This window comes from Deltaproteobacteria bacterium, from assembly GCA_013151235.1.
Classification (GTDB): Bacteria; CG2-30-53-67; CG2-30-53-67; order CG2-30-53-67; family CG2-30-53-67; genus JAADIO01.
In genome coordinates, this window is sequence record JAADIO010000032.1 from 1 (window position 1) to 57,671 (window position 57,671).

The 57,671-nt window shown below is 52.4% G+C and carries 51 protein-coding genes (1 of these 51 running past the window's edge); 29 read left to right on the forward strand and 22 right to left on the reverse strand.

What is annotated here, in order from left to right:
- The 22 genes from GXP58_05915 to GXP58_06020 all read right to left on the reverse strand — a co-directional run.
- The coding region (locus GXP58_05915) for a hypothetical protein (GenBank protein ID NOY53142.1) at positions 1-556 on the reverse strand (556 nt) is incomplete at its 3' end.
- A gap of 30 nt (positions 557-586) precedes the next feature.
- Complete coding sequence (locus GXP58_05920) at positions 587-1,591, reverse strand: aminoglycoside phosphotransferase family protein (GenBank protein ID NOY53143.1); 1,005 nt, start codon at positions 1,589-1,591, stop codon at positions 587-589.
- Positions 1,592-1,610: 19 nt separating this feature from the next.
- A complete protein-coding gene (locus tag GXP58_05925; protein ID NOY53144.1) occupies positions 1,611-2,195 on the reverse strand; it encodes a hypothetical protein in 585 nt (194 codons plus the stop codon).
- The gene (locus GXP58_05930; protein NOY53145.1) at positions 2,179-3,507 is read right to left on the reverse strand and encodes a hypothetical protein; all 1,329 of its coding nucleotides are present in this window, start codon (positions 3,505-3,507) and stop codon (positions 2,179-2,181) included. Before GXP58_05930 ends, GXP58_05925 begins: the two co-directional genes overlap by 17 nt.
- A gap of 78 nt (positions 3,508-3,585) precedes the next feature.
- Positions 3,586-5,403: a carbamoyltransferase gene (locus GXP58_05935; GenBank protein ID NOY53146.1), complete on the reverse strand. Its 1,818-nt coding sequence runs from the start codon at positions 5,401-5,403 to the stop codon at positions 3,586-3,588.
- Complete coding sequence (locus tag GXP58_05940) at positions 5,400-6,386, reverse strand: WalW protein (GenBank protein NOY53147.1); 987 nt, start codon at positions 6,384-6,386, stop codon at positions 5,400-5,402. Before GXP58_05940 ends, GXP58_05935 begins: the two co-directional genes overlap by 4 nt.
- Before the next feature lie 68 nt (positions 6,387-6,454).
- On the reverse strand, positions 6,455-7,528 hold the full coding sequence (locus GXP58_05945; GenBank protein ID NOY53148.1) for a polysaccharide deacetylase family protein: 1,074 nt from the start codon (positions 7,526-7,528) through the stop codon (positions 6,455-6,457).
- Entirely contained in the window at positions 7,492-9,996 is a 2,505-nt protein-coding gene (locus GXP58_05950) for a hypothetical protein (GenBank protein NOY53149.1), read from the reverse strand. Before GXP58_05950 ends, GXP58_05945 begins: the two co-directional genes overlap by 37 nt.
- A gap of 146 nt (positions 9,997-10,142) precedes the next feature.
- Entirely contained in the window at positions 10,143-11,312 is a 1,170-nt protein-coding gene (locus GXP58_05955; GenBank protein ID NOY53150.1) for a glycosyltransferase family 4 protein, read from the reverse strand.
- A 32-nt stretch (positions 11,313-11,344) separates the two neighbouring features.
- Positions 11,345-11,857 (reverse strand): serine acetyltransferase, encoded by a 513-nt coding sequence (locus tag GXP58_05960; protein NOY53151.1) that lies wholly within the window; start codon positions 11,855-11,857, stop codon positions 11,345-11,347.
- 7 nt (positions 11,858-11,864) lie between these two features.
- Positions 11,865-13,730, reverse strand: coding sequence for an asparagine synthase (glutamine-hydrolyzing) (gene asnB / locus GXP58_05965; protein NOY53152.1), 1,866 nt, complete (start codon positions 13,728-13,730; stop codon positions 11,865-11,867).
- A 50-nt stretch (positions 13,731-13,780) separates the two neighbouring features.
- Positions 13,781-14,695 carry a glycosyltransferase gene (locus GXP58_05970; GenBank protein ID NOY53153.1) on the reverse strand — a complete coding sequence of 305 codons (915 nt, stop codon included), beginning with the start codon at positions 14,693-14,695 and terminating at the stop codon, positions 13,781-13,783.
- A gap of 10 nt (positions 14,696-14,705) precedes the next feature.
- Entirely contained in the window at positions 14,706-17,150 is a 2,445-nt protein-coding gene (locus GXP58_05975; protein NOY53154.1) for a glycosyltransferase family 2 protein, read from the reverse strand.
- On the reverse strand, positions 17,147-18,298 hold the full coding sequence (locus tag GXP58_05980; protein ID NOY53155.1) for a glycosyltransferase: 1,152 nt from the start codon (positions 18,296-18,298) through the stop codon (positions 17,147-17,149). Before GXP58_05980 ends, GXP58_05975 begins: the two co-directional genes overlap by 4 nt.
- 2 nt (positions 18,299-18,300) lie before the next feature.
- Positions 18,301-19,437: a radical SAM protein gene (locus GXP58_05985; GenBank protein NOY53156.1), complete on the reverse strand. Its 1,137-nt coding sequence runs from the start codon at positions 19,435-19,437 to the stop codon at positions 18,301-18,303.
- A gap of 10 nt (positions 19,438-19,447) precedes the next feature.
- Positions 19,448-20,461 (reverse strand): DUF362 domain-containing protein, encoded by a 1,014-nt coding sequence (locus tag GXP58_05990; protein NOY53157.1) that lies wholly within the window; start codon positions 20,459-20,461, stop codon positions 19,448-19,450.
- 18 nt (positions 20,462-20,479) lie between these two features.
- Positions 20,480-21,352, reverse strand: a complete 873-nt coding sequence (locus GXP58_05995; GenBank protein ID NOY53158.1) for a formyl transferase — start codon at positions 21,350-21,352, stop codon at positions 20,480-20,482.
- 15 nt (positions 21,353-21,367) lie between these two features.
- A complete protein-coding gene (locus GXP58_06000; GenBank protein NOY53159.1) occupies positions 21,368-22,474 on the reverse strand; it encodes a GNAT family N-acetyltransferase in 1,107 nt (368 codons plus the stop codon).
- A 47-nt stretch (positions 22,475-22,521) separates the two neighbouring features.
- A complete protein-coding gene (locus GXP58_06005; GenBank protein ID NOY53160.1) occupies positions 22,522-23,562 on the reverse strand; it encodes a FemAB family PEP-CTERM system-associated protein in 1,041 nt (346 codons plus the stop codon).
- Between the two features lie 4 nt (positions 23,563-23,566).
- The gene (epsI, locus tag GXP58_06010) at positions 23,567-24,211 is read right to left on the reverse strand and encodes an EpsI family protein (protein ID NOY53161.1); all 645 of its coding nucleotides are present in this window, start codon (positions 24,209-24,211) and stop codon (positions 23,567-23,569) included.
- Positions 24,208-25,044 (reverse strand): exosortase/archaeosortase family protein, encoded by an 837-nt coding sequence (locus tag GXP58_06015; GenBank protein ID NOY53162.1) that lies wholly within the window; start codon positions 25,042-25,044, stop codon positions 24,208-24,210. The genes epsI and GXP58_06015 overlap by 4 nt, the downstream gene beginning before the upstream one ends.
- A gap of 236 nt (positions 25,045-25,280) precedes the next feature.
- The gene (locus GXP58_06020; protein NOY53163.1) at positions 25,281-26,234 is read right to left on the reverse strand and encodes an SDR family oxidoreductase; all 954 of its coding nucleotides are present in this window, start codon (positions 26,232-26,234) and stop codon (positions 25,281-25,283) included.
- A gap of 322 nt (positions 26,235-26,556) precedes the next feature.
- Here GXP58_06020 and GXP58_06025 point away from each other — a divergent pair, with 322 nt between their 5' ends.
- From GXP58_06025 to comD, 29 genes are all read left to right on the forward strand, one after another.
- Positions 26,557-27,171 carry a prepilin-type N-terminal cleavage/methylation domain-containing protein gene (locus GXP58_06025; GenBank protein NOY53164.1) on the forward strand — a complete coding sequence of 205 codons (615 nt, stop codon included), beginning with the start codon at positions 26,557-26,559 and terminating at the stop codon, positions 27,169-27,171.
- A gap of 91 nt (positions 27,172-27,262) precedes the next feature.
- Entirely contained in the window at positions 27,263-28,933 is a 1,671-nt protein-coding gene (locus GXP58_06030; protein ID NOY53165.1) for a type II/IV secretion system protein, read from the forward strand.
- Between the two features lie 16 nt (positions 28,934-28,949).
- Positions 28,950-30,149 carry a type II secretion system F family protein gene (locus GXP58_06035; protein NOY53166.1) on the forward strand — a complete coding sequence of 400 codons (1,200 nt, stop codon included), beginning with the start codon at positions 28,950-28,952 and terminating at the stop codon, positions 30,147-30,149.
- A 3-nt stretch (positions 30,150-30,152) separates the two neighbouring features.
- Positions 30,153-31,742: a pilus assembly protein PilM gene (locus tag GXP58_06040; GenBank protein ID NOY53167.1), complete on the forward strand. Its 1,590-nt coding sequence runs from the start codon at positions 30,153-30,155 to the stop codon at positions 31,740-31,742.
- A 4-nt stretch (positions 31,743-31,746) separates the two neighbouring features.
- Positions 31,747-32,379: a hypothetical protein gene (locus GXP58_06045; protein ID NOY53168.1), complete on the forward strand. Its 633-nt coding sequence runs from the start codon at positions 31,747-31,749 to the stop codon at positions 32,377-32,379.
- Positions 32,369-32,842 carry a hypothetical protein gene (locus GXP58_06050; GenBank protein ID NOY53169.1) on the forward strand — a complete coding sequence of 158 codons (474 nt, stop codon included), beginning with the start codon at positions 32,369-32,371 and terminating at the stop codon, positions 32,840-32,842. Before GXP58_06045 ends, GXP58_06050 begins: the two co-directional genes overlap by 11 nt.
- A gap of 19 nt (positions 32,843-32,861) precedes the next feature.
- Positions 32,862-34,448 carry a hypothetical protein gene (locus GXP58_06055; GenBank protein NOY53170.1) on the forward strand — a complete coding sequence of 529 codons (1,587 nt, stop codon included), beginning with the start codon at positions 32,862-32,864 and terminating at the stop codon, positions 34,446-34,448.
- Complete coding sequence (locus GXP58_06060) at positions 34,445-35,413, forward strand: tetratricopeptide repeat protein (GenBank protein ID NOY53171.1); 969 nt, start codon at positions 34,445-34,447, stop codon at positions 35,411-35,413. The genes GXP58_06055 and GXP58_06060 overlap by 4 nt, the downstream gene beginning before the upstream one ends.
- A 308-nt stretch (positions 35,414-35,721) precedes the next feature.
- A complete protein-coding gene (locus GXP58_06065; GenBank protein NOY53172.1) occupies positions 35,722-36,315 on the forward strand; it encodes a PEP-CTERM sorting domain-containing protein in 594 nt (197 codons plus the stop codon).
- 338 nt (positions 36,316-36,653) lie between these two features.
- A complete protein-coding gene (locus GXP58_06070) occupies positions 36,654-37,025 on the forward strand; it encodes a hypothetical protein (protein ID NOY53173.1) in 372 nt (123 codons plus the stop codon).
- A gap of 423 nt (positions 37,026-37,448) precedes the next feature.
- Positions 37,449-37,799 (forward strand): hypothetical protein, encoded by a 351-nt coding sequence (locus GXP58_06075; protein ID NOY53174.1) that lies wholly within the window; start codon positions 37,449-37,451, stop codon positions 37,797-37,799.
- Between the two features lie 245 nt (positions 37,800-38,044).
- The gene (locus tag GXP58_06080) at positions 38,045-38,707 is read left to right on the forward strand and encodes a hypothetical protein (GenBank protein ID NOY53175.1); all 663 of its coding nucleotides are present in this window, start codon (positions 38,045-38,047) and stop codon (positions 38,705-38,707) included.
- A 105-nt stretch (positions 38,708-38,812) separates the two neighbouring features.
- Positions 38,813-40,558 (forward strand): DUF1957 domain-containing protein, encoded by a 1,746-nt coding sequence (locus GXP58_06085; GenBank protein ID NOY53176.1) that lies wholly within the window; start codon positions 38,813-38,815, stop codon positions 40,556-40,558.
- 41 nt (positions 40,559-40,599) lie between these two features.
- Entirely contained in the window at positions 40,600-41,040 is a 441-nt protein-coding gene (locus GXP58_06090; protein NOY53177.1) for a DUF1844 domain-containing protein, read from the forward strand.
- 23 nt (positions 41,041-41,063) lie between these two features.
- On the forward strand, positions 41,064-43,334 hold the full coding sequence (locus tag GXP58_06095) for an AsmA family protein (protein NOY53178.1): 2,271 nt from the start codon (positions 41,064-41,066) through the stop codon (positions 43,332-43,334).
- A gap of 87 nt (positions 43,335-43,421) precedes the next feature.
- On the forward strand, positions 43,422-43,817 hold the full coding sequence (locus GXP58_06100; protein NOY53179.1) for an OsmC family protein: 396 nt from the start codon (positions 43,422-43,424) through the stop codon (positions 43,815-43,817).
- A gap of 87 nt (positions 43,818-43,904) precedes the next feature.
- The gene (locus GXP58_06105; GenBank protein ID NOY53180.1) at positions 43,905-46,397 is read left to right on the forward strand and encodes a GAF domain-containing protein; all 2,493 of its coding nucleotides are present in this window, start codon (positions 43,905-43,907) and stop codon (positions 46,395-46,397) included.
- Positions 46,312-47,739, forward strand: coding sequence for a sigma-54-dependent Fis family transcriptional regulator (locus GXP58_06110; GenBank protein NOY53181.1), 1,428 nt, complete (start codon positions 46,312-46,314; stop codon positions 47,737-47,739). The genes GXP58_06105 and GXP58_06110 overlap by 86 nt, the downstream gene beginning before the upstream one ends.
- Before the next feature lie 103 nt (positions 47,740-47,842).
- Positions 47,843-48,235, forward strand: coding sequence for a hypothetical protein (locus GXP58_06115; protein NOY53182.1), 393 nt, complete (start codon positions 47,843-47,845; stop codon positions 48,233-48,235).
- On the forward strand, positions 48,232-49,263 hold the full coding sequence (locus tag GXP58_06120) for a hypothetical protein (protein ID NOY53183.1): 1,032 nt from the start codon (positions 48,232-48,234) through the stop codon (positions 49,261-49,263). Before GXP58_06115 ends, GXP58_06120 begins: the two co-directional genes overlap by 4 nt.
- A gap of 153 nt (positions 49,264-49,416) precedes the next feature.
- Complete coding sequence (locus GXP58_06125; GenBank protein ID NOY53184.1) at positions 49,417-49,863, forward strand: carboxymuconolactone decarboxylase family protein; 447 nt, start codon at positions 49,417-49,419, stop codon at positions 49,861-49,863.
- 86 nt (positions 49,864-49,949) lie between these two features.
- On the forward strand, positions 49,950-50,912 hold the full coding sequence (locus GXP58_06130) for a tetrahydromethanopterin S-methyltransferase subunit H (protein NOY53185.1): 963 nt from the start codon (positions 49,950-49,952) through the stop codon (positions 50,910-50,912).
- A 45-nt stretch (positions 50,913-50,957) separates the two neighbouring features.
- Positions 50,958-51,968: an MtaA/CmuA family methyltransferase gene (locus tag GXP58_06135; GenBank protein ID NOY53186.1), complete on the forward strand. Its 1,011-nt coding sequence runs from the start codon at positions 50,958-50,960 to the stop codon at positions 51,966-51,968.
- A 14-nt stretch (positions 51,969-51,982) separates the two neighbouring features.
- On the forward strand, positions 51,983-52,678 hold the full coding sequence (locus GXP58_06140; GenBank protein ID NOY53187.1) for a cobalamin-binding protein: 696 nt from the start codon (positions 51,983-51,985) through the stop codon (positions 52,676-52,678).
- Positions 52,675-53,340, forward strand: a complete 666-nt coding sequence (locus GXP58_06145) for an epoxyqueuosine reductase (GenBank protein ID NOY53188.1) — start codon at positions 52,675-52,677, stop codon at positions 53,338-53,340. Before GXP58_06140 ends, GXP58_06145 begins: the two co-directional genes overlap by 4 nt.
- Before the next feature lie 2 nt (positions 53,341-53,342).
- On the forward strand, positions 53,343-55,319 hold the full coding sequence (locus tag GXP58_06150; GenBank protein ID NOY53189.1) for a DUF4445 domain-containing protein: 1,977 nt from the start codon (positions 53,343-53,345) through the stop codon (positions 55,317-55,319).
- A 10-nt stretch (positions 55,320-55,329) separates the two neighbouring features.
- Positions 55,330-55,647 carry a hypothetical protein gene (locus GXP58_06155; protein ID NOY53190.1) on the forward strand — a complete coding sequence of 106 codons (318 nt, stop codon included), beginning with the start codon at positions 55,330-55,332 and terminating at the stop codon, positions 55,645-55,647.
- Between the two features lie 5 nt (positions 55,648-55,652).
- The gene (locus GXP58_06160) at positions 55,653-56,909 is read left to right on the forward strand and encodes a cysteate synthase (GenBank protein NOY53191.1); all 1,257 of its coding nucleotides are present in this window, start codon (positions 55,653-55,655) and stop codon (positions 56,907-56,909) included.
- Positions 56,885-57,671 carry the 5' portion of a sulfopyruvate decarboxylase subunit alpha gene (comD, locus tag GXP58_06165; protein ID NOY53192.1) on the forward strand. It continues 350 nt past the right edge of the window, so only the first 787 of its 1,137 coding nucleotides appear in the window; it begins with the start codon at positions 56,885-56,887; its stop codon lies beyond the right edge, outside the window. The genes GXP58_06160 and comD overlap by 25 nt, the downstream gene beginning before the upstream one ends.

Here is a 57,671-nt window from a genome sequence, read left to right on the forward strand (position 1 = left end):
TGGCCAGGGCCAACAGCTGATAACCACGGAGTAAAAAGAGAACCAGAATCGCATTCTTGAGCAGAAGAGTGGAAATGGAAATCATGTTGAGCTTGAGAAATTCCTGCAATCCTCTTAAGGTTCCCAAGAATACCGAGCAAAGAAAACCGAAAGAAAGGTCAATTCCTACAATCATGAACACAATGTATAAGTAGGATTGCTTGAGCGCTGCGATCCCGAACAGGTCCCTGAAAAAATAAGCGAATACTGATGCAACCAACAGGACCAGGATGCTGACTGCGGAGAAGAAAACGAACGATGTGTTATAAATTTCCCTTGCCTTACGGGTTTCGTTGTTTGCAACGTACATGGATATGAAGCGGACAATGGCACTGTTGACTCCAAAGTCAAGCACCGTGAAGTATCCTGTGAGTGAAACGATCAATACCCAAATGCCGTAATTTTCATTCCCCAATCGATGAACAAGAATGGGGCTAACAAAGAAAGAGACGACAATAAGGGTAATGAAGTTTGCCCAGTTGGAGAATATGTTGGTAATGATCTTTTTCTTGTTCATGGTCCGGCTACGAATGTGGTGGGGGAAGGTTCAAACACAAAGACTCTTTTCGTTTTCCACGGTATGTAAGAGCATTTTCAAGGAAAGCCGATCCATCGCGGAATGTTTTCCATAGGCGATCAGCTCACGCATGGATATTACTGCAAGTGTTATTTCCAACAAAATTCTGAATGAACCACGGTCTATTTTGGTCATCGCGACATAACGGTCAAAAAGGTCAGCCAATGTTTCCGCATACACTCCACGCGAAAAAAAGGTTTGAACAAATGCGGTCGGTATATCCATGCTGCTATCTTTGTGGAGATGCAGGCAGTATCCAAGGTTGACCAGAAACCAAATGATGTCCATGGGGCTTGTCGATTGCGCTGCAGCGAACTCCCAGTCTATGATACCATTAATGCGGTTTTCCCTTTCGTCAACCAGAATGTTGGCTGGCCAGTAATCACCATGCAGGAAAAAACGTATGGGGTTTCTTCGGGATTGTTGCAAATAGTCTTGCAGTTCATTTATTTTCTTTTTACTGATTCCGGAATGAATGAATTCCCTTTCGAACCGGAACAGGATATCAGCGGATGAAGGGTTGCCCATTGTATTCTTTGAATCGAGATGTGTTTTGGATGTATTGATTGCGGCAAGTAACTCTACGGATTGATTGAGTAAGCGTTCATTTTTCGGGGACATGCCTCTTTTCTTGATTAAACGGAATAAGTTCGTTCCGGGGAAGGCGCCCTGGAGGAAAAATACTTGTTGTCCGACCTCCCCGATGTAATAGGGAGTCGGAATATAGGTAGAGAGTGATTTGATGCTTGAACGGGATTTAAGTGCGGCGAATTCATTCTCCAATTTGAAACCATACTTGGAAGAGCGACATATCTTCATGACATATTCCGGATATCGGTTCCGGCCGGTAAAGATCAATATTACATCGTTTCCGTAGTCAGCAGTACAGGATGTGATGGGGGCGATATCCAGTGTGGTGGGCAACGTGGTCCCGGTATAGTTTTCCCAGTTTTTTTTGAGATGGTTTTTTAGCAAGGTGGCTTGTTTCTGTGTATTATGGTTGAGCCGTGATTACGAAATATTCATAAAGTTTACCGGATAATCGTGTGTGAATCATAACGTTCTTTATGATTTGTTTGAATTTTCCTGCAAAGGAAAAGTCTGTTTTCAGTCCAAGAATGTACTGCTCAATGGTTTCGTGATAATCTGTAGTTAACGGGGCGAGAGAGTAAAAATAATCGGGGTCCGCTCCATATAACTCGATATCGGAAAATGAAAGTATTTCGAGTGTTTTTATTAGATAGGTTGCATCTTTTCTTGTCTGGGTAACAAGAAAAAGTGCTCCAAATGTTTCCGGTTGTATGTTTTTTATGATATCTGGGACCGCTTCCTGGAAAGAAGCCTTATGATCAATATTGAAGCCCAGGATCTTGCTTGAGGAAGGAGCCTTCTCTTCGGCGGGGTCAACTTCGGGGTTGATTATAGAATAGTGATGAACACTATTTTCTTTGAAGCTGTAGATTTCTGCCCGGTGCCATGAAACGCCAAAGAAAAGTACTTTGATATGATTGAGAATATCGCGCATGTAGGTTAATTTCGTTTCCCTTTCAGGCCGGAAACATTCATCTTGTGCGTGCATGTTCCATACGCTTAGTAGTTGATAGTGCTTCTTGCGGTGTATCTTGAATCTCTTTTCTTATGATAGCGGAAACGATAATTTGTATCGGCAGAAAAACGGCCGTAATTGCGTTTATGAAGAAAATACAGACACAAAAACCAGCAATCCCTGCTTCTATTGCTCCTAAAAATGAAAACAGTTCTTTATTTTTTTCTGTAACCGGGATGATTTTTCTGAGTGTCCTGTTTTTGAGAAACGTACCGAAAACAAGCAGAAAGTAGGGAACAGCCGCAAATAGTCCGGCATCGGAAAGAATTTCAATATAGGTATTATGAGTAACCTTGGGATTATAATTCCTGAAGACCCATGCCTTGAAATCAGGTTCCAGATAGTCGAAGTTGTTTTCATATTCCATTTTTGCCAATGGGTAGGAAAGAAACCCGGTACCGAATAAAGGGTGGTCCCGGAATACCATCAGACCAGCCTTCCAGAGGATTATACGGGACTTTGCGGACCATCCCAGGGTTTCTTCGTTTTCCATTGATGAGACCCTTCGCACGTAACTCTGGCTTATGAATGGTAAAACGATGACCGTGATCAGAAGGGCGGCTATCAGGGCTTTGGTTCTGTTATTTATTCTAAGAATCATCACGGCGACAACCGTGGCAAATCCCAGAAGTCCTCCCCGCGACTGAGTAAATATGACCAACAAGATCATAATAGTTGAAGCCGTGAAACCAATAAACTTTGTCTTGTTATTGTCCCCGTCGAAGAGCTTTTGAAAGGCCAGTGGAGAAGTTAGGACAAAAAGTGCCGCTACACCATTCGTATCTGAAGAAGCATGTCCACCCAGACCTTCCAGACGAGCATTTCCTAAAAAGTGTTGCTGTATCCCCCAGATTCCGAGCAGCACAAAACTGAAGAGTATGAAGTTCTCAAGTGTTCTGATTTCCTGAAAGTTATTAACAAGAACAACAAGCAATACAGCATAAAGATAGGTTTTGACGATTTCGTTTGCATAATAATAGGATCTTGAAATTTCATAGTGAGACAGAAAGATAGAGAGAATCAATGCGCCATAAAGCCATAGGATTAGCAAGGGCTGTGGTTCCAGAAATGACTTGAAGGTAAACCGACCGGAATTCAGGATAGTGGCGATCCATGTGCAAGCAAAGAGAACCACAAAAGTTTTTGCACCAGTGTTCCCACCCCAAAAAAACATCTCCGGGCGGATGATGTTGAAAAAGGTATACAGGATCAGTCCCCATAGGGGTCTTCTCCAGATGAAGGGAAGAGAAAGAAAGATGAATGCCCAATAAACGGATGCTCTCAAAATACGCTCGTATATAAGTTGTTGAAAACTTCAGCTCTCAGGTTTTTTGCCAAGGTTCCTGAAGCTGCTGTTTCCCTATTATTGCCTGACAATAAACGGTCCCATCGCGAGATAAGGAAGGTCCCCCTGATTAAAAGCCTTGATGGCATCTTGGGGAGTGCAGACAATGGGTTCTTCATGCATATTGAAACTTGTGTTGATAATCGAAGGAATCCCGGTTATGGACGCATATTCTTTGATGATGTTATAGAAACTTTCATTTGTCTGCGGGCTTACAAGCTGTGGCCGTGCGGTTTTGTCAACATGCACGGCCGCCGGACACTTTCCCACCATAAAATCTGTACAATCAAATGTGATCGTCATAAACTGAGCCGTATATTCTGCCCCATGAATATTCTTGTAGCACTTGTTCCTTTCTTCATATAATGTTGCCGGTGCGAAGGGCATGAATTCCGTTCGTTTTAATTGCTGGTTGAGCCAGAGATTGACCGAGGGATCGGTTGCGTGGTAGAGGATGGACCTGTTGCCGAGGGCCCTGGGGCCGTATTCCATCCTGCCGTTGAATCGTGCTACGATGTTGCCGTCCGCAAGAAGTTCCGCAATCCGTCTTTCAATATTTTGAGGTCTTTCCGGTTTAAGCCCGGCCTGATGTATGGCGGAAAGCATTTCTTCCTCAGGATATTCCGGTCCCCAATAGACATCATCAATACGTTCGGTCTGAAGAGAGCTCGTCTCCTGGGTATAAAGTGCCATGGCTGCACCCACGCAACATCCACCATCCCCCATGTTCGGGTGGATGAAGATATTTTCCACCCCGTCGATCTCGAAAATACGCTGGTTTGCCTTAACGTTTGCGACGACACCGCCGGATAGTGCGACATTCTTTATCCCGGTTTGTTTTACATAATACGCGATATATTCGCATGCGATGTCCTCCAGAACCTTCTGATAGGCTGCTGCAACTGCCGGTTTTGAAAAACGGGATGCCAGATAGCGTGAGAAAACGAAATTATGCGGCAGATGATAATAAATATCGCCGTCGGATGTTTCGAAGAAAGAGCGTACCGTATCATAGAGGATGTCGGCTTTTTCGTATGCGGCTAATCCGACGATTTTGCCTTCGTGCCGGCCGGGCTTGAAACCAAGCGATGATGTTACCTTTTCATAAAATTCTCCAAGACTGACAGGATGCTTCAGGGCATGTATCCGTTCTATCCCGCCATTGCGGCCGATGGAGACACTTCCGGCAAGCCCGCTTCCATAACCGTCGAGTGTAATAAGCAGTGCCTCGTCAAAGCCTGAGGTAAAGTAGGTATTTGCGGCATGACAAAGGTGATGGTCGAAACGTTGCAGTTTATGGTCAATGCCGAATTTCTGCAATCCCTTGATCAGCTCTTCCTGCCAATGTCTGTGGTCCCGGCTTGCTCCTTCCACCCATTGTTTTCTTTTACGTCTTCCCATTATGGTGCCTATCCATGAATAGGTACTCAGCATTCTATATGCGATGTTCATATATCCCGGCTTCTTCATGTACAATTTTTTTTCCGTAAGAGCCGGTATGTTGTATTTTTTTTCCGGTTGTTCCGGCAAGTTCCGCATGTGATGGAAAAGGTTTTGAGGAGGATATACTTTTTCTTTGTCGGCATGCCAACGTGCTGAGCTTCTCATCAGCTCCGATTCCCTTTGCCAGTCATAAAATGAGTATGCGACGTGATCGACCGATTGAGCGGTAAGCCCGTATCGCTGGAAAAGCTCTTGCAAAGCCAGATAGGGGAACCCGGCATGTATCTTGATCCGGCTCAGTCTTTCTTCAGCAATTGCAGCGATCACTTTCCCGTCTTCCAGCAGGCAAACGGTAGCGTCTTTGTCTAAGGGGGATATACCGATAATTTTCATGAAAGATTTTCCTCCAGCATCTTTGTATATGCCTCTCTTATGGTAAGGAAATCCGCGTGATAGGTTTTCTGAATGTAAGTTACAACATTTTCAATGGTTCTGAAAAAGTTCTGTTTATCCTGCGGCGTGGTTACGTAGGCCGTACTGCCCGGTCGTAGATCCGAGCTGTGAAAAAAAAGGTTAATAACGCTGTTGCCGTTATGGATGTTCATGTCAATACAGCGACAAATATCTTCGGTAGTGTAACCTTCCGGGGTAATGGCTACTTTTCGCAATAATTTCAGGCGCCACAAGATTCCGATCACATGCAGCCTGGCAACCTTGGGGGTGGAGAGAATGCGATACAACTTATTTGAGAACTGAAACCAGGGGAGAGTAAATCCTGCTGTGGCCGGTATCTCCAATAGCGAACGCTGCTTTCCTTGTGCAAGGCAGTTCTCGAAATCGGGATAATAAGGATAAAGAAGGGCGTTGTCGTACGAAAAATCCTTTTCGCTATAAAAAGGTCTGATGCTGGAGTCGACTTGATAGCCATAATGCGCTAATAAACGCATGATTTTCCCGTCCATACCCCATCTTCCTGAACGGAAAGAAAAAGGATGTATGCCGAAGCGTTCCTTGATAATATCGGTAAGCTTTTTCAATTTCCTTTCTACCAGGAGGATGGGCAGATTGATTATAAATGAGTTATGATCGTTGATTTCTTCCGTGACAGGAGGGTTGCACCATGGATGCAGATGAGCACCGATGTCGCACTCCTTTTTTTTGAAATAGCTCTTTAAAGTCGCGCAGTTTTCTTCTTTTTCCACGACGGCATGGTCAACAAAGTAGGTTGGAATAATGGAAAGAGACCGGCAAAGATCCTGGAATTCATGAATGTACGAGATATTCTCCGTCGAGTACGGTGGAACAGGGAGCGGCCCGGACCAATCCCATTCCTCTTCCGTGTCTATGGTGATTAAAAAGATAACTCGTTTTTTCATTCCTGAATTGCTTCGACGTAATTTCTAAGAGTTGGAAATCTTTATCCGTGAAAGAAGTACCTGTGATCCTACCACGAAAGAAACGATTTTCGATACTCAAAGAAGCCTGACATGCTCAATCGATAAAAGCTTTTACGTGCTGATATGTCATTGCCCACACCGACGCGAGGGATAGAAAGTGGATGGTCCTTGCCCGGATTGTACAGTCCGTAATCCGTGGCAAACGCGCATTTGTAGCCGTAATGAGCCAGTAATTTCCTATGTTCTGGTGAGTAATCCTTTCCAAACTGGCCATTCGGGTAACAGAACGCCCTGATCTCATGCCCTAACTTTTTTTCAAGCCTTATTTTCGACCCGGCCAATTCTCCTTCAAGCAGTTCCTCCGGTGTGTTTGTGAGAATTCTGTGGGTAGCGGTATGGGAGCCGAATTCAATCAGTCCTTCTTTGTCCATCTTGAATACTTCAGGCCAGGTCAACATCCCGAAATCATCTATGTAAGTGGATCGGTCGAAGCCAACCTGGGAGACAACCTGCTGCAAAAGAGCGGATCTTTCATTGCCGTGCTTTCTCTTCAGGTATTCCACCTCCATGTGGTAAGCTTCATAATATTGTTTTTTCGAGAAAAGAAAGTTTGCCTGTGGGTTGGTAAGCCGGAGGTTTGCTTGCTGTTTTCCGGCTTCGAGAATGGTCAGCAATAGTTCGTCAACCCAGAAAAACCGGTCCGAGTTTATGTAATCAACAGTAAGGAAAATAACGGTTGGAATCCTGTATCTTTTCAGGATCGGGTAGGCGACAGTCATGTTATTCCTGAAACCGTCATCCAGGGTGATTAAAACGGAATGATCAGGGAGGGGGTTGTCTGTTGCCGCCGCCGACAAGACTTCATTTAATGAAACGGGGTTATAGTATTTCGCGAGCCAGGAGATCTGTTGCTCGAAGATGCGCGCAGGTAACAATGTCCATGCAGAAGGAGGATTTTTGCTTTGTGTAACTCCATGATACGTCACTACCAGAAGGCGTTTCCGGTATCTGTGCCGCAGAAATCGGCTGACGCCTGCAAAAAGCAGGATGTTACAGAAGGCAATCTTTGTGAACTCCTTAAATGTCATTTGTTTTTTATACGGGCTTTCAGCCAGTTCCACTCTCTTTTTAGATTTGTCTTTGCACAACATCCGGCAACATCAGACAGGATTCTACGAAAAAGTCCGGGCATTGTGTAACGGAATGGCGATGAACTGTATTGTCCGCTGCCGGGGCTTTTCCTTTCGTGAACGGGATGGACGGATTCGCCGGGGTCCGGGATCCATCCGTTCTGCAGGGCCAGGACCATGGGGCGTGTCAGGAATCGTGTTTCACGGCTCTGTAATTCTTTGAAACTTTCCGTCAGGAAGAACCGGCAACGTTCAATGAATCGCTTGCGATTCTCGGATGGGGCGTATCGAGCTGCAAGATAAAAGACGACGCTTTTCCGAAGGTCCTGGGCGGCCCACGTTTCGTTAGGGTATTCAAGGACTCCGGGCCTTGTCAAAGTCGGGTATTCATTCTCTGCCATCCAGCCTGCATAGTGCAGCAGGGTGTCTTTTGCATAAACGTAATCATTGTCGAACTCGTTTAATTCACTCTTTTTCTCAAGATACTTCCCGGTTGCAACCAGAAAAACCGTATAGGACCACCAGCGTTCGACATTATTCAAGTCGCGGGAGGCGATGTTGTCATTCGGGTGCACCGTGCCCTGGATCAGGCGGGTTGCGATATCGAGATATTTCCTGTCCGACGAAAGCTCAAAGGCATCTAGAGCCGCGGAAAGGCAATTTCCGGTGCCTCGGTCAAGAGGAAAACACGGCCATATTCCCGCTTCTCGTTTCCCGCGCCACCAGGAATGCAGATATTTCTTTGCTCTCAGAAAAGATGCGAGAATGGTTTGCGGCCCTTTCAAGGAGAGGTAACACCAGTCGGCGAGCCTGAGTACCTCCTCCCGGAAACGAGGATTCCCGGTCAGAAGATGATGAACCATAAGTCCTGTTGTATAACAGTGTTGCGCGGCAGGCCCGCCTCCAACGAATGCGGGGTTTTTGTGTTTCAAGTGTTCCCTGGATGAACTTCGATGAGTACTGAGTCCGGCATCCAGGTAATGGTCGGTGTGCCAGAAAAGGCCGTGACAGTATTCCTCACGGTCTTCATCCGTATGGTTGATATCAATGTCAATGACATGACGGGCCAGATCCGAGGCCAGCCCCGCCCATCGGAAGTCGCCGGTGCGGAAATACTCGCGATAAAAAGAGGCGACGGCATCGTATTGGTTATTGTAATGTGAGACAAAAGGCCTCTTCCCCCTGTGGTAGACCGCCTCGTGGTCGGCGTACAGTTCCCCGAAATTACGCCATCCGTATTCGTCGACCATTTCCCGCTTGGCCATAAAATTGTTCGGTCCTTCAAGAGCTGCGGCCGTAAATTCCAGGTATTGGGGGTCGGCTGGCTCGCCGCCGGTAATGTCGTTGGACAGCCCGGACTGCCCGATCGTTTCCTGTGAAAATGTTATCTCCGGTGGCCCAAGTCCCCAACCCGCCTGATCCAGAGTAGTTGCAAAATCAAGATGAAGAAGATGTGTTTTTTGCTCCCCCCCCTGTAATTCATGCAAGTCTGGAAACTTTTCCGGGAAGAATGATATATTTATCATATCGTCATGGAATCCCATTGCTTTGGGGAATTCCTGCCAGAATTGCGAAAGGACGACAGAAAGTCCGTTGGTGCTTGGTCCCGCCCAGAGAATCGGCCCGGCCCTCTTCCCGGTCATTATGACATGATCATCCTGCAATACCTGATATCCTCGTATCGTCATAGGGACATTGCCGTTTCGGTTCCTATGATTGGGGCTGCACCAGTTTTCACCGCCGCTCGACTCCTGGTAAATGATTAGTGGCCCGCCTTTCTCGAAAGTCCGCCATGGTTCCCCGATAGAGGTTTTGTAATAATAATCGGCGCCGAAGTCTTTATTCAGGGACAGAGACACAACGAGTTCCTTGAACAAGAATGAAGAAGGATCACCAAGATCCCAGATTCCGTCCGGATGTTTTGCCGCTCGGGAATTGTGGAGTGTAAACTCGATGCATGTTTTTGCAGTCCCTGTATAAAAATGCAGTCTTGCCTGGAATAAGAGTTTTTTGTCCCGGCCGAAATGGCCCTTGATATTGAGCGTTAAGCGGACCGGACCACGGGCTTCAATGGCTGTTTTTTCAATGACGGCAGGCAACTTCAGGTTATCCTGATCTTTTAGCCAGAGGTCACTGCCGGTATCACCGAGGATATCCTGTCCCTCTACCCGTACCCTCCGGAAAGGGAGCAGCCTGGAAGAATCCAGGACAAAAAAAGCGGCGCCGGTATCGATCTCGATCATATTGCCGGCTGAATTGCAGTATATTACCTCCTGCGCATGTTTCAAGGTCTTCACGGGTTCAAGACGCAGATGGACCTGTTCCTCGGGTGCCATGTCGACGAGGAAATCACAGCGCAGCCATTTAACGCTTCTGTCCGGCCAGTGGGCCAATGGTGTTGTCTGAACCGGGATTGACCGGCCCTTCCCGTTGAGAACAAAATCGCTGTCCTGCTTCACGATGCCTTGCGGGCAGGGAATGCCGATCGTGGCCGGGTATCTTGTTCGTTGGAGATGGGATGGATTTGTGATTTTTATTTGCATCTATCGACGATGGGAAAAATATTTTTCCTGCCGGACTTTTTTAAGCTTTCGGCAGGAGTGAATCAGAAGCTGGGCCATTCGCCCCTGCCCGCAAAATAGAGGTAGATCGCTTCCAACTGTTGCACCCTTTTACGGAAATTGAACCTGTTCTGGATACGTTGCCGGGCCATCCGCCCCATCCGGGATCGGAGTTGCGGCCGTTGCAGGAGTTCTGTGACCGCATCGGCAAGAGAGGCGGTATCCCCCGCCGGGCACAGGAGTCCGGTTTCATGTCCCAGAACAACTTCCGGTATGCCGCCGACGTCCGTCGAGACGACGGGAACCTCCAAGGCCATGGCTTCAAGTATCGTGTTCGGCAGTCCTTCCGTCCGCGAAGTCATCAGGAAAAGATCGAAGGATGCATAAATATCGGAAAGGTCGGTCCGGTGACCGGTAAAATGAACGACATGACCCAGGCCCATTCCGGCAGCATCTGATTTGGCCTTTTCCAGTTCATTGCCGAGACCGTCGCCGACCACAACGAATTTTACATTAGGCATCCGCGCCGTCACTTGTCGTACCACCTCAAAAAAGGTCGGCAAATCCTTGTCGTAGGTGATCCTTGCCACGGTCCCCACCAGGAGATCACCCTTTGCCAAGTTGAGTTCTTTTCTCAGTACGGGTTCCGCCAGGGAGCGCGACCAGGAAGCAATGTCGATTCCATTGTACAGCACCTGGACATCGTTCTCCTTCAGACCGCCGCGGATCAAGCGCTGCCGTGTATCTTCCGATATTGTGAGAATCGGGAGCGCATGACGCTTCATCAGCCACAGAATGAATCTCTTGCGAAACAGGAACCTCAGGTACGCCACGGTCTTTGCAAATGATTCCCTGTCGTACTCGGCATGAGAGTGGCAGGTGTGCATGATACGCAGTCCGGGCACGAGATATTTCAGGAGGGCTCCGTAGAGGAGTGTTTTGTCATCGTGTGTATGGACTAACGTAATCCTTCTCTGCCGGACGACCCGTCTCAAAGAACCGATGCATTTCCGATCCAGAAGATTTCTGTCGACAAAATCCACGTAATCAATCCCGAGTTGCCGTGCCATGTCGGCAATCCGGAATTCCCGGTCCTCCGGTTGACGGATGTATGTAACCAGTACCTCAACTTTTGAGCTGTTGTGCATGGCTGCGGAGTGCAGAATGGTTTTGTCCGGCCCTCCACCTCCTTTGTAGGTCCCGCGTACATCCATGATCCGGATCGATTCCACCGGTAGATACCCTTTCAGGTTTGTTTTCGGATCACGCAGGGGTTTCCAAAGACAACCGAGTTTTCCGGGACATCTTGATTGACCATGGCATTGGCACCGATCCGGCAGTTATCACCGATCGAAATTTCTCCGATGATCTTGGCGCCGGCGCCGAACAATACATTATTCCCGATCCTGGCTGCGTTTCCGCTTCCACCCCTGTCTCCGATGGTGACATGATGGTAGATCGTACAATTCTCTCCGATGACGACCGACGGATGCAGGATGATCCCTCCAAAATGATGAATGCGAAGCCCTGGGCCGATGGTGCATTCCGCCGGGATGGAGATCCCCGTGGTGATTTCCGTCAACCGTTCAACCAGGAAACGAAATGGCTGGGCGGGTACGTGATGCCTGTGAAACCAGTTGAAGAAACGATACACGATGATTGCCTGGAATCCCTGGGACAAGAGTCCCCGGATCATCGGTCGCAGGGTGGATTGCCCGGAACCCAATCTTTTGAGATCGTGTTTTATGTTTCGGAACATGACGGAATCACTGAGGTTTGAAGCACTCCAGCCATAAAGAAAAGATGAACAGGCTCCAGAGTACGGTTCCGTGGTCTTCTTTTCCCGACAGGTGCCTGTCCCATAGAGTACGAATCTCCGGGAGATGAAAATAGGGGGCCATCTGCTCATTCGCAAAGAGGGCGTCTTCGGCCATGGGTCTCAGTTCATGGCGGAGCCAGTCCGCCAGCGGGACGACAAAACCATGTTTTTCCCTGTGGATGATGTCCTTCCCGACGATTTCCCCAAACGCTCTTTTCAATAGATATTTTTGCGTGGTCCCATGCAGTTTCAAAGAGGAGGGGATCCTCGCCGCATATTCTATGATCTTATGATCCAGGAGGGGAGAGCGAACCTCCAGGGAGTTGGCCATGCTCATGCGGTCTACCTTGGCCAGGATATCGCCCGGAAGATAGAGCTTCAGATCGGTATATAAGATCCTGGACAGATGATCCGGGCCATTTGCCTTGTCGTAAAATTTTTTTACATGCCCCGAAGGATCATAAGCCTCAACTTCTTTTCGGAAGCTGTCGGATGCCACCCGGCGTAATTGCCGGTCTGTGATAAAGGTGTTTGTAACATAGAAGGCTTCCGCCGGCGAGAGGAGGGAGGATCTACAGAGCGAATGCAGCCTCTTGAGCGGTCCCCTTTCCGCTTCTTGGGTGAATCGCATGACACCGCTGAGCAGGGATCCGGGAACCCATTGCCGGGCAAGGTTTTCATACCGGTCCACGGTATATTTGTCATAGCCGGCAAAGTTTTCGTCCCCGCCGTCACCCGACAACGCGACGGTGACGTTCTTTCTGGCAATTTCCGAAACATAATAGGTCGGCACCATGGAGGAGTCGGCAAATGGTTCGTCACAGTGCCAGACCAGTTTTTTGATGATCCTGGCCGGTTCGTCATGGATATAATATTCGTGATGGTCGGTCCCGAGTCTTGCAGCGAACGCCTTCGCGTACACGGCTTCATCGTGTTTTTTGTCGTCAAAACCGATGGTGCAGGTCTTGACAGTCCGGTCTTTCGTCCGTGCCATCAAGGCGACGATGCCGGACGAATCCACCCCGCCGCTCAGGAAGGCCCCGAGAGGCACATCGGATATAAGTCTGCACCGTACGGCCTCTTCTATTTTATGGAGAAGTTCTTCTTCAAGTTCCGTGATGTCCGCCCGAACAGGCCTTGAGAAATCTACATCCCAATATTCCGTGATCTTCAAGGCTCCATTTCGGTAGGTCAGATAATGCCCCGGTTCCAGTTTCCGTATTTGGCGATAGATACTTTTGGGATGAGGGACATAGAGGTATTTCAGGTAATCGATCAGTGCGGTCGGATCGATCTCCCTTCCGACGCCGATTTCGAGGAGGGACTTGATTTCAGAGGAAAAAGCAAACCGGTCTTCGGCAAAATAATAATAGAAAGGTTTCTTGCCGATCCGGTCTCTCGCGGCGAACAGCCCGCCCTCCAGCCTGTCCCATATTGCGAAGGCGAACATCCCTCTAATTTGTTCCAGACAGGCCGGTCCGTATGCCGCGTAGCTGGCAAGAAGGACCTCCGTGTCGGTCCGGGTGTGGAACCGGAATCCCCGGTCTGATAATGCGCGACGCAATTCCTGAAAATTATATATTTCCCCGTTAAAAACAATCGTAAATCTCCCGTCGGCGCTTGTCATCGGCTGTCTGCCGTCCCCGGAAAGGTCGATGATCGAAAGTCTTCTGTGGCAAAGTCCCATACTTGCATCCAGAAAGATGTCGCCCATGTCAGGGCCCCTATGGGTCATGACAGCGTTCATCCGTTCCAGCGACTTTTCCGGAAAGTCTCCCAGCATATTCCGGGTAGCTCCTGCAATACCGCACATCGATCTGGACCTCCGTTGAAGCTTTGCTTGTGGTGTCGGGGGCGGAACCGTCAGAAAATGGCGCAGAATCTTGCAAGATAATACACATTATAGAGGAGAAGCAGATGGGGATATTGTCTCATACCCGAGTTATGTCGAATCTTCAGTCCGGCTGAGATCATCAGGGGGGTTTGCCACAGGATAATCATTGCATAAAGCCATGTGGTTTCCGCTCGTATGACGAGCAATATAAAAATGAGCAGCACAAAGATCCCAAAATAAAAGGGAAGGACAAGACTCGGCACTTCTTTGAATCGAAAACCATGTCTGAGGGCTCCCCGGTAATTACTTTTCCCGCGCCAGAGTTCCTTGCGGAAGAACTCCCGGATTGTTCGCGCCTCTCCATGATGGATCGCTTTGATGTCCGGATCCGAGATGATTTTTCCCTGTGCCGAGAGGCGATAGGAAATGTCCACATCTTCACAGGTGGTCAAGGTTTCGTCAAAGCCTCCAACTTGTTCAAAAGCATCTTTCCGCACGAATAGATTCATCGATTCCAGCCAGTCCGTTTCCCGGAGTTTTTCCTCCGGATTCCGTACCAGGAGCCAGGTTTGTTGTACCCAGGTCGGGTTTGCGGGAATATACGGTGGCGATCCGAAACAGGCGACATCTTCCCGTTGAAAGTACCGGGAGGCACTTTCAAGCCAGTCTCGTTCCACCGTACAGTCTGCGTCAAGAAAAGCGAGCACCTTGCCCCTCGATTTTTTTGCTCCGTAATTTCTCAGCGCTGAGACCGTAACCCCGGGTCTTCGGTAGACGATTCCTCCGCAGGACTTTGCAAGGTCTGCCGTTCTGTCCGTCGAGCCATTGTCCACCACGATCACCTCGTATTCCTTTGAAGAGAACGTATTTGCATGGATCGATTTCATGCAGCGAACAATATTCATTTCTTCGTTTCTTGCGGGTATGATGATGGAGATCAGGATCATGAATCATTCAGTCCGACTGCAACCTGTGGAACTTGGTCCATGTGACCGGCTGTTTGTTCAATATTCCCTTATAGATTCCGTATAATGCCGCTCCATTCATCAGGCAGAAATAATAAGGAAACAGGAATGTTTGTAATGGGTGGTCTCTCCGCTTTACCACGAAACCGGTGAAGGCGAATCCGTAGAAGAGAAACTGGACGGCCAAGATCATGCGGTAACCCGGCTGTCCGTAGGACAGGGCGAGGTGAATATTTGCAAGAAACAATGAAATCAGGAAAAAAGGCGCAAACCAGCGCAGCAGTTTATGTGACAGATAACAAAACATCTCCCGTGTGACGAGGGATGAGGGGATCCCCTGCCTCTGCTTGAGCGACTGGATGGCTCCCGCGATGACCCTTGCTTGCCGGAAGAATTCCTCCCGGGGAGAAAGAAAATTCCGTTCTTCTGCGATCGCTTCTTCTTCGTATATCAGGCGGTGACCGCTCGAGACGATCGTCATAGAAATTACAAAGTCGTCCAGAATGGTATCCGGCGGTGGTGGTACGAAAAGTTCTTTCCGGATGGCGTACAGGCCGCCGTCGGCCCCGATCATGGATCCAAGATCCGTCTCTTTCCGCTGGATCCAGCGTTCATAGATGTAATAGATTGATCCGGATTTCCCCAAAGTTGTTTCCTCGCCGCGGAGGATTACGTCCGCGCTGACGGCCCCTACGGAAGGGTCGGCGAAGTTTTGTACCAGTTTACGTACGGCATCCCGTCGGCACATGGTGTTGGCATCGGAAAAAATGATGATCTCACTGTCAATCTCCGGGACCGTCTTGTTGATCACCGCTGTTTTCCCTTCTCGGGTCTGATATTGCATTAGGGTTACGCGATCCTCATCCTCCCGGAACTTTTGTATCCTTTCTCGGGTGCGGTCCGTAGACCCGTCGGAAGCAATGATAAACTTGATTTTGTCTGTTGGATAGTCCAGTTCAAGGCAGTTCCTGATTTTCTCTTCGATGACTTCCTCTTCGTTATATGCACAAATCAACAAAGAGACCGTTGGAGTGATCTCCTGTTTCTTGATCTTCCTTCGATAAAAGAGAGTGACGATTCCCAAGATAAGCGGATAACCGACATACACGTATCCGAGCAGGAGAAGTGAGAACCGGAAAACAAGGTGTGTGAAAAACCGGAGCGGAATCCGGCCTAAGTGGAGAGCGAGACAGATTGCATAGATCGACAGCACTGCCATGAACAGGTGGATGATACAGCGGTTCCGGGTGAGGAGGTTTTCGGATACTTTGTCTTCTTGCCCTCTCGCGTGGTTCCATGTCGAGATGATATTTCCCTGCAAGCTTTTTGCGATACCCAGCAGGGAGGCAATGTTCATCAGAATGAAGTAGTAGGCATAGGGAACAAGAGGCGCCCGGATATGTTTTTCGGAAAGGAGCATTCCCAGATAAGCCATACCGGTGAATGCTACAATAAAGAGAAATGTGAATTGATAGACGGATCGTCCGGAAGCGGAGAGCAGGAAGCAGGAAACAAAGAATAAAAACAGAAATAGAGGTGAAAACCATCGCAGCAGTTTGTGAGAAATAACCTCAAGCGCGAATATTCCCGTTTTGAAAGGGTTCATAACGCCTTTCAGTCTCATCAGGCCGCTGAAGCTCCTGTTGACGATCCGGATTTTACGTCTGAACTCTTTTTCATAGGTCCCGGCCGCCTCTTCATAGGAAATTGCGGCGGGTTCATAGATGCCGCGGTATCCTTTCAAAATGATCTGGAGGGGGTTCACGAAATCATTGATGTCTGTTTCTAATAACGGTTCGTAAAGATCTTTCCGGATTGCATAGATGGCGCCATCGCCGCCGACGATGGAATGCAGGTCGGACTCCATTTTTTTAATGAGGGTTTCATGATTCCAGTAGAGGTTTTCGCTTTTCCCGGCCATGGTTCTTCCCGGATCGGTGTAACGGGCTTGTCCCACGACGTATCCCACGGTGGGATCATGAAAATTTCGGACTAATTTTTTAATTGCATTCTTCCGGTAGATTGCATTGGCATCGGAAAAGATGATCAGTTCACCCTTTGCGAGCGGTATCGCCAGGTTGAGGCCGGATGTTTTGCCCATACGTTTTTCTTGGCGAACCAGCCTCACCCCTCGGTCCTCATATTCGCGAACGATCGAGTCTGTCTGATCCGTAGATGCATCGGAGACGACCAGTATATCCAGCTTGCCTTTTGGATAGTCCAGCGACAAACAGTTTTCAAGCTTCGATCGGATAACATCCTCTTCATTGTAGCAGGAGATCAGCAAACTGACGGACGCTCCGGTCTTCTCCCGGAGGATTTCTTTTTTCGGAATTACAAATCGCAGTACCACGAGGAGAAGCGGGTATCCGATGTAAGTATAGAGAAGTATCAGAAGTGACAGGAATGCAGTGACCTCAAGAAAAGGGATCATAGGCTTCCCTGATAAAGTTGCAAATAACGTGACAGCATTTTCTGGAAGGAAAAGTCTTTGGACGCCCTTTCGGCGGCATTGGCCCCCATGGTTTTTTGTTTCTCTGGGGAACGAAGCAGTTCCAGGACCTTGGTTGCCATGGTCTGTTCCTCTCCGGTGGGTACAAGGTATCCGGTTTTCCCATCGATTACAACCTCGGGGTTTCCTCCTACTGCTGTTACAACAGAAGGGACTCCGGCGGCCATGGATTCCAGGAGTGTGATCGAAATTCCTTCCGTAAAGGATGTGAGAAGAAACACGTCAAACAAGGGATAGATTTCCGGCAGGTCGTATCTCAGTCCCAAGAAAACCACCCGGTCTTCGACGCCGAGATGTTTCGAAAGATCTTTCAGCTCTTTCTCCTTAGGGCCTTTCCCCGCGATCAGCAGATAGGTTTGCGGCATTTGAGCCAGAACACGCTTGAAAACGTGAAGCAACATGGGGATATTTTTGATCTCGTCGAGACGGGCGGCCGTGCCCATAACCCGGCTTGTGTTATCCAACTGCAGCAACCGGCGTTTTGTGGATGGAACGATATTTGTCTTGGAGTCGTCAAAGTGCACGCCGTTAAAGATAACTTCTATCTTTTGTGCGGGGAAGTTATCATACATCACCATGGCTTTTTTCGTGCTTTCAGAGATGGAAACGATATGGTCTGTCATGCCGGCAAGCAGCGGATTAAAGAGGTATCTCTTTATTCTTCGCCGATCAGGATATAATCGACCATGCTCTGTAAATATGAGTCTGATTTTCTTTCCCATTAATGAGGAGAGAACCGCATAGAAATAGGGGGTATATTGATGGGCATGTACCACATCGATTTTTTCTCGGACAATGATCCTGTTTAAGCGTTTAACGAGGCCCCAGTCGATGCCCCTTTTTCTTTTAAGGTAATAGACCCGGATACCCTGTGTGACCAATTTGTCACCCAGGGGGCCGATCATGTCGAGGCAGCAGACAGTGGGGGTAATGTTTTTTTGCGGAAGCCCCTGAATTATGTCATAGACCAGTTTTTCTGCTCCTCCCACACCCATAGAGAGCACCACAAACAAAACGCGAAGGAGCCTTCTGTTGTGACTGTCTATACTTATTTTTTTGGAATATGGCATTTTTAGAAGATGGATTCTTTGGCTCGCCGGTAATAATATTTCAGGGTTTCCAGCATGGAGGGATAATAGACCCGCATGTTGCAGTTGTTGCAGATCGCGATCTTTTTCTTTTGCTGCAGCGACACGAATTGCCTGTGTCTTTCATTTCCCCATATTTTGTCCAGGTCTGTTTTTAGAAGATTTCCAATGACGTAGGAGCGGTAAAACGGACAGGGAACGACATCTCCGTTCGGATTGAGAGTGACAAAGGTGGTTGCAATATGACAGTGTTTATAATCATACAGGCCCGACAGAAATGTCTGTTCGCTGGTGACGTCGAGCGCTCTGAAATTTACATAGATTTTCTGATGATGTTTCTTTGTCTGCTTGATGAGTTCTTTGAACTCGACCAGTTGCTCACGGTTCAGCAGGTGTGATGCATCCTCGGAAGATACGAAGTAGGGCTCGGGCTGAACTCCGTTGATCTTGGATAAATTGATGTTCTCCTGGCTAAATTCCCCTAAAAACCGGGGGTAAACTGCATCGATATGGTATTGTTCAAGAAACCGGATAATTTGGGGAAAATCCCGGTAATTCATGTTGGAAAGCGTGTTGCATATAATGATCTTGGGGTAGGTGCGGGAGCCTCGGATATCAATGAAGTTCTCGAGTGCATCCGTTATTTTCTGAAAGGTTCCGTCGATGCCCCGGATCCCGTCATGCTTTGTGCCGACATCGTCTATAGAGAGATAGACGGTATGTAACCCGTACTCTATCAAGGTGCGGATCGTTTCTTTGTCGCACAGATTCCCGTTTGTCGGGAAATAGGTCCGGATCCCGTTTTTTGCACAATATTGAATCATATCAAAAACGGCATCCTTTCTTAAAAGGGCATCGCCGCCGAAGATTTCAAATGACCGGATGCCGTGATCTTTCAGTCTTGCAAGAATCGTCAGCCACTCGTCTCGACCTAATTCTTGCGGTTGTTCGCTGTTCCTCTTCCATATATTGCAGGTCTTGCACCGGCTTGTGCACCGATAGGTTAAAAACCCCATAGAGTCCGCTGCGCTTAAGGATAAATGGCGATATTCATAGCGGATCAATTCCGGGATCTCCCGGAGGCCGGGAACGATATTTCGGATGATTTTAGAGGCATTCATTGATTTGCCCTTACAGGGAAAGATGGATGCTGCGCGGGTTGGTTGTCCCCAATCCACGATCGGCGGCGGTCTGGATGAAGACCGGGGCAGGAGACACCGGTTCCAGGCCGTGTTCTTTGCGTTTCTTATCGATGATTTTCCATCCGGTATAATCTATCGCTACCGGATCGTCTGAAATGATCAGTTGATTCAAGGGATCTACATATTTCTGGTCTCTTCCGTTGATCCACTTGTATTCGACGAAGATGGCGTCCAGCACGATCAGGCGGGTCTTGTCCCGGATTTGCGGTTGGGCGTTCAGGTGGGGCAAAAACTCCATGATATCCTTGTGGTGATGCGACGGGTTCCCGATGGAGCCGTAATGATTCTTCATGCTGAGAGATACGCCGGAGTAACCTTCCAGGGCCTTCAGGACAGGCACATTGATCAGATAATCACACCGGTATTTGTTCTCACTGAGAGGAATGCCGCCGGTTAACAATTTCGCCATACGGTTAAAAAGGAAACGGTGATAACCACCGAGATCGTCGACCGTCCCGACCTTGATCCCCGGCCCGAGATTTTTCTCGAAGCCGGCATAACGGAATGCGTGATCGGTCTTGTCATAGATGACGATATTGTCCGGTCGGACCCCACGCTGGATCAGTCCGTCCGTGACAGCCTTGACAACCTTCGATTTGGTATAGATGCCTTGGATCTGGCAGTTAATCTTGATCGCAACCCTCTTGGCCGGATCCGGAATGATTTTTGACCAAGCTTTTAACAAGTTTCTTTCACCGGTAAAAGACTTGATCCCTTCATCCAGCATCTGTTTGATCACTTGTTCATCCAGATTCTTGTTATCGCGTTCGTCCGTAAGGTCTGATGCCCTGTCGTGATGGACGGAGACGAGCATACTCTTTCTTCCACTGTGCGCATGACTGTTTTTCAGAGAGGGCAACCACTTCAGGAAAAAACCGGCACCCAGAACAGATAAAACTTTTACCAGGAAGTGTCGCCGGTTTATATTACGTAAAAACGACATGCGTTACCCCGTGCTCGATTACGTGTGGAAAACATTCTGCATGATGGAATATACCTTTTTATCCCTTCCGGTTTTGTCTTTCAGATAGTCATCGAGAATGCCTGCATCGATGTTTTGCCAGACCCGTTGAAGTACTTCCGGAGTGATCATTCGATTCAGGTACAGTGCTCCTTTCTCCGTTAATGCGCAACTCCGGGCTCGATCGTTTTCGATATCTTCTATGGCCCGGATCATCATTTCGATGCCGAGTTTTACGACCTTTACATAAAGTGTTTCCGGGTTGTCAATTCCGGATATCTCCGGCCTTCCCTGGTACAGTATGTCCCCGTCATCGATTCCCTTGTCCACGTAATGTACGGTGGCGCCGATATATTCCGGTTCTCCGTTAAAGAGTGCCCAAAGAGTCGTACACGTACCCCTGTATTTTTGTGCGAGTCCGCCATGTAGATTCAGCACTCCCTTGGGGGGGATGGAGAGGACCTTCTCCTGCAGCACGGACGTACCACAGACGGCAATTACGTCGGGCTTGATCTCCTGGATCGCATGGATATAACCCGGTTCATTAATTGTTTTTCCCCCTTCCGTATATACCACCGTTTGGCCTGCATGAGGCAGGATATGGCGTCCTTCTTCACCGAAATATGTTTTATCAACGATTGTGGTCTTTCGGAAGTGTTCTTTGACAATCCGGTTATCCGATATTTTTTTGAAGAGAAGCAGTGGGTGTGCCATAAACCGGAGTGCCTTGAGTAACCGGAGAGGCAGATTGCTGCCGCCGTGCTGTTCTTCGACAAAAACGGCTGCGACATTCAGCCTTCGGGTCAACCGGTTTGCAAAGTAAATATCGGATGGATCCGAGCTGACAAGAATTACGACCTTTGGTTTGTTCATACGCGCTTTGAAAATCTATGCTGATTTACGGAGAATACGTTTGATTGCGGGAATAAACCTGTATTCAACGCCATACAACAATTTTGAATATAATGTGACATTAAAAAGATGAACGTTGATATGCCTTCTGCAGTTCCGTGTCCACTTTTCCTTGTAGTGGTCAGAACTTCCCCCCAGGTCATATTCGGTTATCTCCCCCTTTTCGAAGAGTTGTTGAACGATATGCGCGTCCAGAAAAACACCCGGTGACATCCGGCCGTAATCTTTTTTGTGCGATGCCCGCATGCCGTAAATTTTATCATTATATTTCAGGTGATATTCAAACGCAACCGGATCGCCTTTGACCTTTAGTAACCAGACCGAGAGCCATCCCTTTTCGGCGGCTACGCGCGAAAGTTGATCGAAGAAACGGCGGTTCGCCGGGGAGCTTAGCGAGTCTCCAATTTCTTCCGTCCAGCTGTTTCTTGCAATCTCATACAATTCCGGTGCGATGCTTTGAAATGTTGCATAATCATTAATTTCTTGTACGGAAAAATCCCTTTCCCGCTTGAAGCGGTTGCGAATATTCCGGAGGGTTTTACGTGCTTTGGATGATCGGCTTTTGTAATAACTCTCCCAGTCTGAGTTGATTGTGATGTAGGGCGATATCAAGGCGGGTTGTGTGCCGTAAAGAAAATTCTTGTCTTTCAGGATTTTTCGGAGAAAGTCACAGTTTCGGGAATTTTCGGGGATATTCTTGAATTCGACAAGATCCCAGCAGTCCTTCTCGGCCATCAGGTGATCGAGAATCGCACGTAACGCCTTCTCTCTCTTTTCCGGATGTAAGAGAAAGTCATTGTGCAGGGAGTTTCCATTCTCGACAAAGGTGAACATCCTGATCGGGAATCCTCGATTACGTTGTCGCCGGATCATCATCGGTGCGATCCCGATCAGCTCTTCATTCTCACGGATCAGGAAAATGCGCAGGAGATTCTGCTGCCCGAAGGTTTGCCACCAGCAGCGATACCATTCGGGCGTGTAAAATACAGTGCTTTCCTTTTTCTGCAGGATCAGCAGGTTGTTCCATTCGGCCTCCAGCGGATGGATCCGATCGAGGTTGTCGATTGAGTGAACGGTAATCACCTTTCCCGCCCGTGAGATCTCCGGCGAACCGGAAGGGTTGTCCAAACTTATGCGATAATGTTCTTCCGTACCATCGGCCCCATAATCTTGCTCAGTCCGACCGGAAGTCTTTTCCAGACTGCGACCATCCGTGCCATGGCGGGACTGATCCGGTTTCCGGCTTCCGTCATGCCCTGGTTTTTTGCCCAGCAGTCCCAATAGAGTTGTTTCGGTTCCGCCCCCCACTGTGCCTTGAACCGGTATGTCCCCCCGTTCGGGGTGGATCTGCCGAAGTCGAATTTTCGGAATCCATGTTCACAGGCATACTCGAGGGTCTTCCAGTACAGGAGCATGTTCGGGGCGAAACGGTTGTAGCTTCTGAGGGATGAGGCCCACGGGATTTCAAGGCGACCGCGAAATCCGATGAGAAAACCCGAGGCGACCGGGACCTCCCGTGCGTATACAACACAGATCACGGCCCGGTTCGGGAAGAGGTCCAGGATATTACGGAACAGCTTCTTGCCGTGTACCGGAGAGCCGAGATCCCGCATGTTTACGGCAAAGACATGGTAGAAATCATCCAGCAGTTCCTTGCTTCCGAAGTGTGCTTCGAACCCCTCCTTCATTGGTTTTTTGATCTGGCTTCTGAGCTTGGATCTGAAGGAAGTCCAGAGTTCATCGGGGGATTCGGGAAGATCGAGGATCATGGAGACCTTGCACTGATTCCGGGTGAGGCCGAGTTCATAAGATTCCGCATGGCGTAGCTCCAGCGCCATCCGATGCTTCCCGGCAAGTTCGATCGCCGCATCGAGCAGTTTTGTCCGGACATCGTTATTCTCTGCAACGATGCCTCCGTAGTTCACGAAGGGCATGGAAACCAGGAAACGACCGAAGATCAGGCTCTTGACGTACACCAAGGGAAGAACCCCGACGATCTGATCTTCTTTTTCGGCACATAGGTAACAGGTTTGATGAGGAAAGGTCCTTTCCATCAGTTTCTTCCAGGAGAAAAGATGATAGAGCGATGCCGAAGGAGTCTGAAGAACGAAATCGTCCCAGGCTGTTTTTTGCTCCGGGACTAGGTAGGATATTTGAATGCTTTGTTTCACTGTCTCAGGAGGAGGTCTTTGTGGACCATTCTAATAGATAAGGATAGAATTTCAGAAGGAAATTTTGCAGGGTCCTCCATTGTTGTTCCGGTCTTTTCTCTATCGGCATGGAAATCCGTACAAGCGCACCGTTGGTTCGGTTGTTCTGCAACGCGCGGCGGATCAGGTCAAACCGCTGGAGATACTCGTTTGCAATCACCCGGTTGTCCGCCTGGTACCAGTAGGCGACCAGCCGTTTGTCGGTGCCGTTTTCGATTATCATCCGGTTGATGTGAATCTTCCGGTCTCCAACCGGAACGGCAACGACCTCCCTGCGAACCGGGGTCCAACCGCTGCCGGGATAACAGTGTAGGGGGGAGTGGATCTGTGTGCCGTTCTGCTGGGTTCGGTAGTAGCCGATGTAGAGCCAGATCGTTTGACCGTCGAGGGTATGGTAGGCCCGGTTCAGAATTGCATCGGCGCCGAGTTTTTTTAGGACGGCCGGTTTTAGGGGGATCTCTTCGCTCTGCCATTTACCGATCCGGTCCGGGAAGGTTGAAAAATTCCGGACGAGCGGAACCGGGATGGGGTGAGAAAGGGACCGACTGTAGAAAAAGACCCCGATCAGCAGGATGAAAATCACCGAGAAATAGAGGTTGGATTTTTTCATGATGGTTTCACCTGCTCCGGGTGTGCCGGCCGCCGATGAAACGCCTGCAGGAGTTCATTCACCCCGAATATGAGAAGCGTAGCGGTCGTATAGACCACGATCCCGGAGGTTTCGTGGAGGAATCCCTGAGCCGTGTCGGGTCCTTTGTAAACGGCGAGAAGGGCCGTGACGACAAGGCGGAGAATGTTGCTGATCACGGCTATGGGGAAGATAGCGACAACCAGGAGAGCCCGGGGAAGGAAGCGTTGCTGGGCGATGTAGGTGAAGGCGATCCCGAAGGTGAGAAGTGAGGTCAGGGAGCGCAGTCCGCTGCAGGCATCGGCGACCTCCAGGGTGGTGTTCGGAAGATAAATGATGTTTCCTTCATGGTGGACGGTAATGTGAAGAAGGTCAATAGTGAACACCGCCCATTTCGTAGCGAAGAGTTTCATGGGGGATGCGATGGCGTAATAGAGAATGTACGGCAAGGGGATCATCAGCAGGAGATAGAGGATCGGGAATACAATCGTCTTGCTCCCTTTCTTCCCCCACATGGTCAGGAGGATTCCAAGCAGAACAATGATGAAAGAAATCCGTGTGGTAAAAAGTTCATTCCCTGCGATGCCGATCAGGTAGGTTGTAAATCCGAACAGAACGACGAACAGCCCCGGGCCGTAAGGTTCCGGCTGAATTCGTGAGATTTTTTTTCTTTTACGCCAGACGAGAAATGCCGAGATGAGAGGAACAAAGATTCCGTAACCGTAGTTCGGGTCCTGATTCCAGTCCCGCCAGAGTTCCGGAAATACGGGCGCATATAGAACAAGCAAACCGAAGCCCAGAAGGCTGAGTTGCAACGGAAAGATTTTCCGGGAGGGCGATATCTTGTCTGTCTGTACGTGCTCTGTGGCCTTCATACAGCTCCGCCCTCTCGGTTCCATCCGGAAGAGCTTGAGGTTCTTCCTCCATATGGAACTTCACCTTCCCTCATGGAAGGGCCGGCAGGACCGGCCGGTATTTGTTGGTCTGAACAGGGCTCACCTCATTGAAGTCTTTACTGCGGCTTCATGGTGAGACCATCCCGGGATGCCTTTCAGGGTTCTACCAGAACACTTTGATACCAGCGAATTGTTTCGGTCAGCCCCTTTTCCAGATCAAATTGAGGGTGATAAGCGAGATACTTCTCGGCGTAGGAGATGTCGGCCAGGGAGTGCCGGATATCTCCTTGTCGTTTCTCCCTGTAGCTGATCTCGGAACGGGAGCCTGTGATCTCGATGATCTTCTCCGCCAGTTCCAGGATACTGATCCGCTCGCCGTACGCGATGTTGAAGGACCGGCCGGCTGCTTGATCCTGCACAAATCCGGCGAGGTTGGCCGCAACCACGTCGTCGATGTAGGTGAAGTCCCTGGTCTGTCCACCGTCCCCTTCAATGGTAATCGGCTCTCCCTTGAGCGCAGCGGTGACAAACTTGGGAATGACGGCGGCATAATCCGATTTCGGGTCTTGTTTTCGTCCGTAGACATTGAAATAGCGGAGTCCCACGGTGTCGAGGCCGTAGATGTCGTGGAAGACCTTGAGATAGAGTTCCTTGGTGACCTTGGAGACGGCGTAAGGGGACTGAGGGTTGTAGGGCATCGTTTCGCGCTTGGGCAGTTCCGGGGTGTCGCCGTAGACGGAGGAGGAGATGGCCGTGACGACTTTTTTTACCCCGGAGTCGAGAGCGGCCTTCAACATGTTCAGCGTTCCCGTGACATTGATCTCGTTTGTAGCGAGGGGATCCTCCACGCTCCGCGCGACGCTGGGGCGCGCCGCCTGATGTGAAACCGCCTCAATGCTGAAGGTTTGCATCACGTCGGTTAGATGGCTCCGGTCGAGAATGCTCCCTTCAATGAGGGTGAAATCGGGATGATCGATGATTCCCTCCAGGTTTTCCCTGCGTCCCGTGCTGAAATCGTCGAAGACGACCACCGTATGTCCCGCCTGGATGGATTGTTCGGCAAGGTTGCTTCCGATAAATCCTGCGCCGCCGGTAATGAGAATTTTCACGTCTTGCTCCTCTGAATATGAATGGGGGATAACCCTGTCAATTTTACTATTATACTTCATTCGTGTTGTCGGGGAAAACCTTTTTTCAGGTTTTCCCCGAATTAATATTCCGCCCGGGTAGGGGTTGTGCTCAAGTTTCCGGGTTGCTGAGCCGATAAGAGAGATACTCAGTCGAAAAATGATGGAAGTCTATAGGAATCTTCACTGGAAATCTACGAAGTCAAGGGATCCTGCCCTATGGCTTCCGAACTCTTTCGGTTGTGCGGCAGGTCTAATAATCCCGGCTCATGATGGAGCCCGGGAAAATCAACGGAGGTGTACAATGAAAAGATTGGGAAGAACATCAGGTTTTACCCTGATCGAGATTATCGTGGTCATTGCCGTCATCGCGATCCTGGCGGCAATCATGACCCCCTCGATCATCAAAAATATCGATGATTCCAGAATCGCACGGGCCAAGAACGATGTCCAGGTCCTGGGAGCGTCCGTTGCCGATTTCTACAAGGATACGGGAAAATGGCCGACCGATAATGACCCGAGCGCCGGGAACAGTAACTATCTTTATGTGTTGGAGACTGTCGGCGGGACCACCCCCAGTCACAGTGGAACGGATACCAACGGCTGGACCACATGGGGGGCCGCACGACGTGACACCTTTGAGAACCAGTTGGTTCTGAACGATCCGAAGGGAGGCGGCAATGCCTATCCGACGACCGGCGAGTTCCGATGGAAGGGACCCTATATTAACGAGATCAAGAGCGATCCGTGGGGGAACAAATACTACTGTAACGTAATCGGGCTCTGGTACGGCAGGGGCTACGAAGCCGTCTTTGTCCTTTCCGCCGGTCCCGACGGGGTCATCAATACCGATGTAAAACAGCTTATTTCTTCCAGTCCGACGCTGGGGGGGGACGATATCGGTTTCCGAATAAAATGATGTGATCGTTTCATGAGGATAAGCTGTTCCTGCTGACCATTGCACCGGGTCCGATTTTTACCATCGGTCACGGGATGAAAGGTTCCTTCTGATGCCGGTAAGTACACCTCCGAAAACCCGTCCTTTAGGGGAACGTCTGATTGATGCGGGGCTTTTAACCTCCGAGCAGCTTCGCATCGCGCTGAAGGAACAGAAACGAACGAAAGAGATGCTGGGCCGGATCCTGGTCCGGCTGGGATTTACCACACAGGAGCAGATCGAGGCGGCCCTGGCGCAGGAGTCGGGGACCGTTCAGAAAAATCTCGAATTTGTCGAGATTGATCTTGATGCCGTCAAACTGATCAATGAGGAGACGGCCCGGAAATACAAACTGATTCCGGTCTCCCGGGAGGGAGAGGTGCTGACGGTTGCCATGGTCGACACCTTTGACGTGGTGGCCATTGACGAAGTCCAGAACGAGTCAGGTCTTGATGTGAACGTGATTGCCGCCTCGGAGAAGGATGTCCTGGAGGCGATCAACAAGTATTGCGGATTTTCCGGGTCCATCGATGAAGTGGTCGATCAGGCCCTTGCCGAGGGGCTGGGGCGTGATCGGGCCGACCAGGAGGCCCAGGAGGCTCCGATCATCCGCCTGGTCAATCAGTTGATCCTTCGCGGGATTAATGAAGCGGCAACGGATATTCACTTCGAACCGGACGAAAAGGTCCTGCGGATTCGTTACCGTCTGGACGGGGCCTTGCAGCAGGGGTTTCTCCTGCCCAAGCAGTTGCAGCCTTCGGTCATTGCCCGGATCAAAATCCTGGCCGACCTGAACATTGCTGAATCGCGCATCCCCCAGGACGGCAAGATCCGTTTTCAAATCGGGAAGAAAGATATCGATCTCCGTGTTTCCACCCTTCCGACCATTTACGGGGAGAACGTGGTGATGCGGATTCTCGACAAGTCAAAGGTCCTTCTGGGGCTGGAGGACCTCGGTTTTTCCCCGCAGAATCTCGAGATTTTCACCGAGATGATTCAGCGCCCTCACGGGATCATTCTCGTCACCGGGCCCACCGGATCGGGCAAGACGACGACGCTCTACACGGCTCTTTCCCATATCAACTCTCTGGACAAGAAGATCTGCACCCTGGAGGATCCTGTGGAATATCAGCTCTCGGTGATTCGTCAGACCCAGATTAATGAAGAGATCGGTATGACCTTTGCCGCCGGTCTGCGCTCCTTGTTACGACAGGACCCCGATGTGATTCTTGTGGGAGAGATGCGGGATACGGAAACCGCGGAGATGGCCATCCGGGCGGCCCTGACCGGACACCTGGTCTTTTCCACCCTTCATACCAACGATGCCGCCGGCGCTCTGCCGCGGTTGATCGATATGGGGCTGGACCCTTATCTCCTGGCCTCTTCCATCATCATGGTCCTGGCCCAGCGGCTGGTCCGAAAGATCTGCCCCGACTGCAAGGAGGCCTATACGGTCCCTGCCGAAGAACTGCGGGCTCTTGGACTGGCCGAGATGGAAGGGTTTTCCTTCTACAGGGGGGCGGGCTGCGATAAGTGTAATCAGTCCGGCTATCGGGGGCGGGCGGCCATTTATGAACTTCTTCCGGTGGATCACACCGTTCATGATCTGATTCTGCAAGGGGCTTCCTCCGTCGAGATTCAGAAATCTGCGATGTCACAGGGGATGACGACCATGCGGAACGACGGATTCAAAAAAGTAGTGGTCGGTTTGACGACCCTCGACGAAGTGATGCGCCTGACGTAATTCCCGGGGACAGGCAATGCCCGAATATACCTATAAAGCGAGAAATACGGAAGGCAAACTGATCAACGGTGTGATGGCTGCGGTCAACCCGGAGGATCTCTATGCAAAGCTGTCCGGGATCGGCTGTTATCCCACCGGTTTCGAGATCCGGAAGAATGTCTCCCTCGGGGTGAGGAAAAGGGTCTCACGGCGGGATCTGATTACTTTCACGGTTCATCTCGGAACCATCCTTGCCTCGGGGATCCCGATCCTCACCGGCCTGAAGGACCTGCTGGAGCAGACCGAGGTCGGGTTTTTCCGTCAGGTCATTGAAGACATCCATCGGAATATCGAGGCCGGTCTTTCCCTCTCGGCCGCGATGGCGGAGTACCCGCAGGTCTTTTCCGAACTGTATGTGGCCATGGTTTCCGCCGGGGAGAGTACCGGGAAAATGGAGGAAACCTTCCAGAGTCTGACCTCCTATCTGGAGTGGCAGGAGGACCTGATGGGGCAGATCAAGCAGGCGACCCTTTATCCCATTGTTGTTTTCTGGGCCATCGTTGGGCTGGTGGCCCTGATCTTTACCGTGGTCCTGCCGAAATTTCTCGTTATCTTTGAAAAGAGCCATGTGGCGCTCCCCCTTCCGACCCGGATCATTATTTCGATCAGTCATTTCATGCTCCACTCCTGGCCGATGCTGCTGTGCGGGATCTTTCTCTTTTTCCTGGCGCTGCGCTTCATCAAAGGGATTCCCGCCACCCGGATCGCCTATGACCGGCTCAAATTGATGATCCCAGTTTTCGGGGCCTTAAGTCACAAGATTATCCTGGCCCGGTTTGCGCATACCTTCAGTTCCCTGTACCGTTCCGGCGTCAATATTATTCATGTTCTGGAATTGATGGAGAAAACAACGGGCAACCGGGTTTTTGAAAGAGCGGTCGTGGAGATCCGCCAGAGGGTTCAGGAAGGACGGGGTGTTGCCGAGACGATGCGGGAGACGGGGCTCTTTCCTCCCCTGTTCGTTCGGATGGTTTCCATCGGGGAAGAGACAGGAAGCCTTGATTTTACCCTGGAGAAACTGAGCGGTTTTTACGACCGTGAGGTTCCGATGACCGTTAAAAAGGTCTTCGGTATCATGGAACCGTTGATCATTGTGATTTTGGGGGGAATCGTGGGGACGGTGGCCATGTCGGTTTTTCTGCCCCTCTACAAGATGATGAGTGTGGCCGGAGGTTAAACGGTGGTTTTTTTTTCATCCAGATTGGTTGTCGGCATGGAGATCAGCGGGAACGTCATTCGTCTGGCTCTGCTCCGGCGCTTGCGAAAAAAAGATTCTCTGGAGGGGCTGATTCGACTGGAAGCACCGTCCGACAATATCGAGGATGTCCGCCGGACGCTCACCGATGGTGTCCGCCGGAACGGTCTGACGGGAACGCCCGCAGCCATGATTCTCCAGGACCCCCGCATCCTGCACCGGGCTTTCGCCTTGCCGAAGATGTCGCAGAAAGAGATTGATGCTGTCGTTCCCTTTGAAGCACGAAAGGCCTTCGGGGTCAGGCGGGACTTCCGGATCGTTTACCATGTACATACCCGTTATCGGGAAGAAGGGGTCCCGAAGATTGAGGTCCTTGCCGCTGCGGTCCCGGGGGAGATCGTGCAGAATGCCCTCGATCTGATTCGGGCCGCCGATCTGGTCCCGTACTATCTCATGTCCCTTCCATTTGTACAGTCGCAGCTACCTTCAGCCGCTCTGATCTCGGAAACGGAGGAGACGGTGGCTCATCTCCATATCACCCGTATGGGGGTCGATCTGACGGTAACCCGGGGGGGGCATTTTCTCTTTTCCCGCTTGATCCGAAAGGAGATCGACTTTTCCCGATTTGATATGACGCCGATGTCGGCGGAACCGGCCTCTTTTGAGAACGACGGCATGGAAATTCTCTCTATTGCCGAGGAGACGACCGGTGAAAAGGACGATCCTTTCGAACGTCTCTGTACGGAAATCAATCGATCCTTCCTCTATGTCAAACAACAGAACAAGGAGTCCGTAAAGCGGATTCGGCTGACCGGGGAAGGAAAAAGATTCCCGAACCTGGTGGAGCAGTTGCAACATCACTTAAAACTTCCGCTGACCGTCCTTGAAAATTTGCCGGGGCTGGATCGGCCGGTCATCTGTACGCCGGCAGCGGGAGAGGAGGGGGAATACGATCTTTGCGTGGCGGTGGCCAAAACCCCCTCGATCTTTTCCACGGCCAATCTCCTGCCGGAAGAGGAGCAGCTTGAATGGAAAAAGCGATCCGCCCAACGGATTGCAAAGGTTGCCTACATGGTGACGTCGGTCCTGGTCCTGTTTCTTTATGTGCAGCTTTCCTATCATGTGTATCATGATCAAGTGGAGGCACGGAGATTGCGGCAGGGATATGCCCGGGTGGATCACCGGTTTGAAGGGGTGCGCCGCACACTTCAGGTTCAATCCGACCGCCTGTTGAGGCGGGCGCTCTGCCGGGGACTCACTTCGGCATCCATTCCTCCGGAGGATGTTCTGGCGGCACTTGCCCTCTATGCGCCGGATACCGTTGTCCTGAAGCAGTTGGTGGTGCAAGGGGGAAGCCGACCCTTTTTCATGAGGCTGTCGGGAAGGATCGTCCTGCCCGATTATTCCGGTGGGGAGAAAGAACTGGATCACTTTTTGAATCAATGTAAAAAGACGGGTTTATTCAAGACCGTCCGGGGACGAATCGGTGCCGCTGCGGATCAGGGGGAATCGGGACGGGTACAAGTTGCCTCCGTCGGCCGGAGGCGGATCCCGATCGAAATCGAAGGAGAATGACCCCATGGAACGACTCCCCGGGGTGAAACGATTTTTGAAGACCCACCAGAACTGGGTGCAGATGACCCTTCCAGGGCTGGTGATTGCGGGGCTGGTCCTGGTTCTGATCGTTCCGAAGGTCAGGCAGTGGTATGCCCTGCAGCAGGAGATTGGAAAGGTGGGCAGGCAAATGGAACGAGTCTCGATGGATTTGGCTTCTCTCCCGCCGGAGCGGCTTCAGCGCCTTGCCCGGGCCGATGCGGACGATCGGGAACGGCTGCCCGGCCGGGGTCGGTTCTACACCTACCTGGGGCACCTCCGGGAACTGGGCCGCTCCCTGGGGATTGATGAGATCACTTATTTTCGGGGTGCAGTGGAACGGGTCGACATGGATGAGATTCTGGCTCGTTCGACCTTCAATGAGTTGCCCATCTCTCTGGATCCGGACTCGAATGTCTTGTATGGCATTCCCGTGAAGATCCAGTTTCAGGCCCCCTACCGGACCCTCTATCGGTTTCTGAGGTCGCTCCGGGGAGGAAAACGGTTGACCGATATCCGGGAAGTGCGGGTCAAAAAAAAATCCGGATCTCTTGCGGTGGAGATGAAGATGGAACTCTATTATCTTGTGAAAAATTCGGGAAGAAAAGATGCTGCGTAACAAGGTCTTCTTCCTGCTCCTGATCGTGTCGGTGTTCTTCGCCGTTTACCGGAATTATACCTTTTTCCGCAAACGGTTCCATGCCATGACACCGTCGGCGATGGCCTCTCTGCCGGTTTCGCCGGATCGGGTGCCGGGGGAGAAGAAAGAAGACAAAGTCGATGGACTCTCCACCGCCGACCGGCTCCGGTTTGCGGCGGGCGCAGGCCGGGACCCTTTTGTCCTTCCTGGAGGAGAGACTTTCGCTGTGCCGCAAGTGTCGTCGAAAACGAACCGGTTGCCCCGCCTGAACGCTGTTCTGTGGAGCCGGGGACGTCGGGTTGCCTTGTTGGATGGGGAGATCCATCAGGAAGGGGAGAATATCTCCGGACACAGGATCCTCCGGATTGAGCCGGATCGGGTGATCCTGGCCGGTGGGGGAGGCGAGGTGATGATCGAGCTGAAAAAGGGGGAAACCCCCTGAACACAAAGGAGGAAATCTTTTGAAAAATATCCGTATCATCCTGCCGGGGCTTTTGCTCCTCATCCTCTGGGGATGTGCCGCCGGGAGCAAGACGATCGCAAAGCCGGCGCTTCCGGAACAATATACGCCGAAACCTTCCGTGCAGTCGGCCCCTCCGGGGGCCGAGTATCTCCTCCCGCAGATGGCCGGAAAGGAGTCGATCAAGGGAATCGACGGAGAGCGGTTCTCCATCGCCGTGCAGGATACAAAGCTCAAGGATGTTCTCATGGTTCTGGCCCGGGGCAGCCGTTATAATATGATCGTCGATCCCGCCATCAATGAATCCGTTACCATTGACCTGAAAAAGATGACCATGGGAGAGGCCCTGCAGGCGATTCTTTCTCCTCTGCACCTGCAGTACACGATTCGTGGGAACACGATTGAAGTTCTCCGCCCCCGAATGTCGACCCGCGTCTTCACCCTGAATTATATTACCGCCAGCCGGACCGGTGAAACCGGGTTGATTGTCAGCAGCGGTGGGAGAGGCGGGGAAAAGAGCTCCGCCGGGGACTACGGTACCGTAAAGTCGACGAACAAGGTGGACCTCTGGGCGGAGATCCGCAAAGGCCTGAACAGCATCCTTTTCGGTGGCGGCGGAGAGAATGGGAGTGGTCATCAGGAAGAGCGGCTGGTGATCAACGAGCATTCCGGGACCATTCTGGTCACGGCCCTGCCGGCGAAACTGATGGAGATCGCCGATTTTCTGGAGCGCGTCGAAGGATCGATCCAGCGGCAGGTAATGATCCAGGCCAAGATTATCGAAGTGACCCTTTCCGACGGATTCAAGGCGGGAATCGACTGGGCGGGGATTCCCAATTTGCGGGGCTCCTTCGTGGGGAACCTTACCTCGGGATTGGCTGCTGCACAACCCCTTCCCGCTTCCGTGGTACAGCATTTGAGTCCGGGTACCGGCAACTTCCAGATCGGCGCCACCAAGGGGGATATCTCCATTCTCCTCGACATGATCGCCACCCAGGGGAAGGTTCATGTCCTCTCCAGTCCGAGGATCTCGACCCTGAACAACCAGAAGGCGATTATCAAGGCGGGGCGGGAGGACACCTTCTTCACCGTGAACAAGGAAACAAATACCGAGGGAGGCGTCCTGCAGGAAAATTTCAATGTCGACCGGGAGGACTACACCATCGGCGTGGTCCTTGATGTGACGCCCCAGATCTCATCCGATGGGACGATCATCATGAATATTCATCCCAGCATCACCGATTTTGTTGAGGAAAAGACCTTCCCTCCGGGGGCTGTAGGGGTTGACATCTTGGCCAATGCGCCCGTTCTTGATGTCCGGGAAGTCGACACCATGGTCCGAGTCAAGGACGGCGAGACGATTGTGATTGCCGGTCTGATGCAGGAAAAGACCGAGGAATCGACGACGTCCGTTCCGGTCCTGGGGGATATCCCGGTGTTCGGAAAACTGTTCCGGCGGGTGGAGAAGAAAAAGGAAAACACGGAACTGGTGATCCTGTTGCAGCCGGTTGTTGCCGTCGGCAGAAGCCCGGAAGCTGTCTCCTTTTCCTCTGGTGGGACACCTCCTTTGACTCTGAGGCAACCATGAATACCGGAGAATCAACGAGGGAACGGCGGGAAGGAGAAGGAGCCGGGTTGCACCTCTTCATGAACCGGAAAAGAATCCGGGGCTATGGCAGTCTCGCGCTGATGTTTCTCTTTGTCATTGTCAGCCTGAAACTTCTCTTTCCGCCTGTGCCGGTAGGGGCTCTCGTGACGACAAACGAGCCCCTCATCCCGACGAAACCGCCGGTACAAAAAGGGGGAAAAAGGATAGACATCCCTGTGGCGGAACACCCGAAAATCGTCCGGAGAAAGCTGCCCGGGGAGTTCGCTCCTCCGGAAAAGGCGGAAGTCGGGCAGATCACCATCTTGTCCCCGAAGCAGGCTGAAGTGAATGAGAAGACCTCCCGTAAGCTGATGGAACTTTCCACCTTTAATGAAGGAGTGGACGCGTTGGCGAGCGGAAACTACCTGGAGGCGGTGCTGAACTTCAACCGGACCCTCTCCGTTAACCCTCTCAATGTCCGGGCCTGTAACAATCTCGGGCTGGCCTTGATGGAAACGGGAAAGGGGAAAGCCGCTGAAGAGGCCTTCCGCAAGGGGCTCGTCATCGACCCCGGGGATGTACGGTGCCTGAACAATCTTGCCCTCCTCTATATCCAAAGAGGAGAACCTGCCCGATCCCTCCCCTTGCTGGAGCGAATTGTTAAAGACCATCCGGGAGATGCCGTTGCCTGGACCAACCTGGGGGTGGCTGAAGGAAGAACAGGGAAAGCGGCTGCCGCCGAGACCGCCTACCGCCGGGCACTGAAACTGACCCCCGGGGATTACCGGGTCCATTTCAATCTTGCCCGAACCCTTGAAAAGGAGGGGCGGCTTATCGAAGCGATCTACTATTATCGGGCCTGTTTGCGGTTCCTTCCTTCGGCGGAAACCGGTCGGGCCCGGAAGGTGATCGCTCATCTGAAACAACTCCGGTCATCCCTCACCATTCCCGCCGTCCGGAAGTAATTCTGCACATAAATGGTTGCAATCATTCACTGTAGGATTTCTTTTCAATCATAACCTGCTGATTATAAAGAATTTTACGGTGAGACCCCGATTTTTCTCCCCAATCTGTCGGTTTTTCGTACAGGTTCCCCTTTGGTAGGGATGGGATCTGCGGCATTTGCCCTTTATCCATGCCGTAAATGTTCTGCAAAATGAATAGGTTACTGTAATATATTAATATTGGCATCGATTATGCATTCATGCTATGCAGTTATTGATTACTGCATTTTATATGGCTTGTTTGAAAAAATATTAAGGAGGTACGGATCATGATCAAGAAAATGTGGAAAATTACGATGGTTGCCTTCCTCGGGGTTTTATTCTTGGCGCCGGATCTTTTCGCTTTCCCGGTGCTGGGATATGTCGATCCTGGTTTCGGTTCTGGCTATTCCTTGTCGACGACAAAGGTCGGGACGGCCACTTACACATTCAAAAATCTTGTCTCCGGATCAAACCTGAATCTTCAGTCGATTTCTCTGGATTTTGAGAAAGATGTTTTTGACATGGACAACACCTCTCCTGTGTCGGGAAGCCTTCCTCCGGGCTGGTACTTTGCTCCTCCTATAGACCTTGGAACATATTCTTTTCAGATTACATTTACGCCCGGATTTGGAATACCGGAAGGCGGAGAGCTTTCATTCCAGATGGATTATACACTATGGGATGATGCCCTTTCCCTGGATTGGGACGAAGGGGGATACTGGGAACAAGGCTTCGGAGTGAAATATACAGGTGTGCATTTGCTTGTACCCGGCGGTTCAACTGCTCCCGTCCCGGAACCTGCGACCATGCTCTTGTTCGGGATCAGTCTCATCACCGTTGCCGGGTATGGAAGGCATCGTATGAACCGTAACAACAGTTAGGGTGCGATTTAAAAGAGAATAAGGGGCTTTTCGGGAAGGCGTTTACAGTGATTGTAAGCGCCTTTTTCTTGTTTGCCCGGCATGGTGGTAAACCCGGTTCCGGTAACCGGGACGTGACCCTGACCAGGGGAAAGACAACCGGAATCGCAAGGGAATTGCCGGCAACGGCTGGGTCTGGAGGAAGCGATAGGATGTGAGTGATACATATGGACTTGATCCGGCGTCCTGGGAGGGCAAGCGTGCAAGAGATCACGAAGTCCGATCGCTGCTTGAATTTTTTTTCCGGTTGTGATAGAAAATGCGACATGGGGGGATCTTCAAGACCGCTGACAGGACTGATGAGCTGGGAACGGGTGGATGAACTGATTAAGCAGATCAGGTCCATAGGTCCCTGGTATATCTTTTCTCCCGCGGAAGGGGTTGATTCACTCTTTGAAGCAGGGGGGGAGGAGGCCTCTCGTTTTCTCGTCGCCCGTACGGAGGAGTTGAAAGCTCGTCCCTATGGTCCCGGATGGGTCTACGTTCATTCCCCCGATGCCCCCTCTTGGATCAAGATCTACGATCCCTGCAAATGCGGTTCTTCCTGCAGTATCACAACTCCCCCTGCTTGGTGGGAGATGGATTTGATCGATCCTGCGGATCGAATCGCCCCCGAGAATTCTTCGATGGAAGAAAAGAAGTTCCTTCTGCACTTTTTTAAGGGCAAATGACACGCACCCGGGGGAAATCACGCACCTCCTGAGATTCCTCCTGCCGGTTTTTCCACATTCGACCTTCTTGCAACATCTGTGTTTGCGGCATGGTATGAAAAAAACTTCTCAAATTGGGAATTTTTTTTCCTATATTGGGAAAAAATTTTCCAATTCACAGATCGAAAATATCCAGAATAGAGCATAATCCATCCATATACCAGTAAAAACAGTCCTAATTATCTGTTTTTTGAGGGTATATCCAAGTAATTGTGATTATGGCATCGTATTTGCTGTTATCGAGTATGGGAAGGGATGTTTCAGTGAGAAGAAAGGGGTGGTGTCGTCTTGAAGGAGCAAACCGAGAACCGACAAACGAATCGAGATCGACGCCGGAAACCGACGCCGATTTTCAGTCGGCATACCTTTTTCGGTCGCAGGAAATTGAACCGTCGAAGCTCCGACAGACATTACAATTACTATGTTGATTTATACAGTGCCCGCCTTTTTCTCATCCTCCTTCTGATTGTCATCATGTCTCTCCTCGATGCCGGTTATACCTACCGGTATATCTCGATGGGCGGCAAGGAGCTGAACCCGGTCATGGACTATTTTCTGAGCCGGGGAGTTTTCTCCTTTTTTTCTTACAAGTTCGTGATGACGGCTATCGGGGTTTTCGTCCTCTGTCTCCATAAGAACTTCCTCTTTGCCCGGAACATGATTTCCGTGATCCTGGTCAGTTATATCCTCCTCATGTTCTACCATGTCTCCATTCTCTACGCTACGCTTCAATAAAGGCAGAGGCACAGAGTTCAAAGGCAAACGTGGTCGCCACCCATCAAGATTGATACTGTGCACTAATTATAATCCCCCTTTTCAATATGATTAAGAATTTCCAGTTCCCCGATCCCCAATCTCTGTCAAGGTCTGCTATCCAAAGATCTTCTTGACGGGCTCGGGAAGTTCAACTATAGTAAAGTTCCCGGAAAGGATTTTTGAGCCCTTTTCCTGCCGTTTTTTCCCAATTGCAGGTCGTTTCCATGGAGTCCTTTACAAATATCGTCAAAAAGATCGATTCGGTCCTTTCGGTGAATCAGAATATTGAGATCACTTTTGACCATCCCGATTTCATGGTGGAATACAAAAGCCGGGTGGAGAGCATTCTGACCGACGGCATTGCCGTGGCTCCACCCACACGCAGGTGTATTGACGTCGGTACCTCCTGCTGGGTCTATTTTTTGACCAAGGGACAACGCTACGGCTTTTCAAGCCGGGTGAGAGGCTATGGAAAGGAGCGGGTCGTCCTGTTGCTCCTAGCCCGCCCCCAGGAGATCCTGCGCCTTCAGCGGAGAAAATATTTCCGTGTTCCCGTCGAGATCCCTGTCGATTTCCAGGTACGGGAAGAAACAGAGACGTCTCTCCTGTCCGGTGTGATCCGCAACATCAGTTCCGGTGGTGTTCTCCTGATAGTCTCCCGGGATGTAGTTCCAGTGGGCAAAGAACTGCGGCTGCGTTTTACCCTGAGTTCCGAGATTTCCCTTACGGAGATTCCGGGAAAAATCGTCCGTGTGGAAGAGGCGAAGAACGGAAAGAAATATGAATACGGTGTGGAGTTCATTGATGTCCATAATCGTCTCCGGGATATCATCATGCGTTTTGTTTTTAACCGCGAAATTGAGTTGAACCGTTTGAGGCGGAGATAACCTGCCCTCGTATCCGGGGCTCGGATCGTCTTGCGGAGCCGGCGGAAACTGTGATATAAATGCACAATCTCCTGTGACCTATCCTGTGACGAAAAGAGGGCTTTTATGGAAGATTCTACGGGTAGTTTTACCTTTGTATTGCATGCACATCTTCCCTATGTGGCTTCTCACGGGAAGTGGCCCCACGGTACCGACTGGCTGAATGAAGCGGCTGCCGAAACCTATCTCCCCCTGCTGAACGTATTTCACCGGCTCCTTCAGGAGGGACTCACCCCCCGGGTGACCCTCGGCATTACGCCCGTTCTGACGGAGCAATTAGCGGATCCGGGTTTTAAGGAAGAATTTAAGACCTACCTTGTCCAGAAGCGGGAAGCAGCCCGTGCCGATCAGCGGGAGTTTCAGCGGACCGGAGAAAAACATCTCCGTGAAGTTGCTCTTTACTGGGAAGAGGTCTTTGACGCACGATTACGGGAATTCACCAAAATCTACGGGGAGGACCTGGTCGGGGCCTTCCGGTCGTTGCAGGATCGGGGGGCGATCGAGATCATCACCTGCGGTGCCACCCATGGTTATCTCCCGCTGATTGGAAGGGACGAATGTGTTCAGGCACAGATCCGGCAGGCCGTCCGTTCCTATGAACGGCATTACGGTAGGCGGCCGCGGGGAATCTGGCTGCCGGAATGTGCCTATCGGCCCCGGTATGAATGGAAACGGCCCCTGAAGGAGAATGTCAAGGATCCTGCCGTTCTTCGGAAGGGGGTGGAGGAATTCCTGGGCGAAGAGGAAATCGACTTCTTTGTGATCGATGCTCACCTCCTGCGGGGCGGGAAGGCGATTGGGGTTTATCTCGACCGGTTCGAGGGATTGCAGCGGCTCTGGGGACAGTTTGCCGACCGCTACAGCCCGACAAAGGAAAATACGGAACGTTCACCCTATCACTCTTACTATGTCGGCTCCTTCGGGGAGGAAAAAAAACGTCCTGTTTCGGTCCTCACCCGGGATCCCCGGACAGGGATTCAGGTCTGGAGTGGAGAGCACGGGTACCCCGGCAATCCGGATTATCTCGACTTTCACAAGAAACATTTTCCCGGCGGTCACCGCTACTGGCGTGTGACCGATGCGAAAGCGGACCTGGCCGACAAGCAGCCCTACGACCCCCGGAAGGTGCCGGAGATCGTGAGTCAACAGGCGGAACATTTCGTCGAACTGGTCAGGGAGATTCTTGCCGAGGCCCGGAAGAAAGGAGTGGAACAACCGTTGTTAACGGCTCCCTACGATGCAGAACTCTTCGGTCATTGGTGGTATGAAGGACCGGAATGGCTCTATGAGGTTCTGAAAAGACTCGACCGTGATCTTGAGGTCGATTTGACGACCGGTTCCCGTTATCTTTCCCGCTGTCCGAACACTACCGTGATCTCCCTGCCGGAAGGCTCCTGGGGGGAGGGAGGGTTTCACTGGATCTGGCTCAATGAATGGACGGAGTGGGCCTGGAAGAAAATCTACGCGGCGGAGGACCGGATGGTGGATCTGGCCGGCCGGTTCCGGGGCCGGACGGAGATTCCCCTGGTGCGGGTCTTAAATCAGCTTGCACGGGAACTCCTGCTTCTTGAAAGCTCGGACTGGCCCTTCTTGATCAGTACTCTGAGTGCCGGGGATTACGCCGAACTGCGAATCACTGAGCATGTGGAGGCCTTTCGAAGACTCGCCGATCTGGCGGAAAAAGTTGCGGAACGGAAGGGATTCAAAGAGGAGGAAGAAGAGATGCTGACTCTTTACGAGACACAGGACCACCTTTTTCCCGATATTGATTATCGTTGGTGGGCCGAGGTTGATTATCCGGTTCGGGCGTAGCATCTTTTCAGCAACAACAGTAGTCGCAGGGAGGAGAAGTGATGCCGGAAGAGAAGAAGGAAAAAAGTTTTGTTTTTGTGGACAAGCGCAAGGTGACGGAACGTGAGGATTCGGAGCCGAAGGCCGGTACGAAACCGCCGACAGTGAGCGCCGAAGGATCAACGGACCCGCAGGCAGCCCCGGGACCCTCGGCGGAAACGCAAGAGGAGCGGGGCCGGGAAGAACCGCTCCCCGAGATTGATTTCAACTCCTTTATTCTTTCTCTTAGCAGTTCGGCCATGATGCACTTGGGACTGCTGGCCAACCCCGTGACGGAGAAGACGGAAGAGAATCTGCCCCTGGCCAAACAGACGATCGATATTATTTCAATGCTCCGAAAAAAAACCGAGGGAAACCTGAGAGATGAAGAATCAAAATTTCTCGAAGCGATCCTCTATGACCTTCGCATGAACTTTGTGAAAATCAGTCGGCGGAAAGATTAACCGGGATAGAAGGGGAGACGGCTATGAAGAAGTTCATTATCATTGCAGTCGGTCTGGTTGTTGTTGTCGTTGTCCTTCTGGCCGGACTGGCGGCGGTCTCGCCCCTTTTCCTGAACAAGTACAAAGAACCGATCCTGGCCCGGGTGGAAAAGACGATCGACCGGAAGGTTGAACTGGGCGATATCCGCCTGACCCTTTTCACGGGGATCGGGGTGCGTCTGTCCGATCTGATCGTGGGCAATGTCGAGGGGTTTCGGAGTGAACCGATGCTGACCATGAAGGGACTCGACCTGAAGGTCAAGCTCCTTCCCCTGCTTCGAAAGAAGGTTGAAGTGGAGCGGGTCGTTCTCCGGGAACCCAGAATCGTGATCGAAAAGAATGAAGACGGGGTGTTCAATTTCTCGGACCTTGTCGGCGGCGACCGGTCGGCCCCGCAGGAGTCGAAAGCCCCTCCCGCTTCCGGGACCGATTCCCCCTCGGTCCTGGGCGCTCTGCTGGTCTCCCGGATTCGTATCACCGGGGGACGCCTGGCATACTATGATGCAAAAATTCCCGTGTTGCAGGAGGGGGTGAAGATCGAAAACCTGAACCTCAACCTGGAGAATGTCTCACTCGATCGTGCCGTCTCCTTTTCCCTTTCCTTTGGCATCAACCGCAAGAAGACCGATCTTCAGTTGAGCGGGACCGTCGGCCCGGTGGGGCGGAAGATCGATCTGAAGTCGATGCCCCTCTCCCTGCAGGTGGCCGTCCACGATTTTGACCTGACCCGGCTTATGCCCTATCTGGGAGAGAATCCGACGGTGATGATTCGGAAGGGGACCGTGGAGATCACGGGGGACTTGGCCGGGGACCCGGAAACGGGGTTGAATATCAAAACTGAAATGCGGCTCAACGCTTTGACTGTACAGGGTCCTGAAAAAGGGGAGACGCTGGTTCGGGATCTGAACATGCAGGTCCGCAAGGAGGTGTTGCTGGAACTGAGCAGAAATCGCGTGTTGGTGAAAAAGAACGAGATCAACGTCGGGTCTGCGACCCTCCGCTTTACCGGAGAGATCAACCACCTGAAAAGTAATCCGGAGCTGGCCCTGAAGATGGAGAGTGATGGGATCCCCCTGGCCGGGTGGGAGAAATTCTTTCCCGCCCTAAAGGGCGTCGGCCTCGACGGATTGCTTCGGACCGATGGGACGGTGTCGGGGCATCCGTCCGGAAAGATGCAGGTCGTGCTGAATTTTTCTTTTCCGAACCTGGTGGTTCGGCTCCCGAAGAAAGAACCGGCCGCGGTGCGGGAGGAAAAGGTGGGGACGCTTTTCTTGCCGGGGACGGCTGCGGCGGCGGAGAGGCCGGAGAAGGAGGCTCCGCAGGGACCGTCCTCTCCCTCTCCCCTTCCTGAGAACATCGACATCAAGGGGGTCGTGGAGGTTGCAAAAGGAAAGATCGACAACCTGACCTTCTCCCGGCTTCATGCCAATTACGGAAAGGTGGGCAATCGGATCTTCCTGAAGAATCTTTCCGTCCGTGGTTTCGGCGGGGAGGGGGAGATCAAGGGCGCGGCCGGGATCGACTTCGGAAAGAAGCCTCCGGCCTATCGGACGAACCTTCAGTGCAGTCGGGTTGACCTGTCGGTCCTCCAGGAAGTCTTTCCCGCGCGGAAGGAGAAGGTCGGAGGTCTCCTCAGTGCGGATCTGAAGGTCGAAGGTGCAGGGTTCGGCATGAAGGAGATTGAAAAAAATCTCAGCGGCGGCGGGAGTTTCAAGATCGACCAGGGTGCCCTGCAGAATGTAAATATCGAGGAACGGGTCATCAAGACGGTCGCAGAAAAACTCAATCTTCCCGTTGTTTCCGTGGCTCGGATGACTGGGGTGGAAATCACTCCGGGGAACCGGACACCTTTTGAGAAGTTGCAGGGGCTCTTCCGGATCGGCGGCGGTAAAATCGACATCCTCAATGCCATTCTCACCTCACGGGATCACGGGTTCTCCACGACCGGGGTTGTGGGGCTCAACGGAAAGATGGATCTGGCGGCTCGTATGATCCTGCGCAAGGTGGGAAAGGCCTCGGGGCGGAAATTCACCTACTATCTCGTGGATGAACAGAACCGGAAATACATTCCCTTCAAGGTGACGGGGGATGTGGCGAGTCCGAAGGTTAAAGTCGATCTTGATGCCCTTATCCGGGGGCAGGCGAAGAGGGCGATCAGGAAGGAAGAAAAGAGATTGGAGGATCGCCTTGAAAAGAAACTCGGCCCCGGAGGAGGGAAGATATTAAAACCCCTGAAGAGGTTATTCAATTTTTAAAGCATGTTCTAAAAGATTCTGGGGGAAAAGGTGTTGCCGTAAGCCGCCGGGCATATCTCGTCATTCAACAATACTCGGAGTGTGAGCATGTCGATCGAACTGAAGGTGGAAGAGGGTTATCGTTTTGCTGTGACCTGCCGGGAACACACGGTCATCATCGATCAGCCGGTAAAAGAGGGCGGCACGAACCAGGGGATGGATCCGGTGGAGCATTTCATTACATCTCTCTCCGGTTGTGTCGGTTTTTATGCTGTAAACTTTATGAACCGGAAAAAGATCACAACCGGCGGGTTTCGGGTGACGGCGGACTGGGAGATGGCGAAGAATCCTTACCGGATCGGAAAAATCCGAATGACCCTCCATCTTCCTGCGGGCTTTCCCGCGGAGCAGCAGGAGGCGCTGCTGGCCGTCTGCCGAGGTTGTACACTCCATCATACATTAGAACAGGGGCCGGTTACGGAATATGCAATCCGTGAGGGGTGATGATTTCCCGATCATTCAGTTTTCCATGTGTTGCGGAAACTTGAAGTTTGGCGGGTCGCCCTGTATACTCGGATTATGGGGTTGACAATGCACCATCAGTCGGGCCGGCTTCTGGAGATCCTGGACAGTCTGAATATTCCGCTCCTTCTTCTGGATTCCTCCGGCAAAGTGAAGTCCCACAACGGTATGGTCGAGGAGATCTTCGGGTATTCCTCCGCCGATCTGATCGGTCTTCCCTCGAATAACCTGATTGCACGATTCATAGCGTCCGAAAGTCCGGTCGGCGTCTCCTCTTCGTCCCCCGATCCTTTCCATGCAGATCTTTCTTCCCCCCTGCAACGGGAGGTGACCTGCCGGAGAAAAAACGGTGGGGAATTCCCCGCACAGGTGACTTTCATCCCCTGGGGGGACGGGACCTTCCGGTTGATGGCGGTTCAGGATGTCTCCGGTCAACGGCGTCTGGAACAGCGTGCCACCCAGCGGACCAAGGAACTGACTCTCTTTAATACCTTCGCAGAGATCTTAAGCCGCGGTGGAAAACCCCGCGCGCTCCTGCAGGAGACCGTCGATATGCTTCCCGGGATCTTGGGGATTAAGGCCGCGATGATTCACCTACAGGATCAAGAGACCGGGAATCTTGTCCCCGCGGCCCGGCAGGGATTTGACGCTTCCTTTCTGGCTTCGGTAGGGGAGGTGGAACCGGGACAGGGGTTGTTCGGGAAGGTCCTGACCTCCGGGCTGCCTCTCCTCGTGGAGAAGGCCTCCGAGGATCCCCGAACGCTCAATTTTGATCTGCATCAGAGCGGTCTTCAAAGCTTTGCCTCCGTACCGGTTTCTTCAAAAGGCGCCGTCCGGGGGGTCCTGACCGTGGCGAGCCGGCGGGTCTCCTCTTTTACCGCCATGGACATGCAACTTCTTGATGCCCTCGGGAGCCAGTTGGGGATCGCCATTGAGAATGCGGAACTGATTGCCCAGCTCAAAGAGAAGATGAACCAGATCGCCCTGACCAATGAATTGAGCGGGACGATCAATTCCAGCCTGAGTATCGGCACGATCTTCCGGATGATGGTTTCGGAAATCCGGAAGTTGATTGAATACGACCGTGCCGGCCTCTTGCTCTACGATGAGAAGAAGGGGAACCTGTTGATCTTCGCCCTCGATACGGGGCTGAAGACGGAGATGACCCGGGGGGTTAAGGCACCCATCGAGGGGACCTCGGCCGGTTGGGCCTTAAAGCATAACCGGCCATGGATCAATCGGGACCTGCTCTCGGAGATGCTCTTCCCGCTAGACGGAAAGCTGCGCGACGAGGGGATTCGCTCGACTATCAGCATTCCTTTGACCCAGGAGAAGAGGCTCGGCGTATTCAACCTCGATAGTCGGGAGGCGGCAAAGTATTCGGAAACGGATCTGCAGATCCTTCTGCCGGTGGCGAAACAGATCTCCATCGCGCTGGAGAATGCCCTCCTCTTCGAGGAGATCTCGAGGGAAAAGAAGGAGTGGGAGAAGACCTTTGATGCATTTACGGACATGGTTTGGATCGACGATCATCGTCAGCGGATCCTTCGGGCGAATCAAGCCCTGCTCCAGGGGGCAGAGGTGACCATGGCGGGGCTTTCGGACCTCCATTGCGCGAATCTGCTCGACCGGCTCGGCGTCGGTCCTTCCTGTCTGTGCTGCGAGACCGTAACCACGCAGCGCCAGACCTTCCGGGAGGTTCATGGGCGAGAGGGAAAGATCTTCCATTTCTGGGCTTATCCTCTCCTCGACGATGAGGGACAGCTCTATGCCGTCCTTCACTATCTCAAGGATGTGACGGAACGCAAAAGGCTGGAACAGCAGCTTCTCCGGGCGGACAAGCTTGCTTCCCTGGTGACGCTGGTGGCGGGAATCGCTCATGAGATCAACAACCCGCTCGGGATTATCGCCGGTTATGCCGAGGCCCTCCTTGATCGTGCCGGAGATCCTGCTCTTCGGGGGATGGAAGCCTTTGAGGATTTTCCCGAGTATCTGGATACCATCCACAAGGAGATCTTTCGCTGCAAGGAGACCCTGGGAAGTCTCCTGGAGTTTGCCCGGCCCCACGGGAGAAAGTCCCGGGAACTCGATATCAATGAACTGCTCAAAGAAGTGATCCTCCTGGTGAATCACAAGGCCAAACGTCTTCACTGCCGGATTGAGCATCAGCTCAACCGGGAACTGCCGAAGATCTGTGCCGAACCGGGGAGTCTGCGACAACTCTTCATGAATATCATCATTAATTCCCTCTACCATACGCCGGAAGGGGGAAAGATCGAGATTACGACGGAACTCAACCGGAACGATCCGAAAGAGATGATCCAGGTGGCGATTCGTGACACCGGTCCGGGGATCCGACACGAGGTGATCGACAAGATTTTTGATCCCTTCTTTACGACCAAACCGGTCGGGGAGGGGACCGGATTGGGGCTTTCCATCTGTCACAAAATTGCAGAGGAACACAACGGGGTGATCGATGTCGAAAGTGAGGTCGGCCGCGGCACGACCTTCTTTATCAAGCTGCCTGCGAAAGGGAACCATGGCCCGGATACTTGTCGTTGACGACGAAGAACCCTTTCGTCGCCTGCTGAAAAAAGAACTGACCCGGAAAGGGTTTTCCGTTGAGGTGGCCCCGGAAGGGGAAACGGCGCTGAAACTTTTGAAGGAGAGTGTCTTTGATCTGCTTCTCCTCGATGTTCTGATGCCGGGACTGGACGGAATTTCCGTGATGAAACGGCTGCGTAAGGACCCGACGGCGCCGCCGGTGATCGTCTTGACGGGGAAGGCCACGATTGAAACGGCGGTCGAGGCGATGAAGAACGGCGCCTATGACTATCTGACGAAACCCTACAAGCTTGATGAGTTGGAAATCGTCATCAACCGAGCCTGTGAATTCGGGAATTTGAAACACAAAAGCCGGGTACTTGAGCAGGAGCTGGTTCGAAAAGAATCCAAGGTTGAATTTATCGGGGAAAGCCCGCAGTTCCAGGCGATTTTGACGCTGATTCGCAAGATCGCCCCCACCGACTCCACGGTTCTTATCCAGGGGGAAAGCGGCACCGGCAAGGAGTTGGTGGCGAATGCCATCTGGCATCACAGCCGTCGGAATAATCTGCCTCTTATCGCCCTGAACTGTGCCACCCTTTCCGAAACCCTCATGGAATCGGAACTTTTCGGACATGAAAAAGGCGCCTTTACCACGGCTTACCGGACCAAGTACGGTATCGTAGAGGTTGCCGATAAGGGGACCCTCTTCCTGGATGAGGTGGCCGAGATGCCGATGGGACTCCAGGCCAAGCTCCTCCGCTTTCTTGATCGGGGGGAGTTCCGTCGTGTGGGCGGAAACAAGACCTTGCAGGTCGATGTCCGGATGATTGCTGCGACCAACAAGAATCTGGAGGAACGGGTTCGGCGGAAAACCTTTCGGGAAGATCTTTTCTATCGCCTCCATGTGATTAATATCAAGATTCCGCCGCTTCGCGAACGTCCGGAGGATATCCGGGACATTGCCCTTCATTTTGCCAAACAATATTCCCGCAAAATAGGAAAGTCGGTCTGGAAGATTGACGCCGATGCCCTGGGGATTCTCCGGCGTTATGCCTGGCCGGGAAATGTTCGGGAGCTGGAAAATGAAATCGAGCGGAGTGTGATCCTCTGTGAAGGCGAGGCGATCGGTGTCCACGACCTTTCGATCGCCGATCGGGTTGCAACGCCCACCTCCGGGACGCAGCCGATGCTGGAGGAGATCGAGAAGGAGTGTATCCTCAGGGTCCTCCGGGAGACCGGCGGCAACCAGACCCGGGCCAGCAAAATCCTCGGCATCAACCGTAAAACCCTCTACCTAAAACTTCGCAAATACGGTGCACTTACATCGCAGGATAGCGAGATTCCCCCTGAGGTATAGTACCCCGCATGGCGGGGTAATTTTCCCCGCCTTAGATCTTCTCCTCTTTGGGAAATTCAACATTAACTTTCTTAAATCAACAGGTTAAATGTTTGATGCTGTTATGGCATGGGATTTGCTGTTCTATTACGGTATGAACGATATCCTTTTATGCTCATCGGATCCGATCTTCATAAAGAATCTCTACGGGATTCTCCGGGAGGACGGTTACCGTGTCGATATTGCCGGCCATGCGTCTATGGCCGTCCGGATGGTTTTTGAAAAGAGTTTTGCAGCGGTGATCCTCGATTCCGATGCTGTCGGTATGTCTTCGGGGGAGGCTGCACGTATCATTTTGAGAGTCATCTCGGGGATCCCTGTAATTCTTGCAGGGGAAAGTCTGTTACCCGAGGGGGCGTTTTCGATCAGCAAACCTCTGGATCTGGAGGAGGTCCTGGAGGTTCTTCGAACCGTTCGTTTAATTCATTTTCCGGAAAGGAGTGTGAGCGGCCTATGACACCACGAGAGATTATTTTGCAGGCCTTTGAAGGGGGGAAGCCCGAGCGGGTGCCGGTTTCTCTCTTCGGTGCCGGCATGTGGAGCATCAAGAGTTTTGAAAGCAGTTTCGAGGAGTTGTCGACCGATGCAGCGAAGATGTCGGATATGTTGGTGACCCTGTCGGACAAACTGTTGTGTGATATTGTCTATGCCGGCTCCGGGTACAACAACTTTCACGCCGCTGCGTTCGGCGGGGAGATCAAGTTTCGTTCCATGGGAGCGCCGGATCTGAAGGAACATCTCGTTTCCTCCGTGGAGGACATTGAAAAATTTGATCTATCGGCGCTCGACAATGAAGCGACCCTCAATATCGTCAAGGATGCCCTGCATCGTACACGGGAACAGATCGGTGACAAATATGTGGTGAGCATGACGGCCTGGGGACCCTTTACCCTCGGGGCACGTTTCGTCGGGGAAGAGACGATGATGAAGGCGACCTTCAAGAATCCCGACCTGGTCCACCGGGTCACTGATTTTGCAACGGACCTTCTGATCCATCTTTATGAACCCCTGGTTGATGACGGGACGCTGGAAGTGATCAGTCTGGCCGATCCGACGGCCTCGGGGGACCTGATTTCCCGCAAGCAGTTTGAAAAGTTTGCCGTTCCCTACCTGAAAAAGTTTACCGACTGGGCCAGATCGAAGAAGGCGTATACCCTCCTGCACATTTGCGGGAATACGACGGACCGCCTGGATGTGATGCCCGGGACCGGGGCGAGCTGTATCAGCCTGGATCACAAAACCGATATCGGGAAGGCCTATGAGGCACTCCACGGAAGGATCTGTTTTGCCGGCAATGTGGATCCTGTCGGTGTCATGCTTCAGGGCTCGGTCGACGATGTGGAGAGGGCCTGCCGGGAGGTGATCGAAAGGGCCGGCACGGAGGGGGGGTTCGTTCTCATGCCGGGATGCGATATTCCGCCGACCGTCCCTTATGAAAATATTCGGAAATTCATCCAGGTCGCGCGGGAGTGGAAATTGACATAAGGCGAAGAGGGGGTAGTAAGTCCGTGTTGTTCAGGTCCCATTGACCTTGTGAGAGAGGGGGTTGTGATGGGTACATTCTGGGAAAATCTCAAAAATATGTTTGTGCGGACTGTTCCTCCGGGAGCAGCCGGGCAATCGCAGAAAGGAGCTGCCATGGCTGACGAAAAGAAGATGACGCTGGAAGAAGTAAATCAGTATATGCAGGAAAAGTGCGGGTTCGTGCCGAGGATGTTCAAGATTATCAATACCGTGACGCCGGAGCCCGGCCGAACCTTTGCCGATTTCTACGCGAGCATTTTCGGGGAGGGCGCACTTTCCAAGAGCGTCAAGGAATTGATGTTCATGTCCGGTGGTGTCGCCTACTGTTCGCCTCGCTGCATCATTCATGTCGTACCGGCGATCAATGCCGGTGCAACGTCGGAACAGGTCTTCGAGGCGGCGTCCGTCGGGATGATCCTGGCCGGTTTTGTCCCGAACGGTCCGGGAATTCCCTATGCCTTTGAATATGCCTTGAAGTGCATTGACATCGACACGAAGTTCCGGAAGGGCGAGGAGTGGGAATACCTGCCGCCCCCGAAATTTGATCACGGGATTTACTGAGCGCTTCAGCCGCGGGAGGGGGGAATCCCCCCTCTTTTGCCCCCCTCCTGCGGATTTTACCCATTTTTAATTTAAGGATGATACATATGTTCACCTTTGAAACGGAACAAAAGGTTTGCAAGATCGGCGGATTAAAGGTTGGAGGCCGACCGGCGGAAAATCCCCCTCTCCTGATTGCCTCCATGTTTCATAACAAGGACCGAATCCTGCAGGATCGTAAAGGGAATTTCGACCGCGTCCGGGCGACAGAACTGATCCGGAAGCAGGAAGAGCTGACCGAAGCCACCGGCATTCCCGGTATGGTGGCCATGATGGCCAATTCCGCCGGGGAAGCAAAGATCTATATCGATTTCTTTGTGGAAACCACCGACATGCCCTTCGCCATCGATATGTGGGTTGCCGAGAAACGGATGGCCGCGACGGAATATGTGGCGAAGTTAGGTCTGCAGGACCGGTTTGTCTATAACAGTATTACCCCCTGGGACAAGGACATTCCGGGGCAGGTGCAGCGGGTCAAAGAGCTCGGCATCAAACACGTATTTGTCCAGGCCTTTGATGATGCCGATCAGTCTCCGAAAGGACGGCTGACCTCATTGGAAAAATTGCTTGATCAGGGAGCGGGTGATTTCGAGTCGGTCCTTGTCGATTCCTCGGTGATGAATCTTCCCGCTGCCTCTTTCTCCATGCTGGCAAACCGGATGATCAAAGAGAAGTTAGGGCTCCCCTGCGGAAGCGCCTATTCCAATGGCACCCACATGTGGAAAGAGGCCAAGGAGATCTGGGGGCTCGACGGTTTCAAGGCGATGGATGCTGTGGCCCAGGGGATGTCGACGGCCCTCTGGTCGGATTTTAATTTTTACGGTCCCATCGTGACGGCGCCCCGGATCTTCCCCGGTGTGGCCACGGCAAACATCCTGCTTTCGACCCTGGTCTTTGATGAAACCGGGGAGGTCTCGGAAAATGAAGACCTGCCGATCCGGAAGCACTTTTCGGAATTTCTTGAGAAGATGATCGCCGGTGGTGCAAGAAAAAAGGCGCAGGCCCGATAATCGATAACCCTAATATCAGAAGGAGAAAACGTTTTGACGGAAACCATGACATCAAGAGAACGGGTACTGAGACTGTTTCGGGGGGAACCGACGGATCGTCCGGCCTGTTTCAGCGGGATGGGTAATGCGACAACGGAAGGGCTGAACCAGCTCGGCTACAAGTTTGCCCAGGTTCATCTCGATGCGAAACAGATGGCGGAGACGGCCATGACGACGCCCCGGCTTTTCGGGTTTGACGCCTGCGTCCTTCCGTTTGACCTCTGTGTCGAAGCGGAAGCGATGGGCGCAAGGATCAATACCTATTCGAACTCGGACGACCTGCTCTATCCCACGATCAAAGAGAAGGTAATCCATGGCGAAGAGGAGATGGAGATCAACCTCCCCTCCGACCTGGTCACGCGCGGGCGGATCCCCCTCATGAAGGAGGCGATCGGGATCGCCAGGGAAACCATCGGAGAGACCGTGGCGATCGGTTCTTACCTGCTCGGACCGTTTACGCTCGCCGGTCAGATCATGGAACTGAACGATCTGCTGAAACTTTCTTTCAAGAAACCGGACAAGGTCGGGAAACTTCTGGCCGATCTGACCTGCGTGATCGTGGCGGTTGCGAAGGAGTATGAAGCGGCCGGTGTTGACTACCTGACGGTACGGGAGATGGGTGCAACCTCCGACGTGTTGAGCCCCAGGGTTTTCAAGAGCCTGATACTGCCCCATCTCAAGAATATTTTCGAACAGATCAGTGTTCCCAGTGTGCTGCATATCTGCGGCAAGACGAACAACATCGTCGTTCCGATGGTGGAAACGGGTGCGACGGCCATCAGTGTTGACCAGAAGAATGATGTGGTCGACAGCCGGAAAAAGCTCGGATCCGATGCCCTGATTTTCGGGAACTACGACCCCTATAACGTGCTTGTTTCGGGTACGCCGGAACTGGTCAAAGAGGCGATGCAAAAGTGTTTGGAAGACGGCGTCAGTGCCGTCTGGCCCGGCTGTGATATCTGGCCCACGGTGCCGGCGGAGAATTTTAAGGCCATGATGGAAACCATGAATGAATAGTCAGGAGGCATGGAATGGCAACTGAAGAGAGAACCCGGGAAATCCTGGAGAAAATGGAGAAAGCCGTGATTGAGTATGACGAAGATGCGGCCAAGGAGGGTGCCCAGGCGGCCCTCGATGAAGGGGTCAATCCCAATGATGCCATCTTCGACGGTCTGGTCAGCGGGATGCAGGAAGTCGGCAAGCTCTTTGAGGCCGAAGAGTATTTCGTCCCGGAGCTGCTCATGTGCGCCGATGCCCTTTATGCCGGTCTCGATATCTTAAAACCCCATGTGAAACAGCTCGACCTGGGGGTGAAAGGCTCGGTGGTGATCGGTACCGTGGAGGGAGATGTTCACGATATCGGGAAGAACATCGTGAAGATGATGTTCGATGTCGCCGGGTTTGAGGTCCATGACCTGGGACGGGATGTGCCGCTGGATCAGTTTGTTGAGGAACAGATCAAAACCGATTCCGAACTGGTCTGCCTCTCCGCCATGATGACGACGACCATGATGGGGATGCAGAAGGTCATCGAGGACCTGAAGAAGAAGAATCCCGATATCAAGATCATGATCGGCGGTGCTCCCGTTTCCGGTGATATCGCCGAGAAATGGGGAGCGGACGGCTATGCCGATGACGCGACCAATGCCCTCGCAGATGCCATCAACATGGTCAGCTCTCTGAAAAAGATGAAGGAAGAAGCGGAAGCCAGGGAAAAACGGAAGTGAGCAGTGCATTCTTGAAAAAGATGCTCCTCGGTTCCGGGGCGACCGTGGTGGGTGTGGCGGAACTGGATGCGTATCTTGACGGAGAGATCCGTCATCTCAACCGAGGGGTTTCCATCGCGGTGGACCGGACGCTTCGGGAAGATACCCTGAAACATCTGGGCCGGCTGCAGAAAAAAGTGGTCCGCTATCTGAAAGGGAAGGGATTCCGTACCCTCAGTATCCCCCCTGATTCGGACCGCATCCGGAATAAGTTTGTTGCCGAACTTTATTCCCTTTTGACCCACAAGATGGCAGCCACCTGCGCGGGGATCGGCTGGATCGGGCGGAATGGGTTACTGATCAGTCCCCATTTCGGGCCGCGGCTTTCCCTGGCGACGGTCCTGACCGATGCGCCCCTGAAGAGCGATATTCCCTATGAACAGAGCCGTTGCGGCAATTGCCGGCTTTGTGTTGACTACTGCCCGTCGAAGGCGATCACGGGCAAAACCTGGTCCCGGCGGGACCCTTACAGCGGCCTGGTCAAGCCCCACCGGTGTCGTGTACACAAAGAGGGGGCCCGGGGAGTGACGGATCGGCCCAATTGCGGTCTCTGCCTGCAGATCTGCCCCTACGGGCGGGCGAAAGGGAGGACCAAACCGAAAGATGTTATGGAGATTGTATAAAGATGAGCAGCAAATATAAAGTGAATTTTCAGCCCTCGGGAAGTCGGGGGGAAGTGGATGCAGGGAAAACCCTCCTTGATGCGGCCCAGCGTTTAGGGGTTGATCTGGAATCAGTCTGTGGCGGCAAGGGGACCTGCGGGAAATGCAAGGTCCGTGTTGAGGAAGGATATTTTGAAAAAGATGCCATGGAATCAAGAATGTCCCATCTGTCTCCTCTGACGGACGTGGAACGCAAATTCATCAAACCGGAAGACGGACCCCGAATGCGTTTGGCCTGTGCCGCCGAGGTGCGGGGGGATGTGAAACTTTTCGTGCCGGAAAAGTCCCGTGCCGGGAAACAGATCGTTCGCAAGGCCGCAAAAGATATTACGATCGCCCTCGACCCCGCCGTGAAAAAATATTGTATCCGGCTGGATGCCCCGACCCTGCACGATCTTTCCAAGGGGGATCTTGAACGGATTCTGGGGGCGCTGAAAATGGAGTACAACCTGGAAAACCTTGCCATAGACTATCTGGTCCTCCAGAAGCTCCAGGATATTCTTCGGGCCGGGAACTGGGAGGTGACGGTTTCGGTCTGGAAAGGCAAAGAGATCATCAAGGTGGAGCCGGATTTTGTGGACGTCTCCTACGGTCTGGCCGTGGATGTCGGGACGACGACGGTGGCAGCCTATCTGTGTGATCTGAACACGGGCAAGGTGCTTAACACCGAATCGATGATGAATCCCCAGGTCCCGTACGGCGAAGATGTCATGTCGAGGATTACTTACGCCATGACCCATGACGACGGTCTTGCGATCATGCAGAAGGCAATCATCGAGGGCTTAAACGATCTGATTGAGAAGATTACCGCCGACATCCGTTCCAACGGAACGCCCGGCGGTACCTCCATCGTCGATATGACGGTGGTTTTTAATACCGCCATGCATCACATCTTCCTGGGATTCAACCCGGTCTACATCGGACGGTCTCCCTTTATTCCTGCCGTGCAGGATTGTGTTGATCTCAAGGCACGGGATCTGGGACTTCAAATCAATGAAGCTTCCTACATTCATGTCCTTCCCATTGAGGCCGGTTTTGTCGGCGCCGACAATGTGGGGGTTCTCATCGCCGAAGAGCCGTACAATTCCGAGGACAATGTCCTGATTATCGACATCGGGACGAACGGTGAACTCCTCCTCGGGAACAAGCATGCGGTCTGTTCCACTTCCTGCGCTACGGGACCGGCCTTTGAAGGGGCCCAGATCAAGTTCGGAATGCGAGCCGCCCCGGGAGCGATTGAAAAGGTCCGGATCGATCCGGAGACGAAAGAGCCACAGTACAAGGTGATCGGCAAGGCCGACTGGCATACCCATATCAAGGATGTCAATGCCAAGGGGATCTGCGGTTCCGCCATCATCGACGTGATTGCCGAGATGTTCAAGGCGGGAGTCATCGACAAGTCCGGGAAATTCGTCAAGGATCTTGACATACCCCGCATCCGGAAGGATGCCGACGGCAAACCGGAGTACGTCCTGGCCTGGGCGGATGAAACCTCCATCGGGAGCGACATCACCGTGACGCAGGGGGATGTCCGGGCGTTGCAGCTCGCCAAGGGGGCACTCTACGCCGGGGCGAAACTGATGATGCAGAAGATGGGGATCGAAAAACTCGACCGGGTGGTTCTGGCGGGGGCCTTCGGGAGTCATATCAATACGGAGGCCTCGATGACCCTCGGGATGTTCCCCGATTGTGCCATCGAAAAGGTCTATGCCGTGGGGAATGCCGCCGGCGACGGGGCGATCATGGCCCTGCTGAACCTGGGGAAACGACGTGAGGCCGGCGAAAAGGCCCGGTGGGTCCGGTTCCTGGAGATTGCCGTGGAGCCGGAATTTGAAAAGGAATTCATGAAGGCGATGCATATTCCGCACATGAAGGATCCTTTTCCCAATCTCAAGTCGTTGCTGGAGAAGGACCATTTGCCGGTGACGATCAAGGGGTGAGACGTCGAAAATGACCCGTGTGAAAATCGACCCGGGCGTCTGTGGTTTTCCCGCTCTCGTGACGGTCGAAAAAAAGGACAGGCAGCACTTTCGGGTAACGATCGAGTCCAATTGTGAAATGGTACGGAAATTGGGAGAGGAAATTGCATCCCTGACGATGCAGGATGCCTTCATCCGGTTTTCCGATAACCGGGTCTATGAGAAGGCCTCAACCTGTCTGAAACACACGGCCTGTCCGGTCCCGTCGGGCATCCTGAAGGCCCTGGAGGTTGAGGCCGGTCTGGCGGTGCCGCGGAACGTAACGGTGGAATTTCTTGCCGGGGAGTGACAGTGATGAGCGACTATCTTCTGCATTGCCGGAAATGCGGTGCTCTTTTGCAGCCGCAAGAGTCCGCTTCCGGGGTTCATTGTCCCGATGCCTTGATGAAAAGTGAATTTCCCGACCGGCGGTTCCGCCTTGAGGGGCGTCGGGGGATCTGGCGCTTCAACTGGCTTCCGGTGCATGCACCCCGTGAAGATACCGCCGCACCGGTGGTTTATCACGCGGAGGGGCTGGGGCGGCGTCTTGGACTTCGGCATCTCTTTGTCGTATTCAACGGTTTCCGGCCGGAAAAGGGGGCGGAGATCGAGACCTGTACCTTCAAAGAGTTCGAGGCCGAGGTTGTTCTGCAAAACGCACGGGAACTTGGAAAGGGCGGCCTCGTCGTCGCCTCGGCGGGGAATACCGCCCGCGCCTTTGCCCACCTTTCGATTCGGACCGATTTCCCCGTGTTCATTGTGGTTCCACGCATGTGTCTTCATGAGATGTGGTTTCTGAAGTCGAAGGAGTCCGTTCCGACGGCTGTCCTGCAGGACGGTGACTATGCCGACGCCATCGATGTGGCCGAGCGGATCGCCCGGATTTCAGGTATTCCCTTCGAAGGAGGGGTACGCAATTCGGCCAAGCGGGACGGACTCGGTGTCGTACTGATGGAAGCGGTCTCCTTCCTCGGCCGCCTGCCCGATGCCTATTTTCAGGCAGTCGGGAGCGGCGCCGGGGCGGTGGCCACCTGGGAGATGGCGGAACGGTTTTTGCGGGACGGCCGTTTCGGGAACCGGCTTCCCCGTCTCCACCTGGCACAGAATCTCCCCTTTGCACCCATGTTTCATGCCTGGAGACGGGGGGAACGGAATCTGAAACCTGAGGACCTTGATCCGGGCCTGATTGAGAAGATTTCCACCCGGGTTCTGTCCAGTCGTTATCCCGCCTATTCGATTCTGGGGGGGGTCTACGATGCCTTGACGGCATCCGGGGGGAACATGTACGGGATTACCAACGGAGGGATGGCCGAGGCCCGGACGCTCTTCGAAGAAACGGAAGGGGTCGATATCGTTCCCGCGTCGGCCATTGCCCTGGCGGCACTGAAAGAGGCCGTAGCGGCGGAAGAGGTCTCTCCCGACGAGCTGATCCTGCTCAATATCACCGGGGGTGGGGAAAGGGCCATCCGGCGTGCGGGACGTGCCGTCCCGGTGGCGGGAGACGCAATCTCGAAAAATATTACGGATGATGAAATCGAAGAACTTTTATGCACAGTCCTGAAAAAGAGCTGATTTCGATTCTGAAAGGGGCGGGCGTCGATCTTCTAGCGACCCTTCCCTGTGACCGGGTGCGCAACCTGATCGCCCTTGCGGATGCATCGATTGACCGCATCCCTCTGACCCGGGAAGAAGACGGCGTCGGGATTTGTGCCGGAGCGGCCCTGGGCGGGCGGCGGCCGGCCATGATTGTTCAAAGCTCCGGGATCGGCAATATGATCAACGCCCTTCTCTCCCTGACCGGATTCTATGAACTTCCCTTGGCACTTTTCGTCAGTCAGCGGGGAGTCTATAAGGAGGGGATCGACGCCCAGGTTCCGATGGGCAAGGTCCTGCCGGGGCTTTTTGAATCCGTGGGGATCGGTTACACTCTGATCGACCGGTCCGAAGCGATCCCCGCCATCGGGAAGGAACTGGAGTCTCTCTACCGGGAGAAACGGATCCATGCTTTCCTGCTCAGCCCGGCCCTCTGGGAAGGCTCCCCCCTGGAGATTTCCCAGAGCCTCAAACGCCGCCATTGTGAAGCGATCGATCCTGAACGGGGTCGGGAGAATCCGGCCCCGGTCCTGACCCGCTATGGGGTCCTTTCGACCCTCTGTCCCGAACTGGAAGGGCAGGCGGTGATCTGCAATCTGGGGGTCCCGTCGAAGGAACTTCATGCCCTCCTTCCCCAACCATCGAATTTCTACATGCTGGGCAGCATGGGATTGGCGACGCCCATCGGTCTCGGTGTGGCCTTCTCAACGGACAAACCGGTTTTCGTCATTGACGGGGACG

Coding starts and splice junctions, on each gene's coding strand:
- GXP58_05925 (NOY53144.1), bottom strand. CDS start 2,195: ATGCACGCACAAGATGAATGTTTCCGGCCTGAAAGGGAAACGAAATTA.
- GXP58_05935 (NOY53146.1), bottom strand. CDS start 5,403: ATGAAAATTATCGGTATATCCCCCTTAGACAAAGACGCTACCGTTTGC.
- GXP58_05940 (NOY53147.1), bottom strand. CDS start 6,386: ATGAAAAAACGAGTTATCTTTTTAATCACCATAGACACGGAAGAGGAA.
- GXP58_05955 (NOY53150.1), bottom strand. CDS start 11,312: ATGGATGTACGCGGGACCTACAAAGGAGGTGGAGGGCCGGACAAAACC.
- GXP58_05960 (NOY53151.1), bottom strand. CDS start 11,857: ATGTTCCGAAACATAAAACACGATCTCAAAAGATTGGGTTCCGGGCAA.
- asnB (NOY53152.1), bottom strand. CDS start 13,730: ATGTGCGGTATTGCAGGAGCTACCCGGAATATGCTGGGAGACTTTCCG.
- GXP58_05975 (NOY53154.1), bottom strand. CDS start 17,150: ATGATCCCTTTTCTTGAGGTCACTGCATTCCTGTCACTTCTGATACTT.
- GXP58_05980 (NOY53155.1), bottom strand. CDS start 18,298: ATGCCATATTCCAAAAAAATAAGTATAGACAGTCACAACAGAAGGCTC.
- GXP58_05985 (NOY53156.1), bottom strand. CDS start 19,437: ATGAATGCCTCTAAAATCATCCGAAATATCGTTCCCGGCCTCCGGGAG.
- GXP58_05990 (NOY53157.1), bottom strand. CDS start 20,461: ATGTCGTTTTTACGTAATATAAACCGGCGACACTTCCTGGTAAAAGTT.
- GXP58_05995 (NOY53158.1), bottom strand. CDS start 21,352: ATGAACAAACCAAAGGTCGTAATTCTTGTCAGCTCGGATCCATCCGAT.
- epsI (NOY53161.1), bottom strand. CDS start 24,211: ATGAAAAAATCCAACCTCTATTTCTCGGTGATTTTCATCCTGCTGATC.
- GXP58_06025 (NOY53164.1), top strand. CDS start 26,557: ATGAAAAGATTGGGAAGAACATCAGGTTTTACCCTGATCGAGATTATC.
- GXP58_06030 (NOY53165.1), top strand. CDS start 27,263: ATGCCGGTAAGTACACCTCCGAAAACCCGTCCTTTAGGGGAACGTCTG.
- GXP58_06035 (NOY53166.1), top strand. CDS start 28,950: ATGCCCGAATATACCTATAAAGCGAGAAATACGGAAGGCAAACTGATC.
- GXP58_06045 (NOY53168.1), top strand. CDS start 31,747: ATGGAACGACTCCCCGGGGTGAAACGATTTTTGAAGACCCACCAGAAC.
- GXP58_06050 (NOY53169.1), top strand. CDS start 32,369: ATGCTGCGTAACAAGGTCTTCTTCCTGCTCCTGATCGTGTCGGTGTTC.
- GXP58_06060 (NOY53171.1), top strand. CDS start 34,445: ATGAATACCGGAGAATCAACGAGGGAACGGCGGGAAGGAGAAGGAGCC.
- GXP58_06065 (NOY53172.1), top strand. CDS start 35,722: ATGATCAAGAAAATGTGGAAAATTACGATGGTTGCCTTCCTCGGGGTT.
- GXP58_06070 (NOY53173.1), top strand. CDS start 36,654: ATGAGCTGGGAACGGGTGGATGAACTGATTAAGCAGATCAGGTCCATA.
- GXP58_06080 (NOY53175.1), top strand. CDS start 38,045: ATGGAGTCCTTTACAAATATCGTCAAAAAGATCGATTCGGTCCTTTCG.
- GXP58_06085 (NOY53176.1), top strand. CDS start 38,813: ATGGAAGATTCTACGGGTAGTTTTACCTTTGTATTGCATGCACATCTT.
- GXP58_06090 (NOY53177.1), top strand. CDS start 40,600: ATGCCGGAAGAGAAGAAGGAAAAAAGTTTTGTTTTTGTGGACAAGCGC.
- GXP58_06095 (NOY53178.1), top strand. CDS start 41,064: ATGAAGAAGTTCATTATCATTGCAGTCGGTCTGGTTGTTGTTGTCGTT.
- GXP58_06100 (NOY53179.1), top strand. CDS start 43,422: ATGTCGATCGAACTGAAGGTGGAAGAGGGTTATCGTTTTGCTGTGACC.
- GXP58_06105 (NOY53180.1), top strand. CDS start 43,905: ATGCACCATCAGTCGGGCCGGCTTCTGGAGATCCTGGACAGTCTGAAT.
- GXP58_06110 (NOY53181.1), top strand. CDS start 46,312: ATGTCGAAAGTGAGGTCGGCCGCGGCACGACCTTCTTTATCAAGCTGC.
- GXP58_06115 (NOY53182.1), top strand. CDS start 47,843: ATGGCATGGGATTTGCTGTTCTATTACGGTATGAACGATATCCTTTTA.
- GXP58_06120 (NOY53183.1), top strand. CDS start 48,232: ATGACACCACGAGAGATTATTTTGCAGGCCTTTGAAGGGGGGAAGCCC.
- GXP58_06125 (NOY53184.1), top strand. CDS start 49,417: ATGGCTGACGAAAAGAAGATGACGCTGGAAGAAGTAAATCAGTATATG.
- GXP58_06130 (NOY53185.1), top strand. CDS start 49,950: ATGTTCACCTTTGAAACGGAACAAAAGGTTTGCAAGATCGGCGGATTA.
- GXP58_06135 (NOY53186.1), top strand. CDS start 50,958: ATGACATCAAGAGAACGGGTACTGAGACTGTTTCGGGGGGAACCGACG.
- GXP58_06140 (NOY53187.1), top strand. CDS start 51,983: ATGGCAACTGAAGAGAGAACCCGGGAAATCCTGGAGAAAATGGAGAAA.
- GXP58_06150 (NOY53189.1), top strand. CDS start 53,343: ATGAGCAGCAAATATAAAGTGAATTTTCAGCCCTCGGGAAGTCGGGGG.
- GXP58_06155 (NOY53190.1), top strand. CDS start 55,330: ATGACCCGTGTGAAAATCGACCCGGGCGTCTGTGGTTTTCCCGCTCTC.
- GXP58_06160 (NOY53191.1), top strand. CDS start 55,653: ATGAGCGACTATCTTCTGCATTGCCGGAAATGCGGTGCTCTTTTGCAG.